Origin of the sequence: Marinobacter nauticus (assembly GCF_003634635.1) — a bacterium.
GTDB classification, from domain to species: domain Bacteria; phylum Pseudomonadota; class Gammaproteobacteria; order Pseudomonadales; family Oleiphilaceae; genus Marinobacter; species Marinobacter nauticus.
Map to the genome: position 1 here is coordinate 517,119 of NZ_RBJB01000004.1, position 55,808 is coordinate 572,926.

55 protein-coding genes (2 of these 55 cut by a window edge) are annotated in these 55,808 nt (G+C 58.5%); 36 read left to right on the plus strand and 19 right to left on the minus strand.

Going from position 1 to position 55,808, the window contains the following annotated elements; all coding sequences use genetic code 11:
- Positions 1-150: the 5' portion of a CoA-transferase subunit beta gene (locus C7436_RS13725; protein WP_023007762.1), read on the minus strand. It extends 639 nt beyond the left edge of the window; the window shows 150 of its 789 coding nt (coding positions 1-150); its start codon is at positions 148-150; the stop codon falls past the left edge of the window.
- The gene (locus C7436_RS13730; protein ID WP_121208168.1) at positions 150-965 is read right to left on the minus strand and encodes a CoA transferase subunit A; all 816 of its coding nucleotides are present in this window, start codon (positions 963-965) and stop codon (positions 150-152) included. Before C7436_RS13730 ends, C7436_RS13725 begins: the two co-directional genes overlap by 1 nt.
- 196 nt (positions 966-1,161) lie before the next feature.
- On the opposite strand from C7436_RS13730, the gene C7436_RS13735 reads away from it, so the two are divergent.
- Positions 1,162-1,941 carry an IclR family transcriptional regulator domain-containing protein gene (locus C7436_RS13735; RefSeq protein WP_023007760.1) on the plus strand — a complete coding sequence of 260 codons (780 nt, stop codon included), beginning with the start codon at positions 1,162-1,164 and terminating at the stop codon, positions 1,939-1,941.
- Here C7436_RS13735 and C7436_RS13740 read toward each other — a convergent pair whose 3' ends face one another.
- Positions 1,942-2,844 (minus strand): LysR family transcriptional regulator, encoded by a 903-nt coding sequence (locus C7436_RS13740; protein ID WP_121208169.1) that lies wholly within the window; start codon positions 2,842-2,844, stop codon positions 1,942-1,944. It lies immediately after the preceding gene.
- A gap of 106 nt (positions 2,845-2,950) precedes the next feature.
- On the opposite strand from C7436_RS13740, the gene C7436_RS13745 reads away from it, so the two are divergent.
- From C7436_RS13745 to C7436_RS13785, 9 genes are all read left to right on the plus strand, one after another.
- Positions 2,951-4,072, plus strand: coding sequence for a muconate/chloromuconate family cycloisomerase (locus C7436_RS13745; RefSeq protein ID WP_121208170.1), 1,122 nt, complete (start codon positions 2,951-2,953; stop codon positions 4,070-4,072).
- Between the two features lie 33 nt (positions 4,073-4,105).
- Positions 4,106-4,396: a muconolactone Delta-isomerase gene (gene catC, locus C7436_RS13750; RefSeq protein ID WP_121208171.1), complete on the plus strand. Its 291-nt coding sequence runs from the start codon at positions 4,106-4,108 to the stop codon at positions 4,394-4,396.
- A gap of 68 nt (positions 4,397-4,464) precedes the next feature.
- Positions 4,465-5,406, plus strand: a complete 942-nt coding sequence (catA, locus tag C7436_RS13755) for a catechol 1,2-dioxygenase (RefSeq protein ID WP_121208172.1) — start codon at positions 4,465-4,467, stop codon at positions 5,404-5,406.
- Positions 5,407-5,524: 118 nt separating this feature from the next.
- Entirely contained in the window at positions 5,525-6,898 is a 1,374-nt protein-coding gene (locus C7436_RS13760; protein WP_121208173.1) for a Rieske 2Fe-2S domain-containing protein, read from the plus strand.
- Entirely contained in the window at positions 6,895-7,386 is a 492-nt protein-coding gene (gene benB / locus C7436_RS13765) for a benzoate 1,2-dioxygenase small subunit (RefSeq protein WP_023007756.1), read from the plus strand. The genes C7436_RS13760 and benB overlap by 4 nt, the downstream gene beginning before the upstream one ends.
- A gap of 20 nt (positions 7,387-7,406) precedes the next feature.
- Complete coding sequence (benC, locus tag C7436_RS13770; protein ID WP_121208174.1) at positions 7,407-8,438, plus strand: benzoate 1,2-dioxygenase electron transfer component BenC; 1,032 nt, start codon at positions 7,407-7,409, stop codon at positions 8,436-8,438.
- Entirely contained in the window at positions 8,435-9,214 is a 780-nt protein-coding gene (gene benD, locus C7436_RS13775) for a benzoate diol dehydrogenase BenD (RefSeq protein ID WP_014420250.1), read from the plus strand. The genes benC and benD overlap by 4 nt, the downstream gene beginning before the upstream one ends.
- A gap of 51 nt (positions 9,215-9,265) precedes the next feature.
- A complete protein-coding gene (locus C7436_RS13780) occupies positions 9,266-10,612 on the plus strand; it encodes an MFS transporter (RefSeq protein WP_121208175.1) in 1,347 nt (448 codons plus the stop codon).
- 129 nt (positions 10,613-10,741) lie between these two features.
- Positions 10,742-11,908, plus strand: a complete 1,167-nt coding sequence (locus tag C7436_RS13785; RefSeq protein ID WP_121208176.1) for a benzoate/H(+) symporter BenE family transporter — start codon at positions 10,742-10,744, stop codon at positions 11,906-11,908.
- Positions 11,909-11,942: 34 nt separating this feature from the next.
- Here the strand turns inward: C7436_RS13785 and C7436_RS13790 are convergent, their stop codons facing one another.
- The gene (locus C7436_RS13790; protein WP_121208177.1) at positions 11,943-12,626 is read right to left on the minus strand and encodes a type 1 glutamine amidotransferase domain-containing protein; all 684 of its coding nucleotides are present in this window, start codon (positions 12,624-12,626) and stop codon (positions 11,943-11,945) included.
- A gap of 181 nt (positions 12,627-12,807) precedes the next feature.
- Here C7436_RS13790 and C7436_RS13795 point away from each other — a divergent pair, with 181 nt between their 5' ends.
- Together C7436_RS13795 and C7436_RS13800 are read left to right on the plus strand one after the other, a co-directional pair.
- Positions 12,808-13,578: a substrate-binding periplasmic protein gene (locus tag C7436_RS13795; protein WP_023007752.1), complete on the plus strand. Its 771-nt coding sequence runs from the start codon at positions 12,808-12,810 to the stop codon at positions 13,576-13,578.
- A 100-nt stretch (positions 13,579-13,678) separates the two neighbouring features.
- Positions 13,679-14,362 (plus strand): cytochrome b/b6 domain-containing protein, encoded by a 684-nt coding sequence (locus C7436_RS13800; protein ID WP_121208178.1) that lies wholly within the window; start codon positions 13,679-13,681, stop codon positions 14,360-14,362.
- 10 nt (positions 14,363-14,372) lie between these two features.
- Here the strand turns inward: C7436_RS13800 and C7436_RS13805 are convergent, their stop codons facing one another.
- The gene (locus C7436_RS13805) at positions 14,373-14,834 is read right to left on the minus strand and encodes a c-type cytochrome (RefSeq protein WP_011783880.1); all 462 of its coding nucleotides are present in this window, start codon (positions 14,832-14,834) and stop codon (positions 14,373-14,375) included.
- 134 nt (positions 14,835-14,968) lie between these two features.
- On the opposite strand from C7436_RS13805, the gene C7436_RS13810 reads away from it, so the two are divergent.
- Positions 14,969-15,394 (plus strand): hotdog fold thioesterase, encoded by a 426-nt coding sequence (locus C7436_RS13810; RefSeq protein WP_014420257.1) that lies wholly within the window; start codon positions 14,969-14,971, stop codon positions 15,392-15,394.
- 307 nt (positions 15,395-15,701) lie between these two features.
- On the plus strand, positions 15,702-16,406 hold the full coding sequence (locus tag C7436_RS13815; RefSeq protein WP_322934349.1) for a substrate-binding periplasmic protein: 705 nt from the start codon (positions 15,702-15,704) through the stop codon (positions 16,404-16,406).
- 16 nt (positions 16,407-16,422) lie between these two features.
- Here C7436_RS13815 and C7436_RS13820 read toward each other — a convergent pair whose 3' ends face one another.
- On the minus strand, positions 16,423-17,379 hold the full coding sequence (locus C7436_RS13820; protein WP_121208180.1) for a GGDEF domain-containing protein: 957 nt from the start codon (positions 17,377-17,379) through the stop codon (positions 16,423-16,425).
- 157 nt (positions 17,380-17,536) lie between these two features.
- On the opposite strand from C7436_RS13820, the gene C7436_RS13825 reads away from it, so the two are divergent.
- Positions 17,537-17,989: a YchJ family protein gene (locus C7436_RS13825; RefSeq protein ID WP_121208181.1), complete on the plus strand. Its 453-nt coding sequence runs from the start codon at positions 17,537-17,539 to the stop codon at positions 17,987-17,989.
- Between the two features lie 5 nt (positions 17,990-17,994).
- On the opposite strand, the gene C7436_RS13830 is transcribed toward C7436_RS13825, so the two are convergent.
- Complete coding sequence (locus C7436_RS13830; protein WP_014420261.1) at positions 17,995-18,375, minus strand: rhodanese-like domain-containing protein; 381 nt, start codon at positions 18,373-18,375, stop codon at positions 17,995-17,997.
- Positions 18,376-18,519: 144 nt separating this feature from the next.
- Between C7436_RS13830 and rarD the strand changes: the two genes are divergently transcribed.
- Together rarD and C7436_RS13840 are read left to right on the plus strand one after the other, a co-directional pair.
- Positions 18,520-19,416, plus strand: coding sequence for an EamA family transporter RarD (gene rarD / locus C7436_RS13835; RefSeq protein ID WP_121208182.1), 897 nt, complete (start codon positions 18,520-18,522; stop codon positions 19,414-19,416).
- The gene (locus tag C7436_RS13840; RefSeq protein WP_121208183.1) at positions 19,413-19,670 is read left to right on the plus strand and encodes a DUF3565 domain-containing protein; all 258 of its coding nucleotides are present in this window, start codon (positions 19,413-19,415) and stop codon (positions 19,668-19,670) included. Before rarD ends, C7436_RS13840 begins: the two co-directional genes overlap by 4 nt.
- Here the strand turns inward: C7436_RS13840 and C7436_RS13845 are convergent.
- Entirely contained in the window at positions 19,649-20,530 is an 882-nt protein-coding gene (locus C7436_RS13845) for a LysR family transcriptional regulator (protein WP_121208184.1), read from the minus strand. The two genes, C7436_RS13840 and C7436_RS13845, sit on opposite strands and share 22 nt — an antisense overlap.
- A gap of 92 nt (positions 20,531-20,622) precedes the next feature.
- On the opposite strand from C7436_RS13845, the gene C7436_RS13850 reads away from it, so the two are divergent.
- Complete coding sequence (locus C7436_RS13850) at positions 20,623-21,456, plus strand: cation diffusion facilitator family transporter (protein ID WP_228198144.1); 834 nt, start codon at positions 20,623-20,625, stop codon at positions 21,454-21,456.
- Here the strand turns inward: C7436_RS13850 and C7436_RS13855 are convergent.
- Positions 21,379-22,716: a CHAD domain-containing protein gene (locus tag C7436_RS13855; protein WP_121208185.1), complete on the minus strand. Its 1,338-nt coding sequence runs from the start codon at positions 22,714-22,716 to the stop codon at positions 21,379-21,381. The genes C7436_RS13850 and C7436_RS13855 overlap by 78 nt on opposite strands.
- A gap of 232 nt (positions 22,717-22,948) precedes the next feature.
- Here C7436_RS13855 and C7436_RS13860 point away from each other — a divergent pair, with 232 nt between their 5' ends.
- From C7436_RS13860 to C7436_RS13910, 11 genes are all read left to right on the plus strand, one after another.
- Entirely contained in the window at positions 22,949-24,625 is a 1,677-nt protein-coding gene (locus C7436_RS13860; protein ID WP_023008751.1) for a methyl-accepting chemotaxis protein, read from the plus strand.
- A 112-nt stretch (positions 24,626-24,737) separates the two neighbouring features.
- Positions 24,738-25,808: a TRAP transporter substrate-binding protein gene (locus tag C7436_RS13865; RefSeq protein ID WP_211329875.1), complete on the plus strand. Its 1,071-nt coding sequence runs from the start codon at positions 24,738-24,740 to the stop codon at positions 25,806-25,808.
- Positions 25,809-25,939: 131 nt separating this feature from the next.
- Positions 25,940-27,061: a spermidine/putrescine ABC transporter ATP-binding protein PotA gene (gene potA, locus C7436_RS13870; RefSeq protein WP_011783894.1), complete on the plus strand. Its 1,122-nt coding sequence runs from the start codon at positions 25,940-25,942 to the stop codon at positions 27,059-27,061.
- The gene (gene potB, locus C7436_RS13875; protein ID WP_121208186.1) at positions 27,054-27,911 is read left to right on the plus strand and encodes a spermidine/putrescine ABC transporter permease PotB; all 858 of its coding nucleotides are present in this window, start codon (positions 27,054-27,056) and stop codon (positions 27,909-27,911) included. Before potA ends, potB begins: the two co-directional genes overlap by 8 nt.
- Positions 27,908-28,678 (plus strand): spermidine/putrescine ABC transporter permease PotC, encoded by a 771-nt coding sequence (potC, locus tag C7436_RS13880; protein ID WP_011783896.1) that lies wholly within the window; start codon positions 27,908-27,910, stop codon positions 28,676-28,678. The genes potB and potC overlap by 4 nt, the downstream gene beginning before the upstream one ends.
- Positions 28,675-29,715, plus strand: a complete 1,041-nt coding sequence (locus tag C7436_RS13885; RefSeq protein WP_011783897.1) for an extracellular solute-binding protein — start codon at positions 28,675-28,677, stop codon at positions 29,713-29,715. Before potC ends, C7436_RS13885 begins: the two co-directional genes overlap by 4 nt.
- Positions 29,716-29,866: 151 nt before the next feature.
- Positions 29,867-30,940: an extracellular solute-binding protein gene (locus C7436_RS13890; protein WP_121208187.1), complete on the plus strand. Its 1,074-nt coding sequence runs from the start codon at positions 29,867-29,869 to the stop codon at positions 30,938-30,940.
- 5 nt (positions 30,941-30,945) lie between these two features.
- The gene (locus C7436_RS13895; RefSeq protein WP_121208188.1) at positions 30,946-32,040 is read left to right on the plus strand and encodes an ABC transporter ATP-binding protein; all 1,095 of its coding nucleotides are present in this window, start codon (positions 30,946-30,948) and stop codon (positions 32,038-32,040) included.
- Complete coding sequence (locus C7436_RS13900; protein WP_121208189.1) at positions 32,037-32,897, plus strand: ABC transporter permease; 861 nt, start codon at positions 32,037-32,039, stop codon at positions 32,895-32,897. The genes C7436_RS13895 and C7436_RS13900 overlap by 4 nt, the downstream gene beginning before the upstream one ends.
- Before the next feature lie 4 nt (positions 32,898-32,901).
- On the plus strand, positions 32,902-33,750 hold the full coding sequence (locus tag C7436_RS13905) for an ABC transporter permease (protein WP_011783901.1): 849 nt from the start codon (positions 32,902-32,904) through the stop codon (positions 33,748-33,750).
- 65 nt (positions 33,751-33,815) lie between these two features.
- On the plus strand, positions 33,816-36,053 hold the full coding sequence (locus C7436_RS13910; RefSeq protein WP_228198146.1) for a GGDEF domain-containing protein: 2,238 nt from the start codon (positions 33,816-33,818) through the stop codon (positions 36,051-36,053).
- Positions 36,054-36,055: 2 nt separating this feature from the next.
- On the opposite strand, the gene C7436_RS13915 is transcribed toward C7436_RS13910, so the two are convergent.
- The 9 genes from C7436_RS13915 to C7436_RS13955 all read right to left on the minus strand — a co-directional run bounded on the left by C7436_RS13915 (position 36,056) and on the right by C7436_RS13955 (position 47,309).
- Complete coding sequence (locus C7436_RS13915) at positions 36,056-37,468, minus strand: alanine/glycine:cation symporter family protein (protein WP_011783903.1); 1,413 nt, start codon at positions 37,466-37,468, stop codon at positions 36,056-36,058.
- A 149-nt stretch (positions 37,469-37,617) separates the two neighbouring features.
- The gene (locus C7436_RS13920) at positions 37,618-38,061 is read right to left on the minus strand and encodes a universal stress protein (protein ID WP_011783904.1); all 444 of its coding nucleotides are present in this window, start codon (positions 38,059-38,061) and stop codon (positions 37,618-37,620) included.
- 30 nt (positions 38,062-38,091) lie between these two features.
- Positions 38,092-39,378 (minus strand): TRAP transporter large permease, encoded by a 1,287-nt coding sequence (locus C7436_RS13925; RefSeq protein ID WP_011783905.1) that lies wholly within the window; start codon positions 39,376-39,378, stop codon positions 38,092-38,094.
- 36 nt (positions 39,379-39,414) lie between these two features.
- Entirely contained in the window at positions 39,415-40,008 is a 594-nt protein-coding gene (locus C7436_RS13930; RefSeq protein ID WP_121208190.1) for a TRAP transporter small permease, read from the minus strand.
- A 106-nt stretch (positions 40,009-40,114) separates the two neighbouring features.
- On the minus strand, positions 40,115-41,143 hold the full coding sequence (locus C7436_RS13935; protein WP_011783907.1) for a TRAP transporter substrate-binding protein: 1,029 nt from the start codon (positions 41,141-41,143) through the stop codon (positions 40,115-40,117).
- Between the two features lie 141 nt (positions 41,144-41,284).
- Entirely contained in the window at positions 41,285-41,824 is a 540-nt protein-coding gene (locus tag C7436_RS13940) for a YqiA/YcfP family alpha/beta fold hydrolase (protein WP_011783908.1), read from the minus strand.
- A 13-nt stretch (positions 41,825-41,837) separates the two neighbouring features.
- Entirely contained in the window at positions 41,838-42,857 is a 1,020-nt protein-coding gene (locus C7436_RS13945; RefSeq protein ID WP_011783909.1) for an LLM class flavin-dependent oxidoreductase, read from the minus strand.
- A 131-nt stretch (positions 42,858-42,988) separates the two neighbouring features.
- Positions 42,989-44,812 carry an NAD nucleotidase gene (gene nadN, locus C7436_RS13950; RefSeq protein ID WP_121208191.1) on the minus strand — a complete coding sequence of 608 codons (1,824 nt, stop codon included), beginning with the start codon at positions 44,810-44,812 and terminating at the stop codon, positions 42,989-42,991.
- 22 nt (positions 44,813-44,834) lie between these two features.
- Positions 44,835-47,309, minus strand: coding sequence for an ExeM/NucH family extracellular endonuclease (locus C7436_RS13955; protein WP_228198155.1), 2,475 nt, complete (start codon positions 47,307-47,309; stop codon positions 44,835-44,837).
- A 185-nt stretch (positions 47,310-47,494) separates the two neighbouring features.
- Between C7436_RS13955 and C7436_RS13960 the strand changes: the two genes are divergently transcribed.
- The 3 genes from C7436_RS13960 to C7436_RS13970 all read left to right on the plus strand — a co-directional run bounded on the left by C7436_RS13960 (position 47,495) and on the right by C7436_RS13970 (position 50,069).
- Complete coding sequence (locus C7436_RS13960; protein WP_121208193.1) at positions 47,495-48,043, plus strand: glutathione peroxidase; 549 nt, start codon at positions 47,495-47,497, stop codon at positions 48,041-48,043.
- A 93-nt stretch (positions 48,044-48,136) separates the two neighbouring features.
- Positions 48,137-49,318 (plus strand): mechanosensitive ion channel family protein, encoded by a 1,182-nt coding sequence (locus C7436_RS13965; RefSeq protein WP_121208194.1) that lies wholly within the window; start codon positions 48,137-48,139, stop codon positions 49,316-49,318.
- Positions 49,311-50,069, plus strand: coding sequence for a putative 4-mercaptohistidine N1-methyltransferase (locus C7436_RS13970; protein ID WP_022993343.1), 759 nt, complete (start codon positions 49,311-49,313; stop codon positions 50,067-50,069). Before C7436_RS13965 ends, C7436_RS13970 begins: the two co-directional genes overlap by 8 nt.
- Positions 50,070-50,184: 115 nt before the next feature.
- Here C7436_RS13970 and C7436_RS13975 read toward each other — a convergent pair whose 3' ends face one another.
- The gene (locus C7436_RS13975; protein WP_113879533.1) at positions 50,185-50,970 is read right to left on the minus strand and encodes an FCD domain-containing protein; all 786 of its coding nucleotides are present in this window, start codon (positions 50,968-50,970) and stop codon (positions 50,185-50,187) included.
- A gap of 221 nt (positions 50,971-51,191) precedes the next feature.
- Between C7436_RS13975 and C7436_RS13980 the strand changes: the two genes are divergently transcribed.
- From C7436_RS13980 to C7436_RS13995, 4 genes are all read left to right on the plus strand, one after another.
- Entirely contained in the window at positions 51,192-52,883 is a 1,692-nt protein-coding gene (locus C7436_RS13980) for an L-lactate permease (RefSeq protein ID WP_121208195.1), read from the plus strand.
- A gap of 63 nt (positions 52,884-52,946) precedes the next feature.
- Complete coding sequence (locus tag C7436_RS13985) at positions 52,947-53,774, plus strand: (Fe-S)-binding protein (protein WP_121208196.1); 828 nt, start codon at positions 52,947-52,949, stop codon at positions 53,772-53,774.
- Positions 53,771-55,213 carry a LutB/LldF family L-lactate oxidation iron-sulfur protein gene (locus tag C7436_RS13990; RefSeq protein ID WP_121208197.1) on the plus strand — a complete coding sequence of 481 codons (1,443 nt, stop codon included), beginning with the start codon at positions 53,771-53,773 and terminating at the stop codon, positions 55,211-55,213. The genes C7436_RS13985 and C7436_RS13990 overlap by 4 nt, the downstream gene beginning before the upstream one ends.
- Positions 55,213-55,808: the 5' portion of a LutC/YkgG family protein gene (locus tag C7436_RS13995; protein ID WP_022993338.1), read on the plus strand. 76 nt of this gene lie beyond the right edge of the window; the window shows 596 of its 672 coding nt (coding positions 1-596); the start codon lies at positions 55,213-55,215; its stop codon lies beyond the right edge, outside the window. Before C7436_RS13990 ends, C7436_RS13995 begins: the two co-directional genes overlap by 1 nt.

The window sequence follows — 55,808 nt, forward strand, 5'->3', positions numbered from 1 at the left end:
GATCAATGTGACATCCGGGGCGTGGGTCAGGCGCGCCAGGTTGGCGGCCTCGCTGGGCAGGCCGATACCCACAAAGCAGGTCATGTCGTTGGTCAGCGCCCGGGCAGCGGTGACGCTCATCATTTCGGAAGCGGTAAATTCAAGGCTCATCACGCAGCTCCTTTCTCGAAAACGTTCTCTTTCAGCCAGGCCTGGAAGGTCTCGCGGTCGCGGGCGATGCCGTCCCAGTCCTTGTAGAAAGCGTTGTCACGGTCGTAGTAGCCCAGGGCATAGGACGGCTTGGCGCCTTGGCGGGCCTCGGCAATGGCGGTGATCGCCCAGGACGGGAGCACGCAGGCATTTACCGACGCGCCCAGGTCGTCCACGATTTCCTCAACGGTGACGATGCTGCGCCTGGCGGCCAGGACGACCTCTTTCTGAATGCCAACAATGCCTTCAATCAGCACGTTGCCCTTGCGATCAGCCCGCTGGGCGTGGATTACCGCTACATCCGGGCGAATGGAGGGTATCGCTGCCAGGCGCTCTCCGGTGAACGGGCATTCGATGAACTTGATCTGGTCATTCACTTTGGGCAGGTCGCTCCCCACATAGCCGCGCAAGACGGCCAGCGGCAGGCCGGCCGCTCCGGCTTCATAGGCGTTGGCCATGGCGGCGTGGCTGTGCTCCAGGATCTCCAGCTTGTTAGGCCAGCCTTTTTCCACCGCGTCACGCAGTCGATGCAGGGAACCCACGCCGGGGTTGCCGCCCCAGGAAAAAATCAGCTTTTTCGCGCAGCCGGCGCCGATCATCTGGTCGTAAACCAGGTCCGGGGTCATGCGGATCAGAGTCAGATCGCGCTTTTCCTGACGGATGATTTCGTGGCCCGCAGCAAACGGGATCAGGTGAGTGAAGCCTTCCATCGCCACGGTGTCACCGTTGTTGATGTATTTGCTCACCGCTTCCTTGAGGGGAAGAAACTCGGCCATCGCAGTGCCTCCTGTATCACTTCTGTGATTAGTTCGTAACACGAACATAAGTTTAATATGCGAACATAATGGCGCGATTGGTTTTGGGTCGTCAAGTACAAATTTTCACCAGTTGGCAAAAATGCACGGATGTTCGGAGTGCGAACCAGCTGTTACCATGCTCGGATATCGAGCTTTGCAGGGCGAAGGAGCCGGAATGGACGAATCGATACTGAAGCCGGGGGACCGGGATTATGTTGGAGCGCTGGCCTCGGGGTTGGAGGTGCTGCAGGCATTTGACGCCGACCACCCCAGAATGACCCTGAGCGAAGTGGCGGCGCGTACGGATATGGATCGCGCCAAGGCCAGACGGTTTTTGCTGACCCTCCACGCTCTGGGATTTGTGAAGCGTAGCGGCCGGCAGTTCGAGTTGACGCCCCGGGTACTGCAGCTGGGTTATGCCTATCAGGCCTCCAATCAGTACCGGGCGGTGATCCAGCAGTACCTGGAAGACATCACGGCGGAGCTGGGAGAGTCGTCTTCGCTGGCGGTGCTGGATGGCGATGAGGTGGTGTATGTCGTGCGTTCGGCCGCGCGCCACCGGCTGATGGCGATTACACTGTCGGTGGGTACCCGACTGCCAGCGGCTTATACCTCGATGGGGCGGGTATTGCTGGCGCAGTTACCGGAACCGGAGCTTGAAGCCTGTCTTGAACGGATCAGGCTTGAACGCTACACCTCGTCGTCGCTGACGGACAGGAACGCTTTGCGTGAAGAAATCAGCAAGGTGCGCGAGCAGGGCTATGCCATTGTGGATCAGGAACTGGATCTGGGCCTGAGATCGGTGGCGGTGCCTGTGTTTACCGCCAGCGGAGAACTGTTGGGTGCGTTGAATATCAGTACCAACGCGGCCCGTGTCGATATGGATACCCTGCTCAATACCTATTTGCCCAGGCTGCAGTTGGTGGCCGACAAGGTTCGGCAGACGGCTCGCTGATTACGGGTAACGGCCGGTCAGCCGGTTCTCAACCAGTTCTGCCAGTATGGTGTTGGTCAGGCGCATGACCGCATTCGGGTTCTCGCCGCGCCGACGGGAAGCGATCACCGGCGTGGTGATATTGTCGTCTTCCAGCGGCATGTAATCCACACCTTCCCGTTGCAGACGGCGCACCTGCTCTGGCACCAGGGTGAAGCCCATGTCAGAGGCCACCAGCGACAGCGCCGTCTGAACATCATTGACCTGTTGTATCACATTCACCCTGAGGCCGCGGCGGTGAAACAGGCCCTGGGTAATGTCTGAAAAGTTCGGCCCGGCACCCGCTGGAAAGGTGATCATAGGAACCTCTGAGAGCTCTTTCATTGAAGGTGGATGCCGAGTAAGCGGATGGTTGGCTGGCACCGCTGCAATCATCGGTTCGTCGAAGAGAAGTTCCTGCTCGACGTCCGGGTCCTGAATGTTCAGACGGCCAAAGCCGATATCGATCTTGCCCGCTTTCAAGGCTTCAACCTGTTCCCGGGTTTTCAGCTCGTGCAGCACGATTTCCAGATTCTTGTTCTGCCGCAGCCGTCGCACCATTAGCGGCAGCTGGCCGTAAAAGGCTGAGGGCACGAAGCCAATCGAAAACAGGGTTTTCCGATGGCGCGCAATCCTGCGGGTGTCGTCGATGGTGGCGTTAACCTTGTCCAGCACCTGCTTGGCCTGTTCCAGAAAGTATTCACCCCCGGTGGTCAGCTCCAGCCCGCGGGGTTTGCGAATGAACAATTCCACGCCCACTTCTTCTTCCAGCTGCTTGATGGCCCGGGTCAGGGGCGGCTGGGCAATAAACAGTTTTTCGGCAGCACGGGTCAGGTTGCCGGCTTCGGCCACTGCGACGAAGTAGCGCAAGTGTCTCAGCTCCATCCATACCTCCAGGGTATCGGTTATTACTTAATCAATATTGGTTCACGCTGGTGAAACTTCGTAGTGTTCGAATCACAGGATTTTTACCTAGCGATTCGGAGCAGCCATGTCAGCCACCATTCAGTCCATCGAAGCGATCCTGGTCGATATCCCGACCATCCGCCCGCACAAGCTATCCATGACAACCATGGGGGTTCAGACCATGGTGATTGTGCGGGTGAGGGATTCTGATGGCCTGGAAGGTCTCGGTGAGGCGACCACCATCGGTGGTCTGGCCTACGGCCCGGAAAGCCCCGAAAGCGTAAAGCTTACGATTGAAACCTATTTCAAACCGCAACTGATTAACCAGCCTGCCGGCAACATCAATACCCTGAGGGTAATGTTAGACCGCTCGACCCGCGGTAACAACCTGGCCAAGTCAGCCATCGAGACCGCGCTGCTGGACCTGCAGGGCAAGCGATTGAATCGCCCGGTCTCAGACCTGCTCGGCGGGGCCCTGCATCAGCATGTTCCGGTGCTCTGGACCCTGGCCAGCGGTGATACCCGAAAAGACATCGAAGAAGCCCTGGGGCTGATCGAAACTCGTCGTCACTGTGACTTCAAGCTCAAGATCGGTGCCCGTCCGGTGATGGACGATGTGCGTCATGTGGCGGCTATTAAAGAAGCCGTGGGTGACAGCGCCAGTGTCCGTGTGGATGTCAACCAGGCCTGGGACGAAGCGACTGCGGCCAAAGGCATGGCCGAATTGCAGTCGGCTGGTATCGACCTGGTAGAGCAGCCAACGCCGATGAAGGATCACGCCGCGCTGGTGCGTCTGTCTGAGAAATTCCATCTGCCCATTCTGGCCGACGAGGCCGTGGCCGATGCCAAAGATCTTTACAACCTGGCCGCTGCCGGTTTCTCCGGTGCCGTGGCCATGAAAATCGCCAAGGCCGGTGGACCGGTACAGGCACTGAAACAGGCCGCGGTGGCCCAGGCTGCCGGCATTGGTCTGTACGGCGGCACCCTGCTGGAAGGCACCATCGGCACCGCTGCTTCTCTGCATGCCTGGTCGACCCTGGAAACCCTGCACTGGGGTACCGAGATGTTCGGCCCGCTGTTGATGAAAGACGACATCGTGGCCAAGCCGCTGCATTTCCATAACAACGGCGTTGACCTGCCGCAGGGCCCGGGCCTCGGCATCGAAATCGATGAAGACAAGCTGGCCCGGTATCGCCGCAAGGCCTGAGCCGACAAAGATTCAGTAAACGGAGGAATGCACATGCTGTTCAAAGTCGAGATGAAGGTGAATATCCCTCACGACATGCCCGCCGACGTGGCGGCAGACATCAAGGCCCGGGAAAAAGCCTACGCCCAGGACCTGCAGCAGCAGGGCAAGTGGCGTCACCTGTGGCGGGTAGCTGGCAGCTACGCCAACGTCAGCATTTTTGATGTGGCCGACAACGCCGAGCTGCAGGACCTGGTCAGCAACCTGCCTTTGTTCCCCTATATGGACATCACCGTCGCGCCCCTGTGCCGGCACCCGTCGTCGATCCATGAGGATGATCGCTGAACGCAAACACACCGTTGCCATCTGATGACCTGATTTGAGCAACAAGAATAATACTGAGGAGAACCACCATGACCGTTAAAACCATGCAAACAGCCGATGTGAAGGACCTGCTGGAGAAAGTCGCCGGCTTCAACCAGGACGGTGGAGATGAGCGGGTGAAGAAGATTGTTCACCGTTTCATGCACGATGTTTTCCAGCTGATTGAAGACTTCGATGTGACTCCGGAAGAGTTCTGGCAGGCTGTGTATTACGTTGGCGACCTGGGTAAGAACGGCGAGGCGGCCCTGCTGGCCCCGGGCCTGGGTATGGACAAATACCTGGACATCCGCATGGATGCCGAAGACGAGCAGGCCGGCCTGGCGGGCGGCACGCCGCGCACCATCGAAGGCCCGCTGTACGTGGCCGGTGCGCCCATGAGCGAAGGTTTTGCCCGCATGGACGACGGCTCGGATGAAAACGCAGAGACCATGATCCTGACCGGCCAGGTGACGGAAGAGAATGGTAATCCGCTGGTCAACGCGGTGGTGGATGTCTGGCACGCGAATACCATGGGCAACTACTCCTACTTTGATCAGTCCCAGAGCGAGTACAACCTGCGCCGCCGTATTCGCACCGATGAAAACGGCCGTTACACCGCGCAGTCCATCATCCCGGCTGGCTACGGCTGCCCGCCCGAAGGTTCCACCCAGGCGCTGCTGAACCTGCTTGGTCGCCATGGCAACCGCCCGGCCCATATCCACTTCTTTATCTCCAAGTCCGGCTTCAAGCACCTGACCACCCAGATCAACCTGGCGGGTGACGAGTACACCTACGACGACTTTGCCTTCGCAACCCGCGAAGAGCTGGTAGTCGAAGCCAACCGCATTGACGACCCGGCGCAGGCCGAGGGGTATGGCCTGAACAAACCGTTCACCAAAGTGGAATTCAACATCCAGCTGGTCTCCACCGACAAGCCAGAGCTGCAGAGCCGCCACGAGCGCAAGCGTGCGCTGGAAGGCGAAGCCGCTTAAGCCATCAACCTTTAATTGACACGTTTTGTGATCCGACCGGCCCGTACATGCGGGCCGGCACCGGGGCCCCTCGCGCCCGAAAAAACGGTAGTCACAACAACAAGAGGGAGTGACGAACATGACTCGCCAACTCGACAGACTTGAAAAGCAGATCCGTGGGGCGGTAGAAGCCGACCCGACCACCGGCCACTACCGCTGTGATCGCAGCATCTTCACCGACGAGGAGCTGTTTGAGCTGGAGATGAAACACATCTTCGAAGGCAACTGGATTTTCCTGGCTCATGAAAGCCAGATTGAGAATCCGGGCGACTACTACACCACCACGGTGGGTCGTCAGCCGGTGATCATCACCCGGACCAAGGATGGCGAGCTCAAGGCGATTCTGAACACCTGTACCCACCGCGGTGCCACCCTGTGCCGCAAAAAGCGCGGCAACAAGACCTCCTTCACCTGCCCGTTCCACGGCTGGACCTTCAAGAACGACGGCAAGCTGCTGAAGGCCAAGGATCAGAAGAAAGGTGGTTACCCGGACAGCTTCAACGTGGACGGCTCCCACGACCTGAAACAGCTGCCGAAGTTTGAAAACTATCGCGGCTTCCTGTTTGGCAGCCTGAATGCCGACGTGCTGCCGCTGGAAGAGTATCTGGGCGAAACCACCAAGGTGCTGGATGCCATCGTCGACCAGGCGCCGGAAGGCCTGGAGATTCTGCGCGGCGCGTCTACCTACACCTACGAGGGTAACTGGAAGCTGACTGCCGAAAACGGCGCCGACGGTTACCACGTCAGCACTGTGCACTGGAATTACCTGTCTACCATGGGCCAGCGCAACTATGAGAAGGGTGGCACCGAGGCGGTGGACGCCAAGAGCTGGTCTAACGAAGGCGGCTTCTACTCCTTCGACAACGGCCACATGATGCTGTGGACCCGCCTGACCAATCCGGAAGTACGCCCGGTCTACAACCAGCTGGAGCGCCTCGAACAGGAAGTGGGTGAGGCGAAGGCTGACTTTATCGTGCGCACCACCAAAAACCTGTGCCTGTACCCGAACGTGTACGTGATGGACCAGTTCTCCACCCAGATCCGGGTACTGCGCCCGATCGACGTTAACAAGACCGAGATCACCATCTACTGCTGGGCGCCCAAGGGTGAATCTGCCGAGAACCGTGCCAAGCGCATTCGCCAGTACGAAGACTTCTTCAACGTCTCCGGCATGGGCACCCCGGACGACCTGGAAGAATTCCGGGGCTGTCAGGAGGGTTACTACGCCAAGGGGGTGAAGTGGAATGACATGAGCCGTGGTGCACAGCACTGGATAGAAGGTGCCGACGACTGGGCCAGGCGCATCGATATGAAGCCGATTCTCAGTGGCGCCAAACCGGAAGACGAAGGTCTTTACGTCACCCATCACCAGCACTGGGTGGAGGAGATGACCAAGGCCATTGAAACCGAGCGCGCACGCTTTATTTCGCTGTCAGAGGAGGCTTCCGCATGAGCATGTCATACGAGCAGATCCAGGCCTTTATCTACCGGGAAGCCCGTTTGCTGGATGACCGCCAGTGGGATGAGTGGCTGAAGTGCTACCACGAAGATGCCACCTACTGGATGCCGGCCTGGGACGACAACGACGAGTTGACCGAGGACCCGCAGGCTGAGATCTCGCTGATCTACTACCCGAACCGTAACGGCCTGGAAGATCGCGTCTACCGACTGAAAACCGAGCGTTCCGGCGCCAGTTCCATTCCGGAACCGCGCACCGTGCACCTGACCAGCAACCTCGAAATCCTGGAGCGGGACGGCGACACCGTGAAAATCCGGTTCAACTGGCAGACCAACAGCCACCGCTACCACAAAACCCAGAGCTTCTTCGGCGTGTCTTTCTACACCCTCGACTGCAGTGGCGAACAGCCGCTGATCACTGGGAAGAAAGTGGTCCTGAAAAACGACTACATCAATCAGGTGATTGATATCTATCACCTGTAATTGATGGGGAGAGCATCATCATGAGTTACAACATCGCGCTTAATTTTGAAGACGGCGTTACCCGTGTGATCACCTGCAACGAAGGTGAAACCGTACTCGACGCCGCCTACCGGGCCCAGATCAACCTGCCCATGGACTGTTCCGACGGTGTCTGCGGAACCTGCAAGGGTTCCTGCCACCAGGGCGAGTTCGATATGGGTGACGAGTACATCGACGAGGCGCTGTCTGACGAGGAAGCCGAGCAGGGCATGGTGCTGACCTGTCAGATGGTGCCCTCCAGCGACTGTGTGGTGGAAATTCCGGCCGCTGCATCGCTGTGCAGCAAGGCCGGTAACGAGTCCGTGACCGGTACTGTGGGCGAGGTCAACCTGATTTCCCCGACCGCCATCGAGCTGAAGATCACCGCAGATGCGGATATCGGCTTCCTGCCGGGCCAGTATGTGAACATTCAGGTGCCGGGTACCGAGGAAACCCGCGCCTACTCGTTCAGCTCCCGCCCCAGCAGCCGCGAACTGAGCTTCCTGATCCGCAACGTGCCTGGGGGCCTGATGAGCTCCTGGCTGGTAGGCAAGGCCAAGACTGGTGACAAGGTCACCCTGACCGGCCCCATGGGCGTGTTTTACCTGCGCCCGGTGCAGCGCCCGGTGCTGATGCTGGCCGGTGGTACCGGCCTGGCGCCGTTCCTGGCCATGCTCGAAAGCCTGAAGGAAAAGGGCTGCGAGCAGCCCACTCACATGATCTACGGCGTCACCAACGACGATGACCTGGTGGGACTGGCAGCTTTGGAAGCATTTGCCGAAGCCATAGACAACTTCACCTTCAAGACCGTGGTGGTCAGCGACGAAAGCATGCACCCACGCAAGGGTTATGTGACCAACCACATGGAAGACGCCCCCATCAACGATAGTGATGTGGACGTTTACCTGTGTGGGCCACCTCCGATGGTCGATGCGGTGCTGGGTTATTTCCGGGAACAGGGAATTGAGCCCAACTCGTTCCACTACGAGAAGTTCACCCCCAGCGTATCGGCCGTTGAGGAGAAAGTGGCATGACCCCGCGCTTCACCGACAAGGTGATGGTAGTGACGGGGGCCGCCCAGGGCATTGGCCGGCGGGTGGCCGAACTGGCCGCCGACGAAGGTGCCCGTCTTGTACTGGTGGACATCGCGGACTACGTGCAGGGCGTTGCTGGCGAGCTGCGCGACCAGGGCGTTGAAGCCCTGGCCGTGCAGGCCAACCTGGAAACCTGGGAAGGCGCAGAAAGGGTGATGGCCCAAGCCCACGAGCAGTATGGCCGCATCGACATCCTGATCAACAACGTCGGTGGCACCATTTGGGCTCAGCCCTTCGAGCATTACCAGCCGGAGCAGATTCAGAAGGAAATCCAGCGTTCGTTGTTCCCGACCCTGTGGTGCTGCCGCGCCGTTCTGCCCTACATGGTGGAGCAGAAAGGGGGTGCCATCGTGAACGTGTCATCGGTGGCCACCCGTGGTCTGATGCGGGTGCCCTACGGCGCCGCCAAGGGTGGGGTGAACGCCATGACTGTGAACCTGGCGTTTGAGTATGCCGAGCACGGCATCCGGGTGAACGCCACCGCGCCGGGTGGCACCGAAGCACCTCCCCGGCTGACGCCACGGAACACCGAGGCGCAGGGCGAACAGGAAAAAGTCTGGTATCAGACCCTGATTGACCAGACCAATGCCAGCAGCTTCATGCACCGCTACGGCACCCTGGATGAGCAGGCGCAGCCGATCCTGTTCCTGGCATCCGATGCTGCCAACTATATCACCGGAACCATCCTGCCCGTGGCCGGGGGCGACTGCGGCTGACGGGCATTCAACCCAACCTCCGACAAAAACAAGATATGGAGTGACAGACCCATGAGAAATATAGACGTCAACGACGTTATCGATAACGCCACCTTTACCAGATTCCACTGGAAGGTGTTGTTCTGGTGCACCCTGATCATCATTTTTGATGGCTATGACCTGGTGATCTACGGCGTGGTACTGCCACTACTGATGGAACAGTGGAACCTGAACCCCTATGTGGCCGGGCTGCTGGGCAGCAGTGCCCTGTTTGGCATGATGTTCGGAGCCATGGGCTTTGGCATGCTCTCTGATCGGCTCGGGCGCAAGAAAACCATCCTGATGTGTGTGGTGCTGTTCAGTCTCACCACCGTCATTAACGGCTTCGCCACCACGCCCTGGCAGTTCGGTATTCTACGCTTTATCGCCGGTTTGGGTATTGGCGGGGTGATGCCCAATGTGGTCTCGCTGATGAGCGAGTACTCGCCTAAAAAGAGCCGTAGTACCCTGGTGGCACTGATGTTTTCCGGTTATGCCGTCGGTGGCATGATGTCAGCGGGTCTGGGCATCTGGATCGTGCCGAATTTTGGCTGGGAAATCATGTTCTATCTCGCTGCGGTGCCCCTGCTGCTGTTGCCGCTGATGATGAAGTTCCTGCCGGAATCCGTGGCTTTTCTGATGGCACAGAAGCGTGAAGGGGAGGCTCGCAGCATCCTGCAGAAAGTGGCACCGGTACACGACATCAGCGAAATGGATACCCTGACCGTGCCGGCTACGACCGAGAGCAAGGCGCCGGTTCTGGAATTGTTCCGGGGCGGTCGTGCCTTCAGCACCGTAATGTTCTGGATTGCCTTCTTCTGCTGCCTGCTGATGGTCTATGCTCTGGGCTCCTGGTTGCCAAAGCTGATGTCTCTGGCCGGCTATGAGCTGAGCTCCAGCCTGATGTTCCTGATGGTGTTGAACATCGGTGCGATCTTCGGCGCTGTGGGCGGCGGCTGGCTGGCAGATCGATTGTCCCTGCGCACGGTGCTGGTCAGCTTCTTTATTCTGGCCTCGATGTCGCTGGTCATGCTCGGCTATGAAAGTCCGATGTGGTTTCTGTATACCCTGATGGGCGTGGCCGGTGCCACCACCATTGGCTCGCAGATCCTGCTCTACGCCTATGTGGCCCAGTACTACCCCACCAGTATCCGCTCCACCGGTCTGGGCTGGGCATCGGGCATTGGCCGTAATGGCGCCATTGTCGGGCCCATGATTGGCGGTACGCTGCTGGCTCTGGCCTTGCCGCACCATATGAATTTCCTGGCCCTGGCGATTCCCGGCGCCATTGCCACCGCCGCTATTGCCCTGGTGGGCCGGCAATTTGGCCCGGCGCGGGACCGTGAGAACGCAGAGGTGAGCCTGGCAACCAGTAACTGATGAATCAGCGTTGAGGTGACCTTGAGGGACAGTCAGTCATTCGGACCCCTCTTTGCCCCGGCACGATCGTGACCGGGGCTTTTTTGCTGTTACACAGCTCAAACAGAACTCAATAACAAGGAGCTGAACATGCCCCAGTTGTTTCGGGACTTGTCTGTGTCTGCGGTTGCCGCAGGATTTCTGGCGGTGCTGGTGTCCTATGCCGGGCCTTTGGCGATTTTCTTCCAGGCCGGAGCGGCAGCGAATGTGTCGCCGGAGATGATGACCTCCTGGGTCTGGGCCATCTCCATGGGAGCGGCGGTTTCGGGAATTTTCCTGTCGATATGGCTCAAAGCACCTATAGTCACGGCCTGGTCGGCGCCGGGTACGGCGCTGCTGGTGGTGCTGTTTCCGGAGCTTTCGCTTAACGAAGCCGTGGGGGCGTACATCACCGCCGCGCTGATTATCTTTGTCATTGGTGTTTCCGGCACCTTCGATGCGTTTGTGCGCGTCATTCCCAAAGGGGTGGCGGCGGGTATGATGGCGGGCATCCTGTTTCAGTTTGGTCTGGGCGCCTTTGCTGCCATTGAAACCACGCCGGCCCTGGCCATCGGCATGCTGGTTGCCTATGTGGTGTTTCGTCGCTTTACACCGAAATACACTTTGGTGCTTTTGCTGATGGCCGGGATCATCCTGGCGGTAGTGCTGGAGGATGCCTCCCTGGCCGGTGTAAGCCTGAACCTGGCGGTGCCCAGACTCATCACACCGGAATGGAGCTTTGGCGCGACCCTCAGCCTGGCCATTCCCCTGGTGCTGGTGAGCCTGACGGGCCAGTTCCTTCCCGGCATGGCCATTCTCCGGGGCGCCGGCTATCGGGTGAAAGCCAAGCCGGTGATTGCGGTGGCCAGCCTTGTGTCCCTGCCCATGGCGCTGTTCGGCGGCATTACCACGGTGGTGGCGGCCATTACGGCCGCGATCTGCACGGGCGAGGATGCTCATGAAAACCCGGACAAGCGTTATGTGGCCGGGGTATTTAATGGCGTGTTCTATCTGGTGGGAGCACTGTTTGCCGGCACCATTGTCGCCTTGTTTACTTCATTGCCTTCGGCCTTTGTGGCGGTGCTGGCAGGCCTGGCATTGCTGGGGGCTATTGCCAATAACCTGTTTGCCGCACTGGAGGAGGTCAGTCACCGGGAGGCGTCGCTGATCACCTTTCTGGTGACCGCGTCCGGATTATCGCTGTTCGGATTGTCGTCGGCGTTCTGGGGGGTGGTGATCGGTTACGGTTGTTACCGGGTGCTCAACGGCGGGAAATAGAATTGGGCTGGCAGGCGCCAGCCCAATCGGGACGTCAGTTTTGCTGAAGGGCCTGCAGCACAGCCTTGGCAGCGCCTTCGGAAGACGCCGGGTTCTGGCCGGTAATCAGCTTGCCGTCCACCACAATGTGCGGTGCCCAGTCATCGCCCCGGCTGTAACGGGCGTTGTTCTGCTTGAGCATGTCTTCCAGCAGGAAGGGCACAATATTGGTGAGCTGCACAGCATCTTCTTCGGTATTGCTGAAACCGGTGACTTCACGGCCGCCCACGATGTTCTGGTCCGGTTTTATGAACACATTCTTGAACACGGCAGGAGCATGGCATACGGCGCCGATCACCTTGTCCTGCTCGTAAGCGGTTTTGATCAGGGCTATCGACTTGTCGTCCTCGGCCAGATCCCACAGCGGGCCATGGCCACCGGGGTAGAAGATGGCGTCGTACTGATTCATGTCCACGTCGGCCAGTTTTCTGGTGCTGGCCAGCATTTCCCGGGCATGGGTGTCTTCACTGAACCGCCGGGTGGACTCGGTCAGTGCATCTTCAGCCTCGCTGTTCGGGTCAACCGGTGGCTGGCCGCCTTTAGGGGATGCGAGGGTGATGTCGGCGCCTGCGTCTTTGAATACGTAGAACGGCGCAGTGAATTCTTCCAGCCAGAAACCGGTTTTATGGCCGGTGTCGCCCATCTGGTCGTGGGAGGTTAGTACCATCAGAATCTTCATACCAGTCGACCCTCCTGTCGGGAGTCCGGGTGTATTTCGTTCGTCTCACTACATCAAATTGTGATGATCGCTAGGTTTTCAACCGTCAGTACGTTGGCACTGGCATATTGGATGCTCATTAACGGCTATACTGCGAGGGTAGTTATCGCACATGTAACGTCATGGACCAGGACGGATTTATATGAGGTGGATTGCCTTGAAAGGCGTGCTTGCCGGCATTCTGATGCTGCTTTGGGCGCCTGGTGTTCTTTCACAACAGGGCACTGAAACAGTAGAGCCACTGACGGTGACCGTTGGCGTTGACCACTCGCCGCCCTACCGTATTCTCGAGCCGTCGCAAAAATCCGGTCTTTATCTTGAGCTATTCGAGGAAATTGCCGACCGGCTAGGCTGGCGTGTGCAGTACCGGGAGGCGCCATTCCGGCGCATCTTGCTGCTGATGCGCAGGGGTGAGGTGGATGTCATGCTGGGGCCGCTGCGTACCGAAGAACGGGAAGAATTCATGACCTTCGTGGCTCCGGCTTTTCCGCCGGAGCGGCGTCTGTTTTTCTACGTGAGCGAGAGTAACCGTATTGAGCGATACAGCGATCTGCCGGGAAAAGTCATCGGTATTCTGGAGGGCGCCCGTTACTTTACCCGGTTTGACAACGATCAGGCTCTGCATAAAGAGTCTGCGGCCCACTACGAAAACCTGATGATGATGCTTCAAAGAGGGCGGGTTGATGTCGTGGTGGCCCCCGAGCTGGTTGGTTTGTATACGCTGAGAGCCCAGGGGATAGAAGCGAACATTTCACCGTTCTTCGTGCCGGGTGACCGCTCCTGGATTGCGGTTTCGAACCAGTCTCCTGCCCGCCGGTATGCAGAAGATATAAGGGCAGCACTGAAATTGATTGAACGCGAGGGGATTCGGGAAGACCTTGTGCTGAAGTACCAGGAACAAAAAGCCTATTGATCGATTTCCATGGTTTATACCGATGCTCCCCTGCTAAAAGGAACTTAGGGTGCTTACCTTTGTCTGTGATCGTTTGACAGGTTTTGGCAAAGGAACTGGTATGAAGACGATTCGATTGTGGGATCTCCCCACCCGGCTGTTCCACTGGTTGCTGGTAATTGCTGTGGTTGGGGCAGTGGTGACGGTCAAACTGGGCGCTGGCTGGATGGCCTGGCATGAGCGTTTTGGACTGGCGGTTGTTGGCTTGCTGGCGTTCCGGGTGGTCTGGGGGCTGGTGGGCTCCACTTACGCGCGCTTCAGTCAGTTTATATCGGGGCCAGGGGCGATGATCCGTTATCTTAGGGGCCAGTGGCAGGGCGCAGGCCACAATCCCCTTGGTGCCTGGTCGGTGCTGTTGTTACTGGGACTGTTCGGTTTTCAGGCTGTTACCGGTTTATTTTCCAATGATGAAATTGCCTTTAACGGCCCACTCTACCGGCTGGTGTCGTCGGGCTGGAGCGATACCCTGAGCAGCTGGCACCGTCTCATGGAATGGGGGCTGTACGCCGTGGTTGCCCTTCATGTCCTGGCGGTGCTGTTTTACACCCACGTGCGTAAGGATAATCTGGTAAAGCCGATGGTGACTGGCCGAAAGCAGGTTCAGAGCTCAGAGCTGAAAGACGCCAGCGGCGGTGGCTGGCTGGCAATGATCATTGCACTGGCGATTGCCGTTACTGTGGTCTGGGCGGCGAGTGGCGGACTGATTCCGCCACCGCCGCCACCGCCCCAGAATCTGGGTTGGTAAGCCCCTTGGCCTACTTGGCGCGGAAGTTGTCGTGGCAAGCCTTGCAGGTTTCACCGACTTTGGCGAACTGGCGTGCAATCGCGGCCTGGTCGCCGGCTGCAGCCAGTTCCTGCAGTGCGTTGGCTTCACGGACGAAGCTGACCGCAATTTCCTGAACCTTCATCGGCTCCTCAAAGAAGTTGGGCTTGAGGCGGGTGTTCTCGGCCCGGTCATTGGCGCTGTCACGGCTGTAAAGCACGCTCATGCCGGAGTTGGCCACGGCTGCAATGGCTTTGGCGGCTGCGGCAACCTGGTTCTGGTCAAACGCTGCGGAGCCATCCACGGTCTGGGCCTTGATTTTGCCCATGTTCCAGGACGCAAACTGGTAGGCGGCCTGGCGGGTTTCGATCTGGTCTTCCACGCTCATCTGGGCCACGGTCGGGGTTGAGATCGCGGCCGCAAGCACCGCAACGGAAACAAAACGTTTATTCATTCCAGGTCCCTCTCTTGGTGTGATTGGTGATAATGCAAAAATGCTCTATAAAGGCGTGGTTATAAGCATGCTACCTGTATAGACTCATTCCTGACAGCTATAAGAAACGAAAGTTCAATCTGAGGAGTTGCACGATGTCGATCTGGACGGTTACCCCTAATCTTGAGCAAATGACAGAGGCCAGCAAAAACACCGCGGTCAGTCATATGGGCATTGAATACCTCGAAATCGGTGACGATTATGTGAAAGGCCGGATGCCGGTGGATGAGCGCACCGTCCAGCCATTCGGGATCCTGCATGGTGGTTCCTCCGTCGTGTTGGCGGAAACGCTGGGCAGCATGGCTGCCAACTGTTGCCTGAAAGATAAAAATACGGTCGCTGTGGGGCTGGATATTAATGCCAATCATATTCGGCCTGTTACCGGGGGATGGGTCTATGGCACGGCGAAGGCCATACACATCGGCAGTGCAACGCAAGTATGGGAAATCCGCCTGGAAAACGATCAAGGCAAGGTGACCTGCATTTCCAGGTTGACCATGGCGGTAACCCGCCGCTCGTAAGAAAACAGGGAGCGATGGCTCCCTGATTCCGACCTTGCGCGTCGATTTGCGAAATAAGCTCGCCATCCTTGATTAATATCAAAAGAAAATCGTTTGCCGGGACTGTCGCCCTGCTATACTTAAAATAGTTGAGGATGTTAACTAAATGCCATGAGGTTGTTCCTCACGGGAAGGTTTCACTGTGCTGAAAATTCGTTGTAACAGGGTGTCTTCGAAAGCGCACAAGTTCTGGTATGCGTTGCTCTTTTTGCTATGCGCATCCTTTGGTCTGCGAGCTGCCCCTTTGTCTGAGTGTTCAACGCTGAGAGTGAGTGGTAATCCGGAGTATCCGCCTCTCCTATGGCCGAGCGTGGAGTCGCCGGATCTTTTAAATGGCGCGGTTCCTCATTTCCTGCGGGAGTTGGTGGAGCCCCTGGGTATCAAGGTCAATGTCCGCAATATTGGGTCCTGGGCGCGGGTACAGCGGTTGGCAGAGTTGGGGGAGATCGATCTGGTGGCCGGAGCCTTTATCACGGCAGAAAGATTGGGGTACCTGGATTATGTTCTTCCGCCCATGATTCATCTCGATACCAATGTCTGGGTGCCGCGGCAAAGGATGTTTGAGTATCGGCACTGGCCGGACCTGGAGGGGAAACAAGGCAGCACCCTGATCGACAACAGTTTCGGTGAGCGGTTCGACAGCTTTGCCGCCGATCACCTGGATATCCTCGGCGTCCGCTCCATTCACCAGTCCTACCTGATGGCCGATATCGGTCGTATCGATTATGTACTGTACGAGTTGTTGCAGGGGCGGGCGAAGCTGGCCCGGTATGGCATGTCGAATGACTTTGTGGCGCTGGAGCCCCCTGTGAGCAGAGAAGGCCTGTTCTTCGCGTTTCCGAAACTTTCCCGCTGCAATAGCAAAGCCTTGCGAGAGGCTTTTGCAGCCAGGTTGCTGGAGTTGACGGAGCAGGGCAGGCTGGAAGAGTTGATTGAAGAGTATCTCATCCGGTATACCGAGGAGGGCCGTTAGCGAGGCCTTCCTGGGTTTAGGTGGCCAGTGTCACTCTGCTTCTTCCTCTGGCCTTGGACTGGTACATGGCCTCGTCTGCGCGACACATCAGATCTTCCAGTCTGCGGTCGCCGTTTCCCAGGCTACTGATTCCGATACTTGCCGACGGCGAGATTCTGCTTTTCTCGTAAGACACCACCAGATTACAAAGCAAGGCCAGCAAGCGGCTCGCCAACACGTGTGCCATCGTCATGTCGGTGTCCGGTAGCAGAATGGCGAATTCCTCTCCGCCCATTCTGGCCACAATATCGCAATCCCGAATCCGGGCTTTCAGTAGCCCGCTGACCTGCTTCAACACTTCATCGCCCGCCTGGTGACCGTAGGTATCGTTGATGATCTTGAAGTGATCCAGATCCATCATGACCAGAGTCAGTGGTGTCTGATGCCTGGCAGACTGGTTCAGCAGTTGCTCTCCGAACTCGAAGAACGCGCGTCGGTTATGCAGCCCGGTAAGTTCATCCTCCAGCGCTGCCGCCCTGGCTTTTTCGTGAGCTGCTCGCAGCTTCAGCTCCATCTGTTTACGTTCGGTAATATCAGTGGCAATCTCCAACCTCACCAGGCGGCCATCGGTCCAGCGGATCGCCTGGTCACGGCACTGGTACCATCGTTGGTCCAGTTGATTCTGGAACTCCCAGACATGGGGTTTGTTGGGCTCGCCCTGATCATTGATCAGCAGGTGATTGGTGCAGAAGCTGCATGGGCCGTCACCGTCCTGAAGCACCTGCCAGCATTTTCGGTTGCCAATGTCACCCCAGATCTGCCGGCCGTAAGCGTTCATGTACAGCAGATCGTGTGTTGTAAAATCGGAGACGTACACCAGGGCATCCAGATTATCGAGTACGGCCTGAAGACCTTCCGGGTGTGTTTCCTCGGTGGCTGGCGGTGTCTGATCCCGGTGAACGGGCAGATTCAGTGACGGAATGCCGGATTTCATGGGGTGTGCGCTGTCTGCTTTTTATTCAGTTTAATTTCCAGTATGGCTTTTGTCATACGATGCTGTCGGCAAAAGCGTGTAAGGTTTGCGGACATTACCTACGTTGGCCGGACAGCCGGGCCAACGAAATTCTGGCTTCATGAGGGTTTGGAAAGGGATGAAGGTGTCCGGGGAAAACTGCCCCTGCGGTAGCGGGAAAGCCTACCTGCTGTGTTGTCAGCCCTGCCATGCAGGCGCGCCTGCCACCACACCGGAGACGTTGATGCGTTCCCGGTTCAGTGCCTTTGTGGTGAAGGATGCCGATTATCTGCTCGAGACCTGGCATCCGGAGACCCGGCCGGCGGAACTGGATCTTTCCGGCTCACCGGAATGGGTTTCGCTGCAGATACTCTCCTCCAGTGCCGGTGTCGACACGGGCCGGGTTCACTTCCGGGCGGTCTATCGTGCCGGTGGTGGTTGGGGTTATCTGGAAGAGCGATCAGACTTCAGCAAAGAGAATGGCCGCTGGTTCTACCGTGAGGGCGAAACCCGCGAGGGAGTGCTGAAGCCCGGTCGAAACGACCCCTGCCCCTGTGGCAGTGGTCGCAAGTTCAAGGCCTGTTGTCTTTAAACGTTCTATTCGAATTTCGGCAGATCCGGCTGAGCGACCTCTTTACCCGCTTCCAGCCAGGCGTCAAAGCCGCCTTCAATGGATTGTACGTTCATATAGCCCATCTCTTTCAGCGCTTTGGCGCTGAGTGCTGCACGACCGGAGGTTTTGCAGTAGAGCACAATTTTCATCTGCCGGTTCTCCAGCGCGGGGTCGTTGGTGAACTTGAATTCGAGCATGCCCCGGGAAATATTCACGGCGCCCGGAATATGGCTGGAGCGGTATTCATCGGCGTCCCGCACATCCAGCAGCAAATCGGCATTTTTAATGGCCGCCTCGGCGTTGGCCAGCGGCACCTCCTGAATCTCTTTTTTGGCTTCGGCAACAAGGTCGTGGGCAGTCTTCATGGCAGTTCCCTTTGAGCGTGGGTGTGTCTTTTCAGGTTACGGCATTTACCACGGGCGAGTCACCTATAGGTTGTCTTTGACTAAGGCATGAGCCTTTGCCCAGCGGGTTTGTGCTAGATTGACGGGCCTGACAATGAGGAAGCTATGAAATCGCTGAATGACACCACCAAAGGCGTGGTCTACGGGTTAGGCGCCTACACCCTGTGGGGAAGCTTTCCCCTGTATTTTGCCCTGTTCAAGGGGATCCCTTCCTGGGAGGTGCTGATCCATCGGGTGATCTGGTCCTGCCTGTTTCTGGCCGTGGTCATCTCGATACTCAAGCGCTGGCCGCCGGTGGTGGCGGCACTGCGACAGCCGCGCCGGCTGGGGTATGTGCTGGGTTGTGCCGTGTTTATTGCCCTGAACTGGGGTATCTATATTTATGCCGTGGAAACCCGCCATGTGTTGCAGGCCAGTCTGGGCTATTTCCTGACGCCGTTGGTAAATGTGGCCATGGGGCTGCTGATCCTGGGTGAGCGTATTTCCCGGCTGCAGGCCGCGGCGGTGGGTCTGGCGGCGATTGCGATTCTCTATCAGCTGTTGCTGCTGGGCGAGCTGCCGTGGATTACGCTGGTACTGGCGTTCAGCTTCGGCACCTATGGCCTGATGCGCAAGAAAGTCGAACTTGATGGCCTTTCCGGTCTGTTTGTTGAAACGCTGTTATTGCTGCCGTTGGGCTTGCTGACCCTGGCCTGGCTGTCATCGCAGGGGCTGTCGCACTTTTCGGACAGCACCTACAGCGCATTGTTACTGGCCTCCAGTGGCGCGGTGACCGCCATCCCGCTGCTGGCTTTTGCCGGGGCTGCGCGCCGTTTGAAGCTGTCTACCGTGGGCTTTCTTATGTACATCAACCCCACGATCCAGTTTCTGATCGCGCTGTATATCTTCCATGAGCCGCTTAGCACCGCCAAACTGGTGAGCTTTGTGATGATCTGGGTGGCGTTGGCAATATACTCGTGGTCGGCCTGGGTGGGCCGATCGAACAGAGAGGCTTCGGCATGAAACAACCCATCAGCGGCTATCACAAAGACGGGGAAAGCCATTGGGTAGCGCAGCTGGCGTGTGGCCATAACCAGCACGTGCGCCATGATCCGCCTTGGGTGAACCGGCCCTGGGTTGTCACGGTGGAAGGCCGGCAATCCATGTTGGGGGTTAAGCTGGATTGCCGGAAATGTGATGACGATGCGCCTGCGGATGTCCGTCCGGAGAGTCCGGAAGGACCTCAGTCTCCCGATCAGGCCAGGGTTTCCAGATAGGCTTCCAGTTCGTTGGCGAGCCAGCCCACCACGGCGCCTCCTTGCGCCTGCTCTGACTCCAGCGCACTGAACACTTTCCACCAGCGGGCGCTGCGGTGGTGGATGGTTTTCAGCTGTTCCTTGCGCAATGCCTCAGCAATCAGGGGTAAGGGTAAATCCGCCCAGCCAGCGCCATCAATCACCGCATCCCGCATCAGTTCGTATTGGGTAAAGGCGAGGTAGTTGGCGGTTTCCGGGGATTCGGCCACCAGTTGGGCGTCGAGCATGTAGGCCAGGGTGATTTCCGTGTGGCTGACCAGGTCGTCCTGAGTGACCCGTTTCAGCTGACTCAGGGGGTGATCCGGCGCCGCCACGGTGAGCATGCGCACATCAGCCAGTTCCCGAAACCATTGATAACCTTCGTTCAGCAATTCCGGCATCAGGCCATAGGCCACATCCACGGACTGGTTGCGAACCAGCGGCGCCAGTTCCCGGGGCGAGGCAAGGTAAACCGACAGGCTGGTCTGGGGGAAGCGTTGTTTCAGCCGGCGCAGAATGTCCCGCCAGATATCTTCCGGAATGGCATCGTCCCGGGCAATGCGCAGGACCGATTCGGCACCACTCAGGTGGTGCTGGCAGCGAGCCCTGATCTGGCTGGCAACCTGGTCGAATCGCCGGCAGTCGGTCAGGATGGACTGGCCGATGGCGGTCAGGTGCAGCTGATTGCCGCTGCGTTCAAACAACTCCACCCCTAGCTCATCTTCCAGAGACGCGAGCATGGTACTGACGGTGGTGCGGCTTCGGTTCAGCTCCCGGGCCGCCGCAGCCACGCTGCCGTTGCGCACCACCGATAGAAAGATCTTGATCTGCGAGGTTTTCATGGCTTGCTCTCTGCGACGGGTTTTTCGTCGCTCAGCGACTCACGCCTGTTGAGTGATGCCGCTAATATGGCAGCAATTCTCAGGAGGTCAAAATGTTTACTTCTCTGGCGCGGGAAAACCTGGCGCTGACGTTATCTGCCGCAGGCGCGGGACTGTTCGCGCTCGCGGGTATTACCTGGGGCCTTTGGGTCGATTCTCTGGTTATTCTCTTTGATGGTGCCTATTCCCTGATCAGCCTGGGGCTGTCGCTTTTATCGCTCTATGCCGCCCGTCTGGTTCGCCGGCCGGCCAGCGAAGACTATCCGTTCGGTATGGGCGCGGTAGAGCCGCTGGTGATCGCCGTTAAGGGCCTGGTGATCGCACTGGTCTGTATCCTCTCGCTGGTGTCAGCGGTGGTGTCACTGCTTCAGGGTGGGCGTGCCGTGGCGGCGGACATGGCAATGATCTTTGGTGCGGTGAACGTGGTGGGGTGTCTGGCGGTCTGGGCGTATCTACGGTGGTCAAGTCTGCGCAATGGTTCGGGGCTGGTGCAGGCGGAACAGCGCCAGTGGCTGATGGACAGTGCCCTAAGCGCTGCCGTAATGATTGGTTTTGGCGCGGCCTGGCTGCTGGAACGCAGTCATTGGGCGGAGCTGGCCGTGTATGCCGACCCGGTAATGATGCTGGTGATTTCGGTCTACTTTATGACGGTGCCGGTGAAGATGGTTCTGGAGTCAGTTCGGGAGCTGTTGCTGGCGGCACCGAAAGACGATGCACTGGACGACATCCATGAGACCCTGGAAGACCTGGGACTGAATCCGGAACAGGTCCGGGTGGTCAAGCTCGGCCCGAACCTCCTTCTTGAGGCCTCAGACGTTCAGTCCACCCATAGCCAGTATTCGCCTGCGGGTATTGGCTTTCTCTTGCTCAAGTTTGCCAGTCAGTGACACCCCGTCGCACTCCGGATGGTCGGCGAGGAATCGCCGGGTCAGTTCGATCTGGACATGCAGATCCTGGAAGCGGCCGTACAGATCCTGTCGCTGGCGCAGTTCTTTCCGGAATGGCTTGCTGTACCGGGCATCCAGTTCCAGAAGATAGCGGATACGCTTGAGGTTCTTGCGCAGCTGGTGCAGGGCTTCATCCGGAGTGGTGTGCAGCAGTTCTGCGGTTTTTCGGTTGAACTGCTTCAGGCGCCGGTTTGTCGCGGCCTGGATGTCTTTTTTCCGCAGGTTTGCAGCCAGCTTATGAAAAGATTTGGACTCAATGTAGTCTTGCCAGCGCGACAGGCTTTGCTGGTAGCGTTTCTGGCCAAGGCGTTTGGCTAGTTTGCGCTGTGCTTTAGATGCCCTGAGCCGCGCCCAGTCGGTCAGCGTGGTGCAGAGTTGTGGGTTGTCGTGGCACAGCTCGGGGATATCCTGAAGAAATACGTGCAGATCCCGCAGGGCGCTGGTGGCCCGGGCATGTCGCTTCAGTTCTCGGATATGCTCCTGTAGTTGGCGATCGCCGGTAATCTCGGCCAGGGGTTCGGCAATGGCCCGGCTGCGGCGAAGGGCAATGCGGTACTGGTGCAGAAATTCGTCATCCAGCCCCAGAATGACCCCCGGGGTCAGCAGTTCCAACTGATTGGTCAGCTGCTGCAAAACCTCCGGGAGTGTGTTCTGGTCCAGTTCAGTGGCGCCGGGACTGGCTTTTCGGTTCTTGCGCCGGAATTCGTTGTAACTGAAATCACGAGGCGTCAGGAAGGTTTCCAGTGCACCCTTGTTTTTGTCCACTTTCTTCCAGTGCCTTACCGGCAGCCGGATCTCAAGGATACTGGCGGTTGGCAATTCGAACGGAGCCTGAGGCGCCAGAAAGGCGGCCAGTTCGAGTAATGCCGGATTGTGGCCAATAAGGGTAATGCGGTTCTGGTTGTTATCCAGATTCTGCAGCCAGCGTAATAGACGCCGGAAGTCGAAGGTGTAAAGCTCGTTTTCGGTGACGACTTGGGCCGGCTGGGCGTCGACGCTGAGTGCGCCTGCCAGCGTTTGCTGGGCTCGCACAGCGGGACTTGCATAAACGGCGCCGGACAGCGCGCCCAGGCATCTCAGTGCCCGCGCGAGCGGCGCAAGCTGGCTTTGGCCTCTGTCATTCAGCGGGCGTTCCTGATCGCAGAGGTTGTCGTCGTTCCAGCTCGATTTGGCGTGGCGGATAAGGAAAAGCCGTTTCATGCATGCTTGCTCATGAGCTGAATATTCAGACCTTAGTCTGACACAGCCTCAAGTCGTTTACATGACGGCCGATAAGTATTTAGACGTATGACCCTGATATGACGGGCTTGTTTACACAAAAACCTGTTCCGGACCTGCGTTTGGTATACAGCTTTTAACAAACTGCAACGGAGTGCGGGCTGCGTTTGTGCATAATCAAAGGATTACAAGAGATGACCCCGGAGCGAAGACCATGACCTTCATGAGCAACCTGACCATCAGAACACGGCTTCTGATTGGAGTGTTGGTGCCTGTACTGATTACGGCTGGAACAATTGCATGGATTACGGCGAACCAGATCCGGGCCAATGGAGAGGCAGAGTTGGAACGCCTCGAGCAGGAACTGTTGGAAGCGCGCAAGGAAGGTTTGAAAAACCTGGTTGAAACCGCGAAATCCGTGGTGCTTGAGGCCAAGTCCACTCCAGGTTTTACGGAGCAGGAGGCGCAGGAAGAGGCGCGAGAGCGGTTGCGGTCAATCAAGTTCGGTCAGAACAACTATGTCTTCGCCTATGATCGCAGCCTGTTCAATCTCGCCTATGCACCGGATCCCTCCAAGGAAGGGCCGACTACCAATCCGAACACCCAAAAGCTGGTTCGCGGGTTGTTCGATGCGACAGGTGATGATGGCTTCATGCCTTATGAGTGGGCGAACCCTGCTACCGGCCAGGTGGAACCGAAAGTCTCCTACTCCACCATCATTCCGGGCTGGGACTGGATGATAGGTTCCGGCGTGTATGTAACCGATGTTCAGAGAGCGGTGGCCGCTGCCCGGCAAGAAATCGATGCAACCATGACGTCTGCTATGGGCTTCATTTTACTGCTGACCATTGTGGTGGTGGTGATTTCGTTGGTAATCGGGTTGGTCATTGGCCGCACCGTGACTGCGCCGCTGAACAAGGTCAGCGACATGATGCGGGAGATTGCCGACGGTGAGGGCGACCTGCGCCAGCGCCTGCCGGAAGATGGTAAAGATGAGCTGGCCGTTCTGGGCCGCCGCTTCAACCACTTCGTCATCAAGATTCAGGACACCATCCGTGAGGTCGGCTCTACCACCGACCAGGTGGCTTCGGCGGCTGAAGAACTCAGCCGGGTGGCGAATGAAACCCGCCAGTCGGTTCAGGAGCAGGGTTCGGAAACCGACCAGATTGCTTCGGCCATCAACGAAATGGCGGCAACGATTCAGCAAATCTCCGGCAATGCCAATGAGGTGGAAGGCGCAGCTTCCGATGCGGACCGCATGGCCAAAGAGGGTGGCGAGACCATTAATAGCGCTCAGGGGGCGGTCAATCAGCTGTCCCAGGAAATGGAAGACACCGCTCGCAGCATCAATGCCCTGGCCGAGAAGTCGAACGATATTCAGCAGGTGCTGGATGTGATTCACGCGGTTACTGAGCAGACCAACCTGCTGGCCCTGAACGCTGCCATTGAGGCAGCCCGGGCCGGCGAGCACGGTCGCGGCTTCTCGGTGGTTGCCGACGAAGTGCGCCAGCTGGCCAAGCGGTCAGCGGAATCGGCTGATCAGATCCGGGAAATGATTGATGGCTTTGTGGCGGAGTCCAAGGCTTCGGTGGAACGTATGAACAACTCCCGCAAGAGCTCGGAGGCGACGGTTGAACGCATCAATCATGCCACCAGTGCACTGAACACCATCGTGACGTCAGTGACCCAGATCCACGATCAGGTGACTCAGATTGCGACCGCCGCTGAACAGCAGAGCCAGGTGGCGGAAGAGATCAACCAGAACGTGGTGCGGATTGTCGACGCGGCCCAGCGCAGCGACACCGGCGTGACCCAGACCAATGAGGCCAGCCACGAACTGGCCCGGTTGGGAGAGAATCTGCGCGAGCTGGTTGGCCAGTTCAAGGTCTGATTACCCTCATAAGAAAGCCGGCCCGCCACATTGGCGCGGTCGGCTTTCGTCGTTATGATGGATCATTCAGGCATATTTGAATCAAAAACTGATAACAATGGAAGCCAACACTATGTCCCTGCGTAAAACCCTGCTGGCGGCGGTCAGCACTCTTGGCCTGCTGGCCAGCCCTTTCGCGGTCTCTGAAGAAACCTATACCCTGCGTCTCGCGGAAACCTGGGGGCCAAATTCCGGCCTGCTGGGGGATGCGCCCCGAAACATGGCGGCCATGGCCGAGGAAATGTCCGGCGGCCGCCTGAAGATCCGGATTGATTCCTCCAACAAGCACAAGGCGCCTTTCGGTATTTTCGATCTGGTCCGTAACGGCCAGTACGACATGGGCCACACCGCCTCTTATTACTACAAGGGCACCATTCCCAACGCCATGTACTTCACCACCGTACCCTTCGGCATGATTGCGCCGGAGATGTATGCCTGGTTCTACCATGACGACGGCATGGAACTGATGCAGAAGGTGTATGAACCCTTCGGCCTGCTCTCCTTCCCGGGTGGCAACACCGCCAATCAGATGGGTGGCTGGTTCCGCAAAGAGATCAAGTCTCTGGATGATCTGAAAGGCCTGAAAATGCGCACCCCTGGCTTTGCCGGCGAGGTTATGTCGGAAGTGGGCGTGGCGGTCACCAACCTGCCACCGGGCGAGCTGTATACCGCGCTTGAGCGCAACACTATCGACGCGGTTGAATGGGTTGGCCCGGCGCTGGATCTGCAGATGGGCTTTCACCAGATTGCCAAGTACTACTACTCCGGCTGGCAGGAGCCAAACGCCGAAGTGCAGTTCCTGATCAACAAGAAAACCTGGGACAAGCTGCCGGCCGATCTGCAGGCCATCCTGCGCGTCTCCATGCGCACCGCAGCGTATGACATGTATATCCAGAGCACCCACGAAAGCGGTGTGGCCTGGGAGAAGATGAAGCAGGAATACCCGGATGTGACGCACAAGGTGTTTCCGCCGGAAGTTATTACCGCCCTGCGTGAAACCACCAATCGCTTGCTGGATGAGTTTGCCGAGAAGGACGAGCTGGCGAACGAAATCATTACTTCACAGCGCGAGTACCTGAAGCAGGTTCGCCCCTGGACCAACATCTCGGACAAGGCGTATCTGAACAGCGTCGCCGACCAATAAGATCGTTGTGTGACAGTCCGGCCTGGTAAGGCTGAAAAACAGGAGGGGCGTGGTCAGGGAATATCCCCACGCCCCTTTTTGTTTGCGTCTGTTTCTGGAAAAATACGCCGCTCAAACTTTGGGCAGGGCCGATGAAACAGACACTGCTATCTCTGAGCAATCTCACCAAACAGTTCGACGGCAAAAAAGTGCTGGATTCTCTGGATCTGGACATTTTTGACGGCGAGTTTATTACCCTCCTGGGGCCCTCCGGTTGCGGCAAGACCACCTTGCTGCGGATGATGGCGGGGTTCGAGCACCCGGATGACGGCACCATCGCCCTGGGTGATCAGGACCTGACTCACACCCCGCCGGAACACCGGCCTTTGAACACGGTATTCCAGAACTACGCGCTGTTTCCCCATATGTCGGTCTTCGACAATGTGGCCTATGGTCTGAAAATGGAGAAGCGGCCGAAGCAGGAAATCCGGGAGCGGGTAGAGGATGCCCTGGCCATGGTCCAGCTTGAGGACTTCGCCCGGCGCAAGCCGCACCAGTTGTCCGGTGGCCAGCAGCAGCGGGTGGCCATTGCCCGTGCGGTGGTCAAGCGCCCGAAGGTACTGCTGCTGGATGAGCCGTTGTCGGCGCTGGATTACAAATTGCGCCGCACCATGCAGGTTGAGCTCAAACGCCTGCAGCGGGAGCTGGGTATCACCTTTGTGTTTGTCACCCATGATCAGGAAGAAGCCCTGTCCATGTCCGACCGGGTGGTGGTGTTGAAAGACGGCCTGATCCAGCAACTGGGGACGCCGCGGGAAGTCTACGAGCGCCCGGCTAACCTGTTTACCGCCCGTTTTGTCGGTGAAACTAACTTCTTCCCGGGCCGGGTGGACAAAGCCAACGGCGACGACACTATCACCGTGGATGTGTTCGGCCTGAAGCGTACCTTCCGCAAGCCGGATTTCCCGGTCTCCGGTGGCCAGTCCCTGCATGTGCTGTTGCGCCCCGAGGATATCCGTGTACTGGCGCCGGACGATGAGGATGGTGTGGCTGGCAAGATCGTTGAACGTAACTACAAGGGCAGTACCCTGGATTCGGTGATTCATCTTGAGGATGGCACCGAGGTGCTGGCGTCGGAATTCTTCGACGAAGACGACCCTACCTTCGACTATCGCCTTGGCGAGCCGGTCAAAGTGAGCTGGGTTGATGGCTGGGAATGGCTGTTACCCACTGAGCCGGAAGCTCTGCCAGAGGAAGAAGGCACCGATGCGTAGCCTGACACAGCAGCCGTTCCGTGCGGCGGTGCTGGTGCTGGTCTGGGGCTGGTTGCTGTTTCTGGTGCTGACCCCCAACCTGTTGGTGGTCGGTGCCAGTGTAATGACCCGGGACCCGGGCTCCTTTATTTCGCTGCCGCTGACCCTGGATGCCTATCGGCAACTGCTCGATCCGCTGTACCTGGAAGTGTTCCTGCACTCCCTGTACATGGCGGCCATGACGACGCTGGTGTGTCTGTTGATCGGCTACCCGTTTGCGTGGGCGTTGTCCAAGGTCGGCAAACGCAATCAGGTGCTGCTGATCTTCCTGCTTATCGTGCCGTTCTGGACCAATTCCCTGGTTCGAACCTACGCCCTGAAGTTGATCCTGGCCACCAACGGCCTGCTCAACAATGGTTTGATGTCGCTTGGTGTGATCGATGGGCCCATGCAACTGCTGTATACCGAGGGGGCGGTGATTATCGGGCTGGTGTATCTGTTGTTGCCGTTCATGATCCTGCCGCTCTACTCCGTGTTTGAAGACCTGCGGGAAGACTACCTGAGGGCGTCGCACGATCTGGGCGCGGGGCGCCTGTCCACGTTTATCCATGTGATCGTGCCGCTGACCCTGCCCGGGGTGCTGGCGGGCATCATGCTGGTGCTGTTGCCGGCCATGGGGTTGTTCTTTGTGCCTGATATTCTGGGCGGTTCCCGCAACCTGCTGGTGGGTAACGTCATCAAAAACCAGTTTCTGGATGCCCGCAACTGGCCCTTTGGTGCCGCTGCCAGCATCCTGCTGACCCTGGCCATGGCGTTCCTGATGTTCGCCCACCGCCTGAGTAAACGGCGGATCGGGGAGGACGGTGTATGAATCGCTGGCTGCCCCGCACCTACCTTACGCTGGTTTATCTGCTGCTGTACGTGCCTATCGTGGTACTCGTGGTGTTCTCCTTCAACGATTCCCGCACCGGTTACGAATGGGGTGGCCTGAGCCTGCGCTGGTACGAAGCCCTGTTGAACAACCGGGCCATGGTGCAGGCCATGTGGAATTCCCTCTGGCTGGCGCTCTCCGCGGCCACTGTGTCCACGTTGATCGGCGCGCTCACCGCACTGGCACTGCACCGATACCGGTTCCGGGGCAAGAAAGTACTCAATGGCATGCTGTTTGTGGTGATGATGTCGCCGGAAATTGTCCTGGCGATTTCGCTGCTGGCGCTGTTTCTGCTGGTGGGGCTGCAGCTGGGGTATGTATCCCTGTTGCTGGCCCACGTTACCTTCTGCCTGCCGTTTGTGGTCATCACCGTGATGGCCCGGCTCAGCGGGTTTGACGAACGCCTGCCGGAGGCGGCCCGGGATCTGGGCGCCAACGATTTCACCATGACCCGCACGGTACTGATTCCGGTGATCATGCCGGCCCTGCTGGCGGGCTGGCTGCTGGGGTTTACACTGTCACTGGACGACGTGGTGGTCAGTACGTTTGTCAGTGGCCCGAGCTATGAAATTCTGCCGTTGCGCATCTATTCGATGGTGCGGGTGGGCCTGAAGCCCGAAGTGAATGCCCTTGGCACCCTGCTACTGGTATTCTCACTGGTCATGTTGATCTTGTCTCAATGGATACTGTTAAGGAGCAAACGATGAAGAAACTGGCACTGGCCGGCCTGCTGGCGGTGGGCCTGACTGGCTGCAGTGGTTCTGAGGAGCCCAAGGTTCTGAACCTGTACAACTGGTCTGAGTACATGCCCCAGGAAGTTCTGGATCGCTTTACTGAGGAAACCGGTATCCAGGTGGTCTACACCACCTACGACAGCAACGAAGCCATGTATGCCCGGCTGAAACTGCTGGATGAGAGCGCCGCCTACGACCTGGCCGTGCCCTCCACCTACTACGTGAGCAAGATGCGGCAGGAAGACCTGCTAATGCCCATCGATCGCAGCAAGATTGAAGGTTTCGACAACCTGGATCCGGAACTGGTGAACCTGGATATCGACCCGGAAAACCAGTACAGCGTGCCCTACCTGTGGGGCACCACCGGCCTGGCCGTTGATACCGCGGATGTGGAAGGCGAAGTTACCGCCTGGGCTGATCTGTGGGATGAGCGCTTTGAAGGCCGGGTCATGCTGACCAACGACATGCGTGAAGTCTTCCACGTGGGCCTGCGGGTACTGGGTTACTCCGGTAACAGTACTGACCCTCAGGAAATCGAGGAAGCCTATGAGAAGCTGACCGAGCTGATGCCGTCTGTGCGTACCTTTAACTCGGATGCCCCCCGCATGCCGTACCTGGAAGGTGAAACCGACGTGGGCATGATCTGGAACGGCGAAGCCGTCATGGGCCGCGATACTCTGGATTCCCTGGAATACGTGTATCCGGAAGAAGGCATCATCGCCTGGCTGGACAGCTTCGTGATTCCCAAGAACGCCAAGAACCCGGAAGCCGCTCACCAGTTCATCAGCTTTGTGCTGCAGCCCGAAATCTCGGCCCTGATCAGCGAAGAGATCGGCTACGCCACACCCAACCTGGCGGCCCGGGATCTGCTGGATGACGCCGTTGCGAACGACCGGGCCAGCTACCCCAACGCCACCGACATGATCAATGCCGAGTTCCAGACCGACATTGGCGACGAGGCGCTGCAGGTGTATGCCAAATACTGGGAAATGTTGAAGTCCGGTCAGTAACCGGAAGAGCATGATGAACCTGGAAAACGGAGGCTTCGGCCTCCGTTTTTTATTATCCGGGTTTCACAAAACTGAAATACATGGTCTATAACTTCCTGATAACAAAACCTTAGCGAGTTGGCATAACACCGTTTCAGGGGAATGAACGACCATGGCACTGCGCAAGACACGGATATCAGCACTGGCCACCCTGCTGGCCGCAACCACAGCTTCCGGCAACCTGCTGGCGGAAGAACTTCGCCTGATTACCTGGGGTGGCTACGCCCCGGATGAGGTGGTCGCCCAGTTCGAGGAAGAAACCGGAATTGATGTAAAGATCACCTTGTCCAACAACGAGGACATGATCTCCAAGCTTCGGGCCACCGGCGGCGCCGGTTTTGATCTGGCCCAGCCGAGCCAGGATCGTATCGTGGGTGTACAGCGCCAGTTCAACATCTACAAGCCCATTGATTACAGCCGCATCAATACCGGCCAGTTGCAGGCGTCGATGGTGAAGGCGACTCAGGAGTCGACGGCTCTGGATGGTCAATCCTACGGTGTGCCCTCGGTCTGGGGCACCAGTGGCCTGATTGTGCACAGTTCCGTCGCGGACACCGTTACCGATTACACCGATCTGTGTGACCCGGCAGTGGCTGGCAAAGTGAGTTACCGCCTGAAGCGGCCGACGCTGATCGGCTTTGCCTTCGCCATGGGCATGGATCCGTTTGCGGCCTATGAAGACCGGGACGAGTACCAGTCCATCATGGCGAAAGTGGAAGACAAACTGATCGACTGCAAAGACAACGTGAAAACCTACTGGACCGGTGGCGACCAACTGCTGTCGCTGCTTCGTACCGGAGAAGTGACCGCTGCCATGGCCTGGGATGCCGGCGGCTGGAAGCTGAATGCGGAGAACCCGGACATCCGCTTTGTGGCGCCGGAATCCGGAGCCCTGGGCTGGATTGATACCTTTGCCATCCCACGCCGCAGCGAGAACGAAGAGGCCGCCTACAAGTGGATAAACTTCGTGATGCAGCCGGAAATTGCGGCCAAAATCACCAATGCCTCCGGTAACTTCACGGCCTCCAAAGGCGCCGACGAGTTTGTGAACGCCGAGCTGCGGGATGCCTATCGCCTGAGCTTCGATGAAGAAGCTATTAACAACATCAAATGGTATCCGCCGGTACCGCCGGGGCTGGAAGCCATGGAAGGGCAGGTGCTGGATCGCGTCCAGGCGGCGAACTGATCCTTATGGCAACAGAGTCTGACCTGTCCTGCAGCGGACTGGTCCGCCGCTTTGGAAACAACGCGGCGGTGGACCATGTGTCGCTGGATGTTCCCGCGGGTACCTTCTTCTCCATTCTGGGGCCGTCGGGTTGCGGCAAGACCACCCTGCTGCGGCTGCTGGCGGGCTTCGACAAGCCGGATGAAGGGGATATCTTCATCCGCGGCCATCGTATGAATGAGGTGCCCCCCAACAAGCGCCCGGTGAACATGGTGTTTCAGCACCTGGCGCTGTTCCCCACCATGTCCGTCGGTGACAACATTGGCTATGGCCTGAAGCGCAAGAAGGTGCCGGCGGCCGAGCGCCGCAAGCGGATTGCGCGGGTGCTGGAACAGGTGGGGCTGCCGGAACTGGAAAATCGCGATCCCCAGGAATTGTCGGGTGGCCAGCGCCAGCGCGTGGCCCTGGCCCGCTGCCTGGTGCTCGAACCCACCTTGTTGTTGCTGGATGAGCCTCTCGGGGCCCTGGATCTGAAACTGCGGGAGCAGATGAAGATCGAGCTCAAGCACCTGCAAAAGCAATTTGGTACCACCTTTGTGTACATCACCCATGACCAGTCCGAAGCCATGGTGATGTCAGATCAGGTGGCGGTGATGAAAAATGGCCGCTTCGAGCAGGTGGCGCCGCCGGAGGAGCTTTACCGGCAGCCGGCAACGCCTTTTGTCGCGGGGTTTGTCGGCGACAACAATCGCCTGGCGGGGACGGTGGTGTCCGTGGCCGATGATGTGGCGGCTGTTCGTCTGAGCGATGGTGCGGTGGTACGCGGTCGGGTTGCGTCGGCGGGCCTGGCACCCGGTGCCCAGGCAGAACTGTATATTCGGCCGGAATCATTGTCGTTTTCGCAAACGGCTGCGGGCGGGGGTTCCTCCTCACTGCAGACCCGAGTCCGGACCACGCTGTTTGATGGCGCCAACAGCCGGGTTGAAGCCGAAAGCAATGGCCAGGCACTATTCGCTCGACTCCCCCAGGACGGCACGGCGCCGGCGCTGACGCCGGACGGCCATCTTGAGCTGTCGTGGGATCCGGACCTGGCCCGGGTATTTGGAGCTTCGCCCCAGTGAATAGCTCGGTTAGCCGTTTCTCGCTGTGGCTGTTGCTGGCGCCTTTCCTGCTCTGGATAGTGCTATTGGTGCTGGTGCCCCATCTGCAGATGTTGCGGGTGTCGTTCCAGGTGCGGGAAAGCTGGGATACCCTGGCCTGGGGGCTGGAGCAGTACCAGAATTTCTTCAGTGAATCCTACTACTGGCGTACCTTCGTGCGTACCGGGGTCATGTCCCTGTTCACCACCTTCCTCACCCTGCTGATTGCCTTTCCCATTGCCTGGTACATTGCCCGCCTGGCCCGTGGGAATAGCAAGGGTATTCTGTTCCTGGCTTGCCTGATCCCGTTCTGGGCCAGCGAGTTGGTGCGTACTTACGGCTGGATGATCCTGTTGCGGGAGAGCGGCCTGTTCAGTTCCTGGCTGCAGGCGCTGGGCTGGGTGGATGGCCCCGTGGAGATGCTCTACAACGATGTCGCGGTGATCATCGGCCTGGTCTACAACGGCCTGCTGTTTATGGTGGTGCCGCTGGTGACCACGCTCGATGGCATGGACGAGAGCCTGGTTGAGGCCGGCTATGATCTGGGCGGCGGCCACGGTACCGTGCTGCGGGAGGTGGTGATTCCCTGGGCCATGCCCGGCATTGTCTCCGGCTGTATTGTGGTGTTCATGCTCACCCTGGGCAGTTACCTCACGCCGATTCTGATGGGGGGCAAAGACAGTGCCTGGTTTACCCAGCAGATTTTCACCCAGTTCATCACCCGGTTTAACTGGGAGCAGGGTGCGGCTTTGGGGGTCTTGCTACTGGTATTGTCGTCGCTGCTGGTCTGGCTGGGCCTGAAGCTGACCGGGCAATCCCTGCGCAAGGTTATGGGGTGATGTCATGATCCGCTCTGTACCTCGGTCCCGGTTGTTTGATGCCCTTTACCTGAGCTATCTGTTGGCCTTTTTCCTGTACCTGGCGTTGCCTTTGCTGGTGACGGCCGTGTTCGCATTCAACGACTCGCCGTTCCCGTCATTACCGTGGCAGGGTTTTACCCTGGACTGGTATCTGGCCGACGGCACCGACGGGCGTACCGGGCTGTTTCACGACGACGGATTGCTCAGTGCGCTCTGGGTCAGTACCAAAATTGCGTTCTGGGTGACGCTGGTCAGTGTGGGGCTTGGCTGCGTGAATGCAGTATTGTTCGAGCGGGTGGAGTTTCGCGGCAAGGAGCTGCTGTATCTGTTGATGCTGCTGCCGCTGGTGATTCCGGGCGTGATTCTCGGGGTATCCATTTTGGTGTTCTACAGTGGCATGGCCAACGATGTCTCCCGCTTGTGGGGTATCGAGCTGGACCTGTTCCGGCCGGGGCTGACACTGGTGGTGATGGGGCAGGTTACCTTCATTACCACTCTGGCTACTCTGGTGATTGCCGCCCGGCTGCGCAAATTTGACCGACAGCTGGAAGAGGCCGCCCTGAATCTGGGGGCCACGCCGCTTGTGGCGTGGTTCACGGTTACTCTGCCGTGGCTGCTTCCCTCCATCCTCGGGGCCGCGGCGATGGCGTTTTTGATGTCCTTCGAGAACTTCAATACCACGGTCATGCTCACCGGTAGTGATACCCCGCTCACCGTGGCCCTGTTCAATCGTCTGCGGGAAGGCTCAACGCCGGTGTTGAACGCGGTGGCGCTGTTTCTGATGCTGGTGTCTGCGTTGCTTGCGCTGTTTACCCTCCGACAAAAAAGTTGAGAAAGTTCTGTATCTGGCGTTTACGGTTTATACTGGAACGATCACTCCTGAAAGCGGGTTCTGCTTTGCACGCGTCCACTTGTCGCATCAGATTTCTGCTGGTGATCATCGCCCTCGGGGTCTGTCTGTCCCAGCCTGGATTTGCCGCTATCCAGCCGGTGGATGAGGGATGGCAGTATCGCTGGGGTGATTCCCCGTTTTTGCCTGATGGCACGCCATTGTGGATCCTTGAAGACTCTCCACAACACTGGCACGACATTGGTTTTCCATCGAACCCTCCTGGCCGCGATGGTCGTGAGCATGCCTGGTTCAGGGTGCAATTGCCGGAAGGTAGCTGGTACCAGCCTGTCCTTTATGTTTATAGCGTCGACATCATTGTGCAGGCCTGGTTTCGGGGTGAATTGCTCTATCAATATGGCACCTTTGACCAAGAGGGAAGGGGCGGTTTTGAGGGATGGCCCTGGCATGAAATACGGCTACCCGAGGATTATCAGGGAGAGACGCTCTATTTCCGGATATTCTCGAATTACACCGACATAGGGTTATGGGGGGAGGTCGGGATTACCGATCATGCCGATCTGACGGTATACCTCCTCGGGGGATCTGCTGAGGAACTGGTAGTCTCGGCATTGTCGGCTCTGATAGCTTTTCTGGCTCTGGTGTTCGCCGTAATCCAAAGGGGCCAGCGCAGTTTCGCCAGCATTGCTCTGTTTTCATTCCTGACCTCGGTGATGCTGTTGGCTGAGAGCCAGGCGAGCTTGTTGATTGCTTACAAACCTTTGTTGTGGGACTACCTCGCGGCCGGCTCTTACTACCTGATTCCTATGGCGTTGGCCTTGTTGTTGCGGCAATGGCTAGGCGCTGCACGTCCGGTGCTGATCAGCTGGCTGGTGTGGATTCATCTTGGATTGGCGGTGAGCGCCCTGGCCCTGGCGTTGGTCGGCGCGGTCGACCTTTCTTCGACCTTCCCGGTGTTTGATGTGTTGCTTCTGGTCTCGCTGGTGGTGATGGCTGGCGCTGTGTTGCCGCGCTTTCGTGTGCTGTTCGGGGAGCAGCAGGTGCTGGTGGTGGCTTGTGGTGGGCTGGCGGTGCTGCTGATTGTTGATATGGCCGTTGCTCACGGGTTCTTGCCCTGGGGCCGGGTGCCGGTGAGCTGGGGAGCGCTGGGTTTCTCGCTGGCGGTGGTCAGTATTTCGGTCTGGCACTACGGCAAGACCCAGAAAGAGCTCCAGCAACTGAACGTCCGGCTGGAACAGAAGGTTCGGGAGCGCACCGCCCGTGCTGAGTCGCTGGCAGAAAGAGAAGTCGCCAGGGCCCGCTTGTTGGCACTGGAAAGCAAGAAAAGCCAGAAACTGGCGGATGTGATTGCGGCTCTGCAGGATTGCGCCGGCATTGAGGAAGCGTTCGAGCCCCTGTTAAGAGCCATGCCGGAGCTCTACCTGCCCATGACCGGTTGTTTCTATCGAAGAGGCATCGATGGGCAGTACGACCGAGTGGTTCACTGGGGCGGTACCCCGGAGGATGTGTTCCCGGCGTCACTGGGGGGGAACCTGTCCGTCCTGACCGAAACCGTACTCCCGGTACGCAGTTACGATTTACCGGCTCAGATGTGCTTTTTCCTGCGGATAGAGTCTGCCCGCTCCGGCAATCGGCCTGAAGGGGTGTTGATGCTGGAGCGCCCGGACCTGCCGCCAGTGGTGAAAGACTATGGCATCGCAAGGGTGATTTCCTGGGTATACCAGTCGGTTGAGAAAATTAGCATTACCCTGTCTGGGCTGGCCTTGAGGGCTGAATTGCAACGATTCTCCTATGAGGACAGCCTGACCGGACTGAAAAATCGTCGCTACTTTGATGAGCTCTTTCGCCATGAGCGGGAAGTCTCGGCTCGTTCTGATCGGCCGCTATGCCTGCTGATTTTCGATATTGATCACTTTAAGCAGTTCAACGACTGTCACGGCCACGAGGCCGGCGATCAGGCGCTGAGAATGGTCGGTGACGTGCTCGCTACCTGTTTTCGCGGCAGTGATACCGTTTGCCGTTATGGTGGTGAGGAGTTTGCGGTGCTGATGCCCGGGGCATCCCTTGATGAGGCCCGGCAACGGGCCGAGCAACTGCGGGCGGCCATTTCGGCCGAGCCAGTGGAACATCGGGGTGAAAACCTGGGGAGCCTGACCATTTCAGCAGGCATTGCTTGCTGGCGGGAGAATTGTCCGGAGTTCGACGAGCTGTTCCGGGCCGCCGACCAGGCTCTGTACCAGGCCAAGGAAACGGGCCGCAACCGAGTAGTTGCGGCCTCGCTCTGACATCAATGCCAGATATTGCTGTCGATTTTTTCGTGCAGCTCAGGATAGTCCTTGGACTTGAAGTGCGGCACCAGGCCTTCCTTGCGCTGAGCCAGGTAATCTTTGGTCAGCTTCACAACCGTGCCGGACAACAGAACGATAGCAATCAGGTTGATGGTGGCCATCAGCCCCATGGATGCGTCCGCCGCATTGAATACCGTGACCACCGCTTCGTAGCCACCCCAGATCACCATGCCCAGCGCAGCGAGCCGCAACAGGGTCAAGCCCAGAGTGTTGCCGCCGCGCAGGTAGATCAAAGCGTTCTCGGCGTAGGTGTAATTGGCGACAATGGAGGTGAAGGCGAAGAACAGAATCGCGATGGCGATAAAGTAGCCCCCGAACTCACCCAGGTGTACTTCCATGGCCTGTTGGGTCAACTGGGTGCCGGTCACGCCGGAACCCGGCTCCAGAACGCCAGCCAACAGAATCATCACGGCCGTCGCCGTACAGACAATGATGGTATCGATAAAGACACCGAATGCCTGAACCAGACCCTGTGAAGAGGGATGATGCGGAGCCGGGGTTGCGGTCGCGGCAATGTTGGGTGCCGAGCCCATACCGGCTTCGTTGGAGAACAGGCCGCGTTTGATGCCATTCAGCATGGCAGCGGTAATGGAGCCTGCCGCGCCGCCGGCGGCCTCTTCCAGGCCAAAGGCACTTTTTACGATCAGCGCCAGAATGCCCGGGACTTCGGTAATGTTCATGGCCATCACGCCCAGCGCCAGGAGTACGTAGGCGCCGGCCATGAACGGCACGACAAACTCAGCGAAGCGAACGATCTTGCGCAGACCGCCAAAGATGACAATGCCGGCAAAAGCCGCGATGACCACGCCGACACCCAGCTTGGGCACACCAAAGGCGCCCTGCATGGCATCGGCAATGGAGTTGGCCTGTACGGCGTTGAAAACCAGGCCGAAGGAGATAATCAGGCAGACCGCGAAAATGGCCGCAGCCCAGGGCGCTTTCAGGCCTTTGGCAATGTACACCGCCGGGCCTCCCCGGTACTGGCCCTTGCCGTCGCGAACCTTGTACAGCTGGGCCAGAGTGCTTTCAGCGTAACCGGTGGCCATACCGACGAGGGCTACCATCCACATCCAAAAAATGGCACCGGCACCGCCCAGGTACAGGGCAACCGCAACCCCGGCAAGGTTACCGGTACCCACCCGGGAAGCCAGGCTGGTGCACAGGGCCTGGAACGGAGAAATCCCGTGTACGTCGCTTTCCCGGGAACCACGGATGGCGCGGACCATTTCGCCGAAATTGACGAACTGAAGGAAGCCCAGACGGATGGTAAAGAAGACACCTACGGCAAGCAGGCCATAGACGAGGACATAGCCCCAGAGGATCGAGTTGAGAAAATCAACAATTGCAGTCATGGCTAGACGCCTTGTGATTTGTGAATGAGAAGTAATCCGAGGCGAGGCAGTCTAGCACGGTGAAAAATCAAGCAGACTGCGGAAATCCGTGATTGCCGGGCAGCAAGGAATATGCTGTCCGGCCGCATTGCGGGGAGGGGTTCGCCGGTTCAGACCACCAGCACCGGGCACTTGGCCTGGGAGGCAACCCGGTGCGAGACGCTGCCCAGAAAGGTGCCGTCCTTGTCGCTGTTGGTGCCCTTGGTGCCCACTACAATCAGGTCGGCTTCCTTGTCCTGGGCAAATTTCACAATCACCTTCGAGGGCCGGCCGGCCTTGACGAAACCGCGTACCTTGGTGGCGCCATGCTCCTTGGCCAGCTCCTTGGCGTGGTTCACTACGCCTTTGGCATACTCAGACAGCACCTTGTCCGGGATGTCCATGTCGTCGGGCCGTCCGATAGACAACGACGCCTCAAACAGGCTGTGATGCTTGTAAACACAGAGGATGTAGATCTCGGCGTCCGGGATCAGTTTCTGCAGTTCAATGGCTTTATCCAGAGCCTTGAGTGAGGTTTTGGAACCATCCACAGCGGCCAGAATCCGTTTAAACATGTTGTTCTCCTTTCATCAGTGGCTGTGGATCTAGTCCCTGAACGCGATGTCACGCAGGAACAGGGCAATATCCGGGAAGGCGATGATCAGGCCGGCAGCCGCCACCAGCATGAAAATGAACGGAGGCGTACCCCGGATAACTTCCATGTAGGGCCGTTTGAAGATGGCAATGGCGGTGAAAATGTCGCAGCCAAAGGGTGGCGTGGCAGAACCGATGGCCACCTGCAGGGTAATCAGCACACCGACAAGCACCGGATCCAGCCCGGTGGCCTGAATGGCCGGCGCAAAGATCGGTGTCAGCACCAGGATAACCACGATGGGATCGACGAACATACAGGCGATGAAGAAAGCCACACAGATGGCAATCAGCACGCCCACAGGCCCGGCCTCGTTGACGCCCACCGCTTCCAGGATGGCCTGGGGAATCTGGGCAAAGGAAATGATCCAGGAGAAGCCATTACCCACGGCCACCAGAATGAACACCACAGCCGTGATCAGCCCGGTGGATTTGGCAATCTTGTAAATGTCGTTCAGTTTCAGTGACCGGAAGACCACAAACTCCAGCAGGAAGGCGTAGAGCACGCAGACTGCTGCTGCTTCTGTGGGGCTGAAAATACCGCCGTAGATACCGCCGACAATGATCACCGGGAACATCAGGGGCCAGGAGGCATCCCTGACTGACATCGCCCGTTCTTTCCAGCTGGCCTTGGCTTCCGTCGGAACATCGTTCTTGTAGGCGTAGATCAGGCAGTAGATCGAGAACATGAACAAAATCAGGATGCCCGGGCCGATACCCGCAATGAACAGCTCGGCAATGGAGGTTTCCGAGATGACCCCGTAGATGATCATGCCGATGCTGGGAGGGATCAGGAAGGCGATATCACTGGCGTTGATAATCAGAGCCAGCGTGAACGGATCGGAGTAGCCAGCCTTGAGCATTTTCGGGCGCAGCGGTGAGCCTACGGCAACCACGGTGGCCTGGGTTGAGCCAGACACCGCCCCGAACAGGGTGCACGAGGTGGCGGTACTGATGGCGAGGCCACCTTTGATGTGGCCGATAAAGGCCATGACCATATTGATCAGGCGGTCCGCAGACTGGCCCCGGGTCATGATATCGGCCGCCAGAATGAACATGGGTACCGCAATCAACGACGCTGGCCGGATGCCACCCATCATCTGCTGGATGAATGTGCCCATCTGCCCGAAGCCATCGAACATCATAACGAAGCCGATGACGGCAGCAGTGGTTAGCGGAATCATCATCGGGAAGCCCAGAAGCAGCAGCCCGATCATGACGATCATCATAATAGTTGCCATGGTGTGTCTTTCCTTAACCTATGGGTTCACGCTGCTTCAGACTTCGGTTTCAGTATCGGCGTAGCCATCCACCACACCCGTCGACAGGTACACGTCTTTGGTGGTGAAGTTCTTGATGGCGGTCAGCAGGTACTGGATGCCGGTAATGGCGAAACCGACAGGGGCCCAGATGTAAATCCACCAGATCTCAAAACCAAGCGCTGGCAAAATCCGACCTCGGCTGTACAGGGTCTGGATATACTCGAAGGAGTGATAGCACAGGAAAAACATGACCACGGAGGTAAACAGGGCGATGATGATCATCAGTACCTTGCGGCCCTTGGTCGGGAAGGCATCGTACATGGCGGACATGCGGATATGGCGGCCGTGCCGGGCGGCGTAGCCAATGCCCGCAAAGGTAATCAGAATGATCAGAATCCGGTTGATTTCACCGGAGAAAAACAGGCCCTCGCTGAACACGAAACGGGCAATAACATTGGCGTAGGTGTTTACCGCCATCAGAATCACGCCAGCGGCGAGCATGACGGCTTCAATTTTTGAAATCCAGACGTCAATCGTGCCCAGAAAGCCGGGCAAGCCGGACTCATAGTGACCGGTATCGTCTTCGATCTCCGGGGAATTCTCGGACATGGATTCTGCTCCAGAACATGTCGCTCCCGGCGGGAAGAATCCCCGGCGGGGCGGGGTTAAAGCTGGGTTGCCACCCGCCGGAGCGGGGGCAACCGTTTGGCGAGGTTCAGTCGCTCTGAACTTCTTTCAGATCTTCCTTGAACTGCTCCAGCAGCTCTTTACCACGCTCACCGGTCATTTCGATGAACTTCTCTTCCACCTGTGGTGCGCGGGCCTTGAAGGCTTCAATCTGTTCGTCAGTCAGACGGGTCACGGTAACTTCGTCGCTGTTGGACTGGATCTTTTCCAGGGCCTCGTCCGCCAGACCATCAATGTGCACGATGATTTCCTCGAAGGCGTAATCGGCGGCATCCTGAACCAGCTTCTTGTCCTCATCAGACAGGCCTTCGTAGAAGTTCTGGTTCGCCATCATGGCGGTGGTGAACCAGCCGTGGCCGGTGAATACCAGGTTCGGGGAAACCTCATACAGACCACCTGACTCAATCCAGAAAATCGGGTTCTCCTGACCCTGGATCATGTTGGTCTGCAACGCACCGTATACTTCACCCCATGGCAGCGGGGTTGGGGTAGCACCAAACGCAGAGTAGGTCTCGGACAGAAGCGGGTTGGTCATTACCCGGATCTTCTTGTTGTTGAAGTCTTCCGGAGAGGTCACCGGCTCATCAACGGTCACTACCATTTCCCCTTCCGGGTACATCTTCAGCAGCTCAAGACCTTTTTCAGAATACAGCTCCGGGAAGTCCTCATTGATGGCCTCACTCTCGCGGAAGAACTCGATCACGGTATCCATTTCGGTGGGCATGAGGTACGGGATAAAGAAGATCTGCGCTTCTGGGATCAGAGAGCCGGTAAAGCCAGGAGACTGGTTTACAAAGTTCAGGATACCGGCCTGGGTTTGTTCCATGATGTCGTCAGACTCACCCAGCTCACCGAAACGGTAAATCTGCAGGGTGTGGTCGGAATTCTCTTCAATGTATTCCTTGAACTTGTACGCGAATACGTCCTGAACGTCGCCTTCGTATTCTTCATGGGCGTAGCGCCAATTGGCGGCATTCACGGCATTTGCCGCGGTCAGGCCGGCAAATGCCAGCGCTGAAATACCAGCCAGTTTCCTGAATTTACTTGTGCTGCTCATCGGGTTGTCTCCGCTCGTTATTTTACGTTAATCCATTGTTACATTATTAAAGACTGGCAAATCAAAGCGGTTTTCGCAAGGAAACGGGGGAAATAAGCTGCACGCAAATAGCCGATTAAGCCAAATTGCAAGTGCATGAATTCAGGATGGATTCGGGTTTTCAACACACAGGAACAGGAACCTTCTGAACTCCTCTGCCACCCGCTGGACACTGTTTTCGAGCCGATGTCCGTCGGGTAGGACCAGGGCTTCAATCTGCTGCCTCCGGGCCAGCTCCAGAACCGGCATTACCGGTACCACATCGTCGTTCCAGCCGTGGATAATGCGAGCGTGGCGGGCGCCGATCACCGGGTTGGACTCCGGATAATCCGGTAGCGCCAGTGCCGGTGCCAGCATAAAACAGCCCCTGACCGGAGCCTGTTCGCTGGTCCGGGCGCAGACCCAGCCGCCCATGCTCGAGCCTGCCAGGATGGTCTGTTCGGGCCTTGCACCGGCAGCTGCCATGGCGTGGCGCATCTGCTCCAGGCGTTCGGCAGGGTCTTTAGTGCTGCGATGATCCACCGCCTCGGCATAAACGCCTGAAAACGTTTCAGCCACCGTTTTCAGGGCCTGGATCTTGGTACTGCCGGGGCCACTTTCCAGACCGTGGGAGAGAAAAACATGGAATGCCGGTTGAGCCATGATCAGGTTCTGCCTAGTTGATGGTTGCGTCGGAGTCGGTTTGCGGGGAACGGGTTTCGGCCAGGATATCCAGGGCCTGCCGGCGTTTGTCCGGGTCGTGGATATCAATGGTGAACATTAGTTCGTCCACCTGAATGTCGGTCAGCAGGTCGTCGAGTTGCCGGCGCAGGTCTTCACTGTTACCCATGATCTGCAGTTTCAGGAAGTCCCGCACGCCGGCCTCCTCGGCCGGATTCCAGAGTCCGTCCATGGATTCGACCGGCGGTCGCATCCACAGCGGCTGTCCGCGGAACAGGGCCAGAATGCGCTGGTAGCTGGTGGTGGCCAGATGCCGCGCTTCGTCCTTTGAGGTCGCGGGGATAGCGGGAATCGCCAGCATGGCGTAGGGCTGTCGCAGCTGCTCTGAGGGCTCGAAGTTCTCTCGATAGACCTTCAGGGCTTCCCGGTAGAGCCGCGGTGCGAAGTGGCCGGCGAAGGCATAAGGGAGGCCCCGCATCGCCGCCAGTTGTGCGCTGTACAGGCTTGAGCCCAGCAGCCAGATAGGAACATTGGTGCCAGCACCGGGAATGGCTTTCACCGGCTGACCCGGTTGCAGCGGCCCCAGCAGGTTCTGCAGACGGGCTACGTCTTCCGGGAATTGCTCGGCGCCCAGGCCATCCCGTCGCAGTGCCCGGGCAGTGACCGGATCGGTACCCGGCGCGCGGCCAAGGCCGAGATCGATTCGGCCCGGATAGAGACATGCCAGGGTACCGAATTGCTCGGCAATCACCAGCGGTGGATGGTTCGGCAACATGACACCGCCGGAGCCCACCCGGATCCTCCCGGTTTTACCAGCGATGTGCCCCACCAATACCGAGGTGGCGGAACTGGAAATCCCTTCCATATTGTGGTGCTCGGCCAGCCAGAAACGCTTGAAGCCCAGTGCCTCCGCATGCTGGGCGTAACGTACGCTGTTGGCCAGTGTCGTTGCCACGGAGTCGCCCTCGCGCACGGAGGCCAGTTCGAGCAGGGAGTAATCGGGTGTTCTGGGCATGGGGTTCCGGTACCTGTGAAGAAACAACGGAGTTCAGCGTTTCACAATGACGCCAGCGGACGGTTTCTTCAAGGGTCATGACGGGAGGGGCAGGAGCATCCGGTGGTGCCGGATGCTCCTGCAAGCACTCATTACGGTGCTGGCGTGTACATCTGAGTGGAGTACTCGCCTTGGGCGGGCTTGCTGAGGGTGACCTCTTCCTTGACGTAATCGACGAAGGATTGGGCATAGTCCAGGAAGGTATCCGTGGCTCGGCCATCCTCACTGACGGTTCCGAAGGTCAGGTAGCCGTCACGGCCAGCCGCGGTGAAGCTGTTGGTGACGACGTTCAGGGTTTCAGCGTCGGTCAGAGCGCGCCAGGTGGTTTCACTCCGGGGCCGAACTTCGATGTCGTAGAGGCGTTCGCCAGCAGGCCTGGTCATGTCGACGGTCCAGCGCAGACCGGCGGCATAGGGGTAGGCACCTGTGGAGCCGCCTTCAACGTGGGCGAAATCCACTGCTTCATTCAGCACCTGTCTGATTTCTGCTCCGGTCATGGTCAGATCGGTAAGGGTATTGGCGAACGGCAGCAGGTTGTAGGCATCACCAATGGTGATATCGCCCGCCAGAATGTCGGTGCGAACGCCGCCGGCGTTCTGGATCGAAACATCGGCATTCTTGCTCTGGAACAGGAAGGCCTGAGCCACCAGGTTCGGGATATCACCACCCCGGTTCGGGTCTTCGTTGGCGCAGGTGTCATCGCCGTATGGCCGGCCGGGAATTCGGGCCAGGCACAGGTCTTCTGATGCGGTACCGATGACCTGATTGCGGAAGCTGTCCAGCTGGTTGGCGTACGTGGCCAGGGTTTGAGCGCCGGTCGGGTCGTCCGTCACAAGGCTGAGTTGCGGGTCCGCCTCGATGGCTGCCCGAATGGCGGCCAGTTCCTCGCCTTGGGGTTGGTAGCCATCGTCGGTGCCGTCATCACGGATGATGGAGTTGCCCAGGAGCAGGTGTGGCGTTCCGGAGCAGGAGGAAACAGTGCCATTGTTTTCCCAGGTCACGCTCAGTTCACCCAACACACGGGAATACTGCCAGGCCTGGGCCACGCACACTTTGTCGCCGTCGGCATTGGTCACTTCGGTGGGGTAGGGGCCGGAGGCACTCAGGCCGTAGGCGTCAAAGTTGCCAAGCAGGGTGTGGGAATCTCCGCCGATAATGACATCCACTCCAGACAGGCGCTCGGCCAGTGCCAGATCGTTGGCATACTGGTAGTGGGTCAGCAGGATGATCTTGTCGATGCCTTGGTCGTTCAGCTCATCAATCATGGCCTGGGCGGTTTCGGTTTCGTCCAGAAACTCAGTGCTTGCCAGCGGGCTTGAGCTGTTGCGGGTTTTGTTGGCGATGTCGATGCCGATGATGGCCACCTGCTGGCCATCAATGTTCTTGATGGTGTATTGCTGGATGTAATCGTCCTGGGCCACCGGGGCCAATGGGGTGCCGATGGCCGGTTTGACGTTGGCCGCGAGAACCGCCGTGTTACAGCTGCCTGCCGCCAGGTAGTCGAGGAACTTCACCAGTCCTTCATCACCACGATCAAACTCGTGATTGCCCAGTGCAAAGGCATCAAAACACACCTGGTTCATCAGCTCGGCATCGGCCTCACCTTCGAAGGAGGTGAAGTACAGGGTGCCGGTCATGGCATCTCCGGCATGCAGCTTCAGTACATTGTCCAGTTCGGCGGTTCGTTCGTTGATCTTGGCGATCACCCGGGGGAAGCCGCCGGCGCTGAATTCGGTTTCTTCACCAGCGATATCCAGGGACTGTGAGCCCGCTTCCAGATGGGAGTGGTGGTCGTTGATATGCAAGATGTTAACGGTAAAGCGCTCGGTTTCCGTTGCGGGCGCGTCGTCGTTATCACTGTTACAGCCGGTCAGGGCAATCAGCGGGATTGCCAGCCAGAGTCCTTGTCGAATCATTACTCTATCTCCGTTGTGGGGGTTAGCGGCTGGTCAGCACGCGAATCAGGGCGATCAGGTCGTGATGGCTGATTCGCCCGTCACCGTCAATGTCGTAAGCCGGAGCCGTGGCTTTGCCGAACAGTATCGCCAGCACCAGGCGCGACAGGTCCCGGCCGTTAACGCGGCCATCGCCGTTCAGGTCGGCGCGGTCTGCCGGGGTTCTGGTATCGAGATTGAGGGCAACGATCACAGGGTCATGGTCAGAGGCCCGGTAAGCGTCGGGTGCGTAGAAGCTGGCCTGCTGCTCCGGGGTCTTGAACTCGGTGTTGTAGTCCAGGGCTCTGGGCTCGTCGGCATTGATCGGCCAGACGGTGGTGTCGGCAATTTTGCCGGCCAGGGCGGTATTGGCCAGAGCGTGGTCCAGATAGCCGGCCTGGCCATAGAACACGTAGGAATACGCCTGCTCGCCAACGTAGGTCGCCAGCAGATCGGTATAGCCGGCACTGGCCAGGGCGCGAATGGGGTCTTCTTTCGCGTAGGCGTTGAGGTCGCCGATGATTAACACATCCGGTTCGCCGGTTCCGGTGGCATCGTCTGCCAGCCAGGATGCCAACGCCTGGGCGGCCTGGGTCCGTACTGGATTCCAGCAGCTCTGACCATCGTTCTGGTCAGCGTTGCTGCCTTCGGCACTGCCGCAGCCTTTGGACTTGAAGTGGTTGACGGCAATGGTGACGCCATCGTCTGAATCCTTCAGCCGAAAGGTTTGTGCCAGGGGCTGGCGGTTCAACTGGTCAAAAGGAGCCGCGCTCAGAGTGGCGGCGGTGCCAACGATCTCGACACGGTCGGCGCGGTACAGCAGGCCAACGGCAATGTCATCATTGCCCAGTTGTGCCAGGCCGGGATCGACCCACTGCCATTCGGAACCCAGGGCCCTGGCAAGTTCGGCAATGGCACTGGTCTGGCCGTAGCCGTCATTCTCGATTTCCATCAGGCCGATGATGTCGGCATCAAGGGCGACCAGGGCACTGACCAGCTTCTCGGTCTGGCGGGCCAGTTCTTCCGGGTTGTCTGCGCCCCGCGCCGTCGGGAATCCGCCACCCATGCCGTCACCGTTGAAGAAGTTCAGCACGTTGAAAGAAGCCACCACCAGGTTACCGCGATCCTCAAGGCCGGGCTCGGTTACACGTGCATTTGCCTGGCTGAAGGACGGGCTCGCGGTCGGCTGCAGACGCCATTCCGAAAAACGGTAGTCGAGAACGCCGGCAAGATCCTGAACGGTGTCGCCAGCGCGCACGGTCTGGCTGGCGCTCAGTTGCGGTGTCGGGTAGGGCACGATGGCCGGGTTCTGGCGGTTACTGGCGTCGTCCAGGATAATCCGGTCCAGCGCATTCAGATCAGCCACCAGTGCGGCATCCGCTCCGGGCTCAGCGATACTGGTGGGGATAAAGTGGCGACCACTCCCGAGGGTCAGGCTGCCGTATCGGCCCAGGTCGTAGTTGTCGTTCACCACAAGAGGCGTGCTGAATTTTACCCGCATGGATTCAAAGGCTTCCGGAGCTGTTGCATCGGCCCAGGGCAGTGAAATATTCGTCGGTGGTGGAAGCTCCGAGGTGCCACAGTTTTCGGTACCGCCCAGATTGGTCAATTCGGTCAGGCCGTCGTATTCGGTCACTTCACCGGCAAGCCGCAGGCGCTGGCCGGGCTCGGCGTTCAGAGTTGGCGCATAGACAAACAGGCCTTCGGAGGTGGCGAGGTTGTCGTCGCGGTCTGAGGCTTTTTCCTCCACAAAGATGCCGCCAAGGCCATCGTTGGTGTTGAAGGTGGCTGTAACCACGGCCTCGATCACCACGTGCTGGCCGGCAACCGGGCTGATATCGCCTTCGCCCTGAATGTCCGAAATGCGGGTGGCGGGAGCGCCACAGGTCAGATCCGGCGCAGTCGGTGGCTGGTCCGGGTTATCGTCATCGTTGCCGGCGACGCCGAGATCGTCGAAGTTGTTCTGGGGAAAGCCGTCAAAGACCGTGGCCGGGTCGAAATCGTCGTAGGCATCGGTATCGGCCAGGGTGCCTGCACGGCGGCGCAGAGTGCGATCCTGGGTGCGGGTATCCCCGGACCCCCAGTAGCTGCCGGGGTCTGTACCGACCTGGCCGATACTGTCGGCAACCGTGCCGCCGTTCAGGAGCAGGACAGCGTCATCACCGTTGAACAGTCCGGCTCCGGTGGTTTGATCCGCCACAGCGAGAATGGCCGGGTCAGCAGCGCTATGCGCGAAAACGAAGTTGCTGCCCGGAGCAATCGAACCTTCCAGGTTGAAGGTTTGCCCGGGGGTGGCGCTGCCGTTGAAGAAAACCTGCAGCTCCCAGGGGGCAAGATCCACCACGGCGTCGCCGGTGTTGAGCAGTTCAATGGCTTTGTTGTTGCTGGAGCCTTCGACATACTCGCTGATGACCAGCGATGCCTGTGTTGTCGATGCCAGAAGGCCGCCGATGGCGGCTGCCAGCAGCGTTGGTTTCATCGTCATGGCACTGTCCTTGTTTCGGTTATGTTGTGTGTTTTGACACCACAATCTGACCGTGCTGTGTGACGATGACATGAGAGTTTTGTGAAGGATGCTTTGCCGGTTTGTGTCAATGTGGACAACGCTCCTGAGCAGTTTGGTAATCCAGTGCGTATACAGGGGATGTATCGACAGGAGGGCCGATGATGCGTTGGACAGTCTTGAAGTGTGTGAGTGTGCTTTTACTGTTAGGGTTGACGGTGCCTGCCGTTGCCCGGGATTGCCCGGATTTCCTGGACCACGAGCAGCGCAAGCTGCACTCCCGGGATTCGGTGAATCTGTGCGAGGTGGCTGCTGGCCAGCCGATGCTGGTGGTGAACACAGCCAGCCGTTGTGGTTATACCGGTCAGTTTGAAGGCCTGGAGGCCCTGCACCAGCGGTACAAGGATCGGGGGCTGACGGTCGTGGGATTTGCCAGTGATGACTTCCGGCAAGAGGCGGATTCCGAAGAAGAAGCCGCGAAGGTCTGTTTTGTGAACTTTGGCGTGAGTTTTACCATGATCGCGCCGAGCGCAGTGACCGGTGAGCAGGCCAATCCGGTGTTTCAGGAAATCAATCGCCAGAGCCAGCCGCCACGCTGGAACTTCACCAAGTATGTGATCGATGGTGACGGTAAGGTGACGGCCCGTTTCCCGAGCCAGGTGCGCCCCGAGGATGCCCGGTTGATTCAGGCCCTGGAATCGGTTCTGTAATCCCCGGCCGGTTTGCGGATAGCAGTCTATTCTGAAGGCAAAGGTTGTTCACCGCTCCGGGTGTAGTATGCAGTGTTTGGAAAAGGATGCCCTATGGCAGAAGCCCTGTTTGAATCCGTACGAAGCCAGATAGCACAGAATCTCTCGGCTACCCTGGACGCTCTCGCTGGCGGACAGACCGATTGGGTGGCCCTGGCCGGACATGTTCTCAGTCAACTGCTGATTTCGGTGATCTACCTCGGCATTCTGTTGCTGGTCTATGGCATTCTGATCAGCCTGATACGCCTTGTCGTTGGCAGCCGACGCAGCTCGAAGCCCTGGTTTGGTCAGTTGCGCACTGGCATCCGTTATCTGTTCGGGCTGGGCGGATTGCTGGTGATTATGGCGCAATTCGAGGCCTCGCCGGAGCTGTTGAAGGGCATGGCCAGGGCGGGCCTGATGGCGTTGGGCTTTTTTGTGGGCTGGCTGGCGATTGGTCGTCTGCTGCGGGAGACGATGAATCGCTACCGTCTGGAACCCTCCATCCGCCAATTGGTCGAGAATCTGTTCTCGGTGCTCACCGTTACCTTCGCGGCCGTTACGGTGCTGTCCCAGTTCGGTTTCGATGTGGTCTCCATCGTCGCGGGTCTGGGGATCGTGGGGATTGCCGTCGGGTTTGCGGCCCAGTCCACGCTGTCGAACTTTATTGCGGGTATTACGTTGCTGATTGAGCGCCCCTTCCGGATTGGCGATTGGGTCACCATCAACGGCCAGGATGGTAAGGTGGTGAAGATCGCCCTGCGGACCACCTGGCTGCGTACCCGGGACAATATCTTTACCATGATCCCGAACGATAACGTGGCGTCCTCGGAGATCATCAATTACAGCGCCGAAGGGGCGACGCGCCTGAACATTCCGGTTGGCATTGCCTATAAGGAGTCTGCCAAGGCAGCCCGGGACGTGATTATGCCGGTTCTGCTGGCGCACTCTGAAGTCTTGCAGGGGCCGGGTATGGAGCCGCGAGTGGTGGTCAAGACTCTGGGCAACTCTTCAGTCGATCTGGAGGTCAAGATCTGGATTACGCCGGACAATCTGGAGGTTCAGCCCAGAATTATGGCTGATGTGCTTGAGAAGATTAAGGAAGCCCTGGACGACGCGGACATTGAAATACCTTTCCCGCACCTGCAACTGTTCATAGATGATGCCAAAGGGCTTGCCCCGTTGGTGCAACCGTTTTACCCAAGGCCGACGGAACAAGGGAAAGGCCTGTCGTCGCCAGGAGACAATCATGAATGAGCCGTCCGGCTACTACGAGAGCAACACCACCCTGGCCCAGTATCTGGAGTTTCACTTCGGTGAAAGCTGGCATGGTGAAGCCAACTTTCCGAAAGAACTGGCCGATGCCGCGCTTGGAGCGCTGGATGGCCGCGCCAGCTGCCGGGCGTTGGATATCGGTTGTGCGGTAGGACGTACCTCGCTGGAGCTGGCCCGCCAGTTTGACCATGTCGATGGGGTCGATTATTCGGAAACCTTTATCGGCAAATGCCGTGAGGTGGTGCGGGAGGGGGTTGCGCGGTATGCGCGTCCCGAAGAGGGCGAGCTGGTCAGCTACCAGGAGCGGTCACTGGCAGCCCTGGGTCTGACCGAGGCTGCCCGCCGCGTGGCGTTCCATCAGGGCGATGCCTGCAAGCTCGGCGCTGATTACCGGGACTACGATCTGGTGCTGGCCGGCAACCTGATTGACCGTCTCTACAACCCATCCCTGTTTCTGGAACAGATCCATGAGCGTATCAATGCGCTGGGGCTGCTGGTGATTGCTTCACCCTATACCTGGCTGGAGGAGTACACACCCAGGCAGGACTGGCTCGGTGGTTTCCTGAAAGACGGTGAGCCATTCACCACCCTGGATGGTCTCAAGGCGGCGTTGTCCCCCCGTTTCCGCTTGCTGGCAGAGCCCCGGAGCCTGCCCTTCGTGATCCGAGAGACCCGCAACAAGTTCCAGCACAGTTTTTCGGAGCTCACAATCTGGGAGAAGTTGCCGGATTAGCGTGCCCTGTCACACAAGCGTCATCTCTTCCGGTTAGTGTGAAGGCTCATCAGGACGACATGCATTGTGTTGATGCATCGTGTGATTGCTTATGCCGGGGCTTGCCCCGGCTTTTTTATGGAGCCCGGTGTTCGCCGCTCCCTTCCCTTCTCAACGCCCGTTCACGCCGTCGCGCGGTTTCGCTGCGTTCCGATATGGTTTGCTGCACAAACTGTATGTGCTCCCCGGCGATGGCCCTGGCGTCTTCTTCCCGGCCTTCAACGATGGCGTTATACAGCTTCTGGTGCTGGTCCATCAGGCCCTGGCGGGTCTGAACCTCGCGGGAGTACATGCCACCGATGTTGGTGACAATGTTGTTCTTGAGCATGCTGAACAGGTTGCGCATGGTGTGCAGCAGCACCACGTTGTGGCTGGCTTCAGCAATAGCCATGTGGAAGCGGGCATCGGCAGCCCCTTCTTCTTCCAGATTGTGGGCAGTGGAATTCTGGTAGCAGGCGTGGAGCTCTTCCCAGGCTTTGCCCAGCCGTGCCAGATCCACTTCCGTGGCGCGTAGGGCCGCGTAGTAGGCGCAGTCACCCTCCAGTGTGCGACGGAACTCAAGCAAATCCCGGTGCGCTTCCGGGTGCTTTTCCAGCAGCGGAATGAGAGGGTCGCTGAAGCTGCTTCCCAGATTCTCCGCCACATAATTGCCGCCGCCCTGGCGGCTTTTCAGCAGGCCTTTGGCCGCCAGGCGTTGCACCGCCTCTCTGAGAGACGGGCGGGATACGCCGAATTGCTCCGCCAGCACCCGTTCCGGCGGCAGGCGCTGGCCCGGTTCCAGGGTTCCTTCCAGAATCATGGTCTCCAGTTGCTCGACAATGGTGTCGGCCAGCCGTCTGGGAGCAATCTGATTGATGGGCATGATGTCTCGCTTGTATGTCTAAAAAATTGGTCTTACCAATAAATCTTACCTCTGTCCACGCTTGTTTTTACAACAAAACCTCAACGCAATACGACTAATGTATGAGTGGGCAGTTTTGACACCACAAGGTCTGCTCAAATAACGTACTCGGCACAGGTTTGTAAATTGGTAATACCAATTATCCAAAAATAGAATCCAACAACAAGACCCTGGAGAACATGATGTCGTCCGGATTGCTCGCCCTGTTGGCGTTTACGCCTATTCTTCTTGCCGGAGTGCTGCTGATTGGCATGCGTTGGCCCGCCCGCCGTGCCATGCCCGTGGTATTTCTGGTTACCGCGCTGATTGGCTATAGCGCCTGGGATATGACCCTGAACCGTATCCTCGCTTCCACTCTGCAAGGGCTGGTAATCACCATCGGCCTGCTGTGGATTATCTTTGGCGCGATATTGCTGCTGAACACGCTGAAGCACTCCGGTGCCATCACCACGATTCGGGCCGGCTTTACCAACATCACCTCGGATCGCCGTATTCAGGCCATCATCATTGTCTGGCTGTTCGGCAGCTTTATCGAAGGTGCCTCTGGCTTTGGTACACCGGCCGCCATCGCCGCGCCCCTGCTGGTTGCGGTCGGTTTTCCGGCTATGGCGGCCGTCATGCTGGGCATGATGGTGCAGAGCACGCCGGTATCCTTTGGTGCTGTAGGTACGCCGATTGTGGTGGGAGTGACAACGGGTCTGGATCGGGCCAGCATTACCGAGCGACTGGAATCCCTGGGCTCCAACTGGGATACCTACCTGCAACTGATCACCTCGGAAGTGGCCATCACCCACGCCATTGTCGGTGTCGTTATGCCGGTACTGATGGTGACGATGATGACCCGCTTCTTCGGCAAGAATAAAAGCTGGAAAGAGGGGCTGGAGGTCCTGCCATTTGCGTTGTTTGCCGGCATCGCGTTTGTCGTGCCCTACGCCCTGACCGGGGTGATTCTGGGGCCGGAGTTCCCGTCTCTGCTGGGTGGCCTGATTGGTCTGGCGATTGTGACCACTGCCGCCAAAAAAGGCTTCCTGATTCCGAAGCGGACCTGGGATTTTGCCGACAGCAAAGACTGGCCCAGTGAGTGGCTGGGCAGCATTGAGATGAAACTGGAAGACATCGCCGCCAAACCGATGAGCGGTTTCCGGGCGTGGGTACCCTACGTGCTGGTCGGCGTGGTACTGGTGCTCAGCCGCACCGTTGAGCCGATCAAGCAAGCCTTCACCAGCGTTGGCGTGTCGTTCTCCAACATCCTGGGAGAAGCAGGTATTAATGCCGGGATCCAGCCACTTTACCTGCCGGGCGGTATTCTGGTGATGGTAGTGCTGGCAACTTTCTTCATCCACCGGATGAACCTGAAAGCGCTGAATTCGGCGGTGAAAGAATCCGGTGGCGTGCTGCTGAGTGCCGGTTTCGTGCTGCTGTTCACCGTGCCTATGGTGCGGATACTGATCAACTCCGGCGTTAACCTGTCGGACCTGCCGAGCATGCCGCTGGCCATGGCCACCTGGGCTGCCGATGCGGTTGGCGGCATTTACCCGTTGCTGGCCCCCACGGTGGGTGCGCTCGGTGCGTTCCTGGCCGGTTCCAATACGGTCTCCAACATGATGTTCAGCCAGTTCCAGTTTGGCGTTGCCGAGAGCCTTGGTTTGTCCACCGCACTGATGGTGGCGGTGCAGGCCGTGGGTGCTGCGGCAGGCAATATGGTGGCCATCCATAACGTGGTGGCAGCATCTGCTACGGTCGGGTTGCTGGGCCGTGAAGGTCAGACACTGCGCAAGACGGTGTGGCCGACCCTATACTACCTGGTGATGACCGGTTCGATTGCGCTGCTGGCCGCCTACGGCCTGGGGCTGACGGACCCGTTACTGAACTGAAAACACTGGGATAACCACAACGGGTGGCCGGCTGCTGGCCGGACCGCCCGGAGGCAATGACTGATGAGTGAGCTGTTTTACGACGCCGCCCCCAATGCCACCCGCGTGGCTCCTGAGCGCCCCAGGCCACGAATGTATCCGGCCAAGCCGGCCGAGGTCACTTTGTTCGGCACCTGCGTGGTGGATTTGTTCTTTCCCGAGGCCGGGCTGGATGCTATCCGCCTGCTGGAACGGGAAGGCATTCGCGTGCATTTTCCAGACGAACAATCCTGCTGCGGTCAGCCGGCCTGGACCTCCGGCTACGTGAACGAGGCCCGGGAGGTGGCGCGGGCACAGCTCAATTTACTCGACAACGGCTTGCCGGTGGTGGTGCCGTCCGGATCCTGTGCCGGTATGTTCCGACAGCATTACCGGGAAGTCTTTGCAGAAGAACCAGATACCCTTAAACGTGTGGAAGATCTGGCTGAACGAACGTTCGAGCTGACCGAGTTTCTGCTGCATGTATGCAAGGTGGACTGGCAGGATCTCGGCCAGCCCACACAGATTGCCTTGCACACCTCCTGTTCCGCCCGCAGGGAAATGAACACCCACCTGCACGCGCGGGAGTTGCTGGGCAAGCTGGCGAATGTCGAGCGGCTGGACCACGATCATGAAAGCGAATGCTGCGGCTTTGGTGGCACCTTCTCTGTGCGCATGCCCGAAGTGTCCGGGGCCATGGTGCTCGACAAAACCCGTTCGTTGCGGGAATCCGGTGCAGCGGAAATGGTAACCGCTGATGGCGGCTGCCTGCTCAACATCAACGGCTCCCTGGAAAAACAGAAACAGACGTTCCGGGGCCGGCATCTGGCCAGCTTTCTTTGGGAGCGGGTGAGTGGAGAGGTGAAATCATGAGCCAGCGTATACCGGTAAAAGAACTCACCGACAGCTTCCGTGGCCGCGCGGTGGGCGCCCTGGCCGACGACCAGCTGCGCACCAACTTCCGCGTCGCCATGGACTCGCTGATGAAGAAGCGGGCCGATGCCTTTCCGGACGAGGAGGAGCGTGAGGGCCTGCGGGAACTCGGCAACCACATCAAGGCCCGGGCGCTGTCCCGGTTGCCGGATTTGCTTGAACAACTGGAAACCAGGCTGACCGCCAACGGTGTCAAGGTCCACTGGGCGGAGACTAACGAAGAGGCCAACCGGATTGTCCACTCCATCATTGAGGCGAAGCAGGGTTCTCAGGTGGTGAAGGGTAAATCCATGGTCAGCGAAGAAATGGAAATGAACGACTACCTGGCCGAACGCCACATCGAGTGCCTGGAGTCGGACATGGGCGAGTATATCGTCCAACTGGATGGTGAAAAGCCCTCCCACATCATCATGCCCGCGATTCACAAGAACCGCTTTCAGGTCTCCAGACTGTTCCACGACAAACTGGGCGTGGATGAGACCGAGGATGTGAACGAACTGATCCAGATTGGTCGCCGCACCCTGCGCCAGAAATTCCTTGAAGCGGATGTCGGGGTCTCCGGCGTCAACTTCGCCATTGCCGAAACCGGCACCTTGCTGCTGGTGGAGAACGAAGGCAATGGCCGCATGAGCACCACGGCGCCGCCAGTGCACATTGCCGTCACCGGCATCGAAAAAGTGGTGGAGAACCTGCGGGACGTGGTGCCTCTGTTGTCGCTGCTCACCCGTTCCGCGTTGGGTCAGCCGATCACTACTTACGTGAACATGATTTCCGGCCCGCGCAAGGCGGATGAGCTGGATGGTCCGGAAGAAGTGCATCTGGTTCTGCTGGACAATGGCCGCAGTGGTGCTTTCGCCGATGCCCAACTGCGCCAGACGTTGAACTGTATCCGCTGCGGTGCGTGCATGAACCACTGCCCGGTCTATACCCGTGTGGGTGGCCACACCTACGGTGAGGTTTATCCGGGGCCGATCGGCAAGATTATTACGCCGCATATGGTCGGGTTGCACAAGGTACCGGACCACCCCAGCGCGTCTTCATTGTGTGGCGCCTGTGGTGAGGTTTGTCCGGTGAAGATTCCGATCCCGGAAATGCTGCAGCGCTTGCGTCAGGAAAACGTGAAAAGCCCCGCCGAACAGCCGAAAGTTAAAGATGGCGGCGCCAAGTATTCCCGCAAGGAGCGGGCAATCTGGCGCTTCTGGGCCAGCCTGAATACGTCGCCGGTGTTTTACCGCCTGTTCCTGTGGGGCGCGACCCGTTTTGGCAAACTGGCACCGAAAAACGTCGGCCCCTGGACCGAGAACCACTCGGCGCCGGTACCGGCCCGGCGGTCTTTGCATGATCTGGCCAAAGCCCATTTGAATCAGGGAGACCGGTGATGAGTGCCCGCAGCAATATTCTCAACAAGCTCCGTGCCGGTCTGGCCGGCACCACGCCCCGGCCGGACGATTTCGATGAGGCTCTGGTGACCCGCCCCTGGCAGTATGCGCCGGAGGACCGGATTACCCGACTGCGCTCCCTGATGGAAGCGGTGCACACCGAAATCCACCAGTTGACGACCGAGCAATGGCCCTCAAAGGTTCAGGAATTGCTGGAGAGCCGCGGCCTGAAGAATGTGCTTTATGCCCCGGGTACCGAGCACGGCAAGCAGCTGGCGGAGCACTGGCAGCGTGCGGAGCCCAGACCGGAGCTGTTGGTCTATGACCGCCCCATTGAGGAATGGAAAGAGGAACTGTTCTGGCAGGTGGATGCCAGCGTGACGGGCACGGTGGGCGGGATTGCTGCCACCGGTTCACTGGTACTGTGGCCGGATCGTCACGAACCGCGGCTGATGAGTCTTCTGCCGCCGTTGCATATCGCGTTGCTCAAGGCGAGTGAGGTGGAAGACAACCTGTATGGGATGATGCAGAAGCACAACTGGTCCGCGGGTCTGCCCACGAACCTGTTGCTGGTCTCTGGTCCGTCCAAGACGGC

Excerpts from the sequence above, each read along its gene's own strand:
- C7436_RS13730 (WP_121208168.1), bottom strand. The coding sequence starts at position 965 with ATGGCCGAGTTTCTTCCCCTCAAGGAAGCGGTGAGCAAATACATCAAC.
- C7436_RS13735 (WP_023007760.1), top strand. The coding sequence starts at position 1,162 with ATGGACGAATCGATACTGAAGCCGGGGGACCGGGATTATGTTGGAGCG.
- C7436_RS13740 (WP_121208169.1), bottom strand. The coding sequence starts at position 2,844 with ATGGAGCTGAGACACTTGCGCTACTTCGTCGCAGTGGCCGAAGCCGGC.
- C7436_RS13745 (WP_121208170.1), top strand. The coding sequence starts at position 2,951 with ATGTCAGCCACCATTCAGTCCATCGAAGCGATCCTGGTCGATATCCCG.
- catC (WP_121208171.1), top strand. The coding sequence starts at position 4,106 with ATGCTGTTCAAAGTCGAGATGAAGGTGAATATCCCTCACGACATGCCC.
- catA (WP_121208172.1), top strand. The coding sequence starts at position 4,465 with ATGACCGTTAAAACCATGCAAACAGCCGATGTGAAGGACCTGCTGGAG.
- C7436_RS13760 (WP_121208173.1), top strand. The coding sequence starts at position 5,525 with ATGACTCGCCAACTCGACAGACTTGAAAAGCAGATCCGTGGGGCGGTA.
- benB (WP_023007756.1), top strand. The coding sequence starts at position 6,895 with ATGAGCATGTCATACGAGCAGATCCAGGCCTTTATCTACCGGGAAGCC.
- benC (WP_121208174.1), top strand. The coding sequence starts at position 7,407 with ATGAGTTACAACATCGCGCTTAATTTTGAAGACGGCGTTACCCGTGTG.
- benD (WP_014420250.1), top strand. The coding sequence starts at position 8,435 with ATGACCCCGCGCTTCACCGACAAGGTGATGGTAGTGACGGGGGCCGCC.
- C7436_RS13780 (WP_121208175.1), top strand. The coding sequence starts at position 9,266 with ATGAGAAATATAGACGTCAACGACGTTATCGATAACGCCACCTTTACC.
- C7436_RS13785 (WP_121208176.1), top strand. The coding sequence starts at position 10,742 with ATGCCCCAGTTGTTTCGGGACTTGTCTGTGTCTGCGGTTGCCGCAGGA.
- C7436_RS13790 (WP_121208177.1), bottom strand. The coding sequence starts at position 12,626 with ATGAAGATTCTGATGGTACTAACCTCCCACGACCAGATGGGCGACACC.
- C7436_RS13795 (WP_023007752.1), top strand. The coding sequence starts at position 12,808 with ATGAGGTGGATTGCCTTGAAAGGCGTGCTTGCCGGCATTCTGATGCTG.
- C7436_RS13800 (WP_121208178.1), top strand. The coding sequence starts at position 13,679 with ATGAAGACGATTCGATTGTGGGATCTCCCCACCCGGCTGTTCCACTGG.
- C7436_RS13805 (WP_011783880.1), bottom strand. The coding sequence starts at position 14,834 with ATGAATAAACGTTTTGTTTCCGTTGCGGTGCTTGCGGCCGCGATCTCA.
- C7436_RS13810 (WP_014420257.1), top strand. The coding sequence starts at position 14,969 with ATGTCGATCTGGACGGTTACCCCTAATCTTGAGCAAATGACAGAGGCC.
- C7436_RS13820 (WP_121208180.1), bottom strand. The coding sequence starts at position 17,379 with ATGAAATCCGGCATTCCGTCACTGAATCTGCCCGTTCACCGGGATCAG.
- C7436_RS13825 (WP_121208181.1), top strand. The coding sequence starts at position 17,537 with ATGAAGGTGTCCGGGGAAAACTGCCCCTGCGGTAGCGGGAAAGCCTAC.
- C7436_RS13830 (WP_014420261.1), bottom strand. The coding sequence starts at position 18,375 with ATGAAGACTGCCCACGACCTTGTTGCCGAAGCCAAAAAAGAGATTCAG.
- rarD (WP_121208182.1), top strand. The coding sequence starts at position 18,520 with ATGAAATCGCTGAATGACACCACCAAAGGCGTGGTCTACGGGTTAGGC.
- C7436_RS13840 (WP_121208183.1), top strand. The coding sequence starts at position 19,413 with ATGAAACAACCCATCAGCGGCTATCACAAAGACGGGGAAAGCCATTGG.
- C7436_RS13845 (WP_121208184.1), bottom strand. The coding sequence starts at position 20,530 with ATGAAAACCTCGCAGATCAAGATCTTTCTATCGGTGGTGCGCAACGGC.
- C7436_RS13850 (WP_228198144.1), top strand. The coding sequence starts at position 20,623 with ATGTTTACTTCTCTGGCGCGGGAAAACCTGGCGCTGACGTTATCTGCC.
- C7436_RS13855 (WP_121208185.1), bottom strand. The coding sequence starts at position 22,716 with ATGAAACGGCTTTTCCTTATCCGCCACGCCAAATCGAGCTGGAACGAC.
- C7436_RS13860 (WP_023008751.1), top strand. The coding sequence starts at position 22,949 with ATGACCTTCATGAGCAACCTGACCATCAGAACACGGCTTCTGATTGGA.
- C7436_RS13865 (WP_211329875.1), top strand. The coding sequence starts at position 24,738 with ATGTCCCTGCGTAAAACCCTGCTGGCGGCGGTCAGCACTCTTGGCCTG.
- potA (WP_011783894.1), top strand. The coding sequence starts at position 25,940 with ATGAAACAGACACTGCTATCTCTGAGCAATCTCACCAAACAGTTCGAC.
- potB (WP_121208186.1), top strand. The coding sequence starts at position 27,054 with ATGCGTAGCCTGACACAGCAGCCGTTCCGTGCGGCGGTGCTGGTGCTG.
- potC (WP_011783896.1), top strand. The coding sequence starts at position 27,908 with ATGAATCGCTGGCTGCCCCGCACCTACCTTACGCTGGTTTATCTGCTG.
- C7436_RS13885 (WP_011783897.1), top strand. The coding sequence starts at position 28,675 with ATGAAGAAACTGGCACTGGCCGGCCTGCTGGCGGTGGGCCTGACTGGC.
- C7436_RS13890 (WP_121208187.1), top strand. The coding sequence starts at position 29,867 with ATGGCACTGCGCAAGACACGGATATCAGCACTGGCCACCCTGCTGGCC.
- C7436_RS13895 (WP_121208188.1), top strand. The coding sequence starts at position 30,946 with ATGGCAACAGAGTCTGACCTGTCCTGCAGCGGACTGGTCCGCCGCTTT.
- C7436_RS13905 (WP_011783901.1), top strand. The coding sequence starts at position 32,902 with ATGATCCGCTCTGTACCTCGGTCCCGGTTGTTTGATGCCCTTTACCTG.
- C7436_RS13915 (WP_011783903.1), bottom strand. The coding sequence starts at position 37,468 with ATGACTGCAATTGTTGATTTTCTCAACTCGATCCTCTGGGGCTATGTC.
- C7436_RS13920 (WP_011783904.1), bottom strand. The coding sequence starts at position 38,061 with ATGTTTAAACGGATTCTGGCCGCTGTGGATGGTTCCAAAACCTCACTC.
- C7436_RS13925 (WP_011783905.1), bottom strand. The coding sequence starts at position 39,378 with ATGGCAACTATTATGATGATCGTCATGATCGGGCTGCTGCTTCTGGGC.
- C7436_RS13930 (WP_121208190.1), bottom strand. The coding sequence starts at position 40,008 with ATGTCCGAGAATTCCCCGGAGATCGAAGACGATACCGGTCACTATGAG.
- C7436_RS13935 (WP_011783907.1), bottom strand. The coding sequence starts at position 41,143 with ATGAGCAGCACAAGTAAATTCAGGAAACTGGCTGGTATTTCAGCGCTG.
- C7436_RS13940 (WP_011783908.1), bottom strand. The coding sequence starts at position 41,824 with ATGGCTCAACCGGCATTCCATGTTTTTCTCTCCCACGGTCTGGAAAGT.
- C7436_RS13945 (WP_011783909.1), bottom strand. The coding sequence starts at position 42,857 with ATGCCCAGAACACCCGATTACTCCCTGCTCGAACTGGCCTCCGTGCGC.
- nadN (WP_121208191.1), bottom strand. The coding sequence starts at position 44,812 with ATGATTCGACAAGGACTCTGGCTGGCAATCCCGCTGATTGCCCTGACC.
- C7436_RS13955 (WP_228198155.1), bottom strand. The coding sequence starts at position 47,309 with ATGAAACCAACGCTGCTGGCAGCCGCCATCGGCGGCCTTCTGGCATCG.
- C7436_RS13960 (WP_121208193.1), top strand. The coding sequence starts at position 47,495 with ATGATGCGTTGGACAGTCTTGAAGTGTGTGAGTGTGCTTTTACTGTTA.
- C7436_RS13965 (WP_121208194.1), top strand. The coding sequence starts at position 48,137 with ATGGCAGAAGCCCTGTTTGAATCCGTACGAAGCCAGATAGCACAGAAT.
- C7436_RS13970 (WP_022993343.1), top strand. The coding sequence starts at position 49,311 with ATGAATGAGCCGTCCGGCTACTACGAGAGCAACACCACCCTGGCCCAG.
- C7436_RS13975 (WP_113879533.1), bottom strand. The coding sequence starts at position 50,970 with ATGCCCATCAATCAGATTGCTCCCAGACGGCTGGCCGACACCATTGTC.
- C7436_RS13980 (WP_121208195.1), top strand. The coding sequence starts at position 51,192 with ATGTCGTCCGGATTGCTCGCCCTGTTGGCGTTTACGCCTATTCTTCTT.
- C7436_RS13985 (WP_121208196.1), top strand. The coding sequence starts at position 52,947 with ATGAGTGAGCTGTTTTACGACGCCGCCCCCAATGCCACCCGCGTGGCT.
- C7436_RS13990 (WP_121208197.1), top strand. The coding sequence starts at position 53,771 with ATGAGCCAGCGTATACCGGTAAAAGAACTCACCGACAGCTTCCGTGGC.